The sequence below is a fragment of the Candidatus Oscillochloris fontis genome (assembly GCF_004138135.1).
Taxonomy (GTDB): Bacteria; Chloroflexota; Chloroflexia; order Chloroflexales; family Chloroflexaceae; genus Oscillochloris; species Oscillochloris fontis.
In genome coordinates this window covers 57,672-115,342 of sequence record NZ_RYFD01000005.1, presented here as the reverse complement: position 1 = coordinate 115,342, position 57,671 = coordinate 57,672, and the positions used below count along the sequence as shown (strand labels likewise).

The window sequence follows — 57,671 nt, the reverse complement described above, 5'->3', positions numbered from 1 at the left end:
GGAGCGGAGCTAATCCACTCACACGTCTTTTAGACTCCAAAAATTGACGCAAAGACGCAAAGACTTCAATAACCTTTGCGTCTTCGCGCCTTTGCGTCAACAAAGAAGCTCCGCTTACCCATAGCGTGAACAGTTGCTAATCCGCCTCCTCGCCGCCCTTGACCTCCACCTGGGCCGTCTTGATACGCTCATACTGATTCCGCACGCTGGCCAATAGATTGGCCAGCGTATCCATTTCACGCTTCTCAATCTCGACAATACGGGTGATATGCAGTTGTTGTGCCGCTTCCAGGCGTGTCGTAGCGCGTGAGAGGCGCTGCTCAAGTTCGCGCAGCCAGCCATCAATACGCTCCAGCCACGAGGTGAGCTGGCGCATATGTTGTTCGTCCGACTCTTCGAGGGCACTAAACTTCTCATCGGACTGTTGGCGCAGATCCTCAAGGCGCTCCTGGTTCATGAGGAAGCGCTCGGTCGAGATCCGTTCGACGCGCTTAATATCAGCAATAATGTCAGGGAATTTTGCAGCGAGTTCGGTATACTGTTGCGGCAAAGTCTCGGCAAAGAGATCAATATGCTGACGGATCTCATCAAGGCGTTTGATCCGCGAGTCATGTTCCTCAAGAATACCGTGGACATCAGCCACCAACTGCTGCGCCTCAACCGAATTGCGGCGCAGACTCTGCTTTTCGATCTGGAACTCCTCAGAGACTCGGCGCGCCTCTTGAATCGCCACCGTATCGGCTTCACGCAGGCGATCTAATTGGAGCACAAACTGGCGTTGGCGCTCATCCACCTCTTTGATCTGGGCCTGAACAGTGAGGATCTGATGTTCAAGCGCCTCGATACGCCCAAACCAGGCCGTAACAAAGTCACGATCCTGCTTACGCGCCTCAGCCACCTGCTGGATCTGAGCCTGCATTTCGCGGATCGGCTTGACACTCTCATCAATCTTGAGCAGCGCCCCAGCCACCTCACGGCGTAACGCAATCACATCGCGGCGCACCGTATCAGTAGATTGGGTTACCTGTTCCGTATGCTGGTCGAAGAGGCTCTGCACCTGGCCGACCACCGCCTCGGTCTTGCGCACCTGTTCCAAGGCCCAATTGTACTTATTGGTTTGGTCCTTGATCATGCGCCGCAGTTCATCAATCTGGCCTTGCAAGTAGACGATCTGCGACTGACCATGGGCGCGCAGGCGCTCTTCCTCATATTTCGCGGTTAAATCAGGATTTGTCATAGAAGCCTCACGTTAACGCTTGCGCCAGATCAATGGCTCCGGTATAGAGCGCCTTGCCCACAATCGCCCCTTCGACGCCCAGTTCAGCGAGGCGCTTGAGGTGATCGAGGGTGGCGATGCCGCCGCTGGCGATGATTGCTGGGCCAGTGGGACGCAGCAGTTCGCTGATCGCAGCGAAGTTGGGTTCGGTCATCGTCCCATCGCGGCTAATATCGGTATAGATGATACGCTGCACACCCAATTGGGCCATCTGATCTATCAGATCGGTGGCACGCACATTGGCGGTGGTAAGCCAGCCATCAGTCGCAACCAGACCATCACGGGCATCCACCCCAACAATGATCCGTTCGCCAAACTCGGCCACCATCTGGGCCACCAGATCGGCTTGGGCGACGGCGGCGGTACCGAGCACCACCCGCGCAACCCCTAGATCCAGGGTCGCACGAATATCCTCGGCGGTGCGTAGGCCGCCACCGAGTTGAACGGGGATCTTGAGGGCGGCGACAATCGCGTGGATGGCGGGCGTATTGACGGGATGGCCCTGCTTGGCACCATCGAGATCAACCAGATGCAGGCGCGGGGCACCCAGGCTGGCCCAGCGCTGCGCCATTGCCACCGGATCTTCACCATAGACCGTCGCCTGGGCAAAATCGCCCTGGTAGAGCCGCACACAGCGGCCATCTTTCAGATCAATAGCGGGAATAATTTGCATGGAGTCTCACCTACTGTGTGCCAGCGGCAGCGCAGATCTGCACAAAATTGTAGAGCAGTTGAAGGCCCAAACGACCGCTCTTTTCGGGATGGAACTGCACCGCCGCGAGATTATCGCGCATAATCACACTCGGAAAATCGAGGCCATAATCGGTGCGCGCCGCGACCAAGGAGGGATCAACCACATCGCAGTAGAAGGAGTGGACGAAGTAGAAATCGCTGCCACTCGGAATATGCGCAAAGAGCGGATGCTCGGCATAGGCTGGGGTGGGGCGGATCTGATTCCAGCCGATCTGAGGAATCTTACCCGCCGAGTCGGGCAGACGGCGCACCGCCCCCTCGACCAGGCCGAGGCAGGAATGATGGCCGAACTCCTCACTGACGCTGAGCAGCACCTGCATACCGACACAGATCCCCAAGAAGGGCCGCCCAGAGGCGATCACCTTGGGGAGCAGTGGCGCAATGCCAAGATCCTCAAGGCTGCGCATCGTATCGGCGGTTGCGCCGACACCGGGCAGCACCACCGCATCAGCCGCCTCAATGGTAGCGGCATCCTCAGCCACCACCAGATCGGCCCCGACATGGCGCAACGCCCGCACGACACTGGGCAGATTACCGGCACCATAGTTAATCACCGCGATCATAGGTATCTCTATCCTTCAGAATCAATCAGCAAAGAGTGGGTGGCGTTGGCGGATCATCGCGATCTGCGGGCTAGGGTTGGTTCCCGGAGTATGCGGTACGCCGAGTAGATCGGGGCCAGACTCACGCCCAAGGAGCAGGCGTATCGTGGCGATGCTACATGCCCCCAACGCTTCCAGACTATACCCACCCTCCAGAATAAAGGCAATCCGACCCTGGCACAACTCCTTTGCCAGATCGATCAGACAGGAAGTAAGGTGTGTATAGCCAGTTGTCGAGAGTGTCATCGGGCCGAGCGGGTCCTTCCAGTGTGAATCGTAACCTGCCGAAACGAGCAGCAGTTCGGGCCGAAAGCGGCGCAGTGCCGGCGCAACCAACTCTGCAAAAACCTGCGCATAACCCGCATCACCGACCCCAAAGGGCAGAGGAATGTTGAGCGTCGTCCCCGCTGCTGGTCCCGGCGTACCCACTTCAGACATCATACCAGTGCCGGGATAGAAGGGCGATGCGTGGGTGGAAATAAAGAGCACCCGTGGCTCATCGTAGAAAATATCCTGGGTGCCATTGCCATGATGCACGTCATAGTCCACAATTGCAACCCGGCGCAGACCATAGCGATTGAGGGCGTGGCGCGCAGCTACGGCAATATTGTTAATCAGGCAGAAGCCCATCGCCCGATTGGGTGTCGCATGGTGTCCAGGTGGGCGCACCAGTGCAAACGCATTCTTCGGCTGGCGGGCGAGTGCAGCATCAACCGCCCCCACCGCCGCACCGGCGGCATAGACCGCCGCATCCCAACTATCGTAGGTAAGATAGGTATCACCATCTATTTGGCCACCACCAAAACTACTCAGGTGACGAATACGCCAGAGCAGATCGGGGGTATGCACTGCCAACAGCGCCTTCTCTGGAGCCTCGGTTGGGGCCACACTGTGCAAATCATCGGTCAAGCCCGATGTTGCAATCGCCTCCATAATCGCATCAAGGCGATCAGCACACTCCGGATGCCCATACCAGGTATGAGCGGAGAAACGCGCATCACTTAGGATAACGGTACTCATCACAAGCTCCCTGCTTGCATGCGGGTCTCTCTATTGTACTCTATCTTGGCTCAAGACTGGATTTTGAAACTCACGTCCACCTACGGTGGGGGCTTGGGGCTGCGCCCCAAGGACTTTGCACATATCCTGACTCTAAACCCACACACCGTAAACGAAAGTGTTAAAATACAATACAATTGCATTTCTTGTCGCCCGACGCAATGGAGGGCGGGCGAACAAGGAGTGATCCTTGTTGAGGAGGAAGTATGCTCCATCCACTCCGTCGTGTAGCCGCCCCGTTCGCTCTGTCGTTGCTCCTGACTCTGGGTGCTTGTGGAGGCGGCCAAGCCAGTACCCCCAGCGCCACAACCGCGCCAACCGAAGCCCCCACTCGCACCCCACGCCCAACCCGTGAGCCTGCGCCCACAGCGGCACCAGCCCCCACCGCAGCCCCCACCGCAGCCCCCACCGAAGAGCCAACTGAGGTGGTACTCAGCGATCCTGGTGATGGTGAATTGCAGATGGTTGACATTGGACGACTTGAGACCTACGCGCATACCTCAGGGGTCTTCCAAATTGACATCCCGGAGAACTGGGAACTCCAGGACACCAGCAACCCCGACGAACTGATCCTGATCTGGACCGACCCGACCCGCAATGGGGCCGTGATTGTGGACATCTTCGAGGATGAGACAGTCTATAGCGATGAAGATCTGACCACAATCCTCCAAACCTACTTGAAGAACAGCTTCGGCAGCCAGCCGGACTTCTACTACGAAGATCCGACCCCGCAGGCGGATGGCAGCATCCTGATCGTCTGGACCTACATCGCCACTGCCGATAATGGTGTCGAGGCCACCCTGTTGGGGAACACCTTCATTGAGCAGCGCGGCAATAAGGTCTCCCTGCTCAGCACCCTAGTGCCCCAGGCCCAATTTGATGATCTGATTGATAACACTAACGAGATCATCAATACCTACCGTATTGATACCGAGGCATCAATCTCCCAGTAGGGGCGCGTCGCGACGCGCCCCTACGAGACGTATGGGACGCGACCGCATTCCCACCCCAGGGGTATCAAAGGCCACGTGCTATAGCGCGTGGCCTTTGATACCCCTATGGTATAATCCTCGCCGATACGACAAATCCAGCGAGGAGTCACTCTGACAATGCCTAGGCGAACTGACCTCCATACAATCCTTATTCTCGGTTCTGGCCCGATTGTGATTGGCCAGGCGTGCGAGTTCGACTATTCGGGCGCCCAGGCGTGCAAAGCACTGCGCGAAGAAGGCTACCGCGTGGTACTCGTCAACTCGAACCCGGCCACGATTATGACCGATCCGGGTCTCGCTGATGCGACCTATATCGAGCCGCTCACCGTTCCCAGTCTGGAACGCATCATTGCCAAGGAGCGCCCTGATGCGATCCTGCCCACCGTGGGCGGGCAGACGGCGCTTAATCTGGCGGTTGATCTGCACGAGGCCGGGGTGCTGGAACGTTATGCGGTGGAACTGATCGGCGCTTCGGTTCATGCGGTGCGTGTGGCTGAGGATCGCCAACTCTTCAAAGATAAGATGTTGGAGATTGGCCTCAGTGTGGCCCGCAGCGGTACAGCTCATTCGATTGATGAAGCCCTCACGATTGTCGGCGAGACGGGTTTCCCGGCGATTATTCGACCCTCCTTCACCCTCGGTGGCGCGGGCGGCGGGATTGCCTACAATATCGAGGAGTTCCGCGAGATTGTTGAACGTGGCCTCGATGCCTCGCCCGTCACCCAGGTGCTGATCGAAGAGAGTGTTCTGGGTTGGAAAGAGTTTGAGATGGAGGTGATGCGCGACCGGATGGATAACGGCGTGATCATCTGTTCCATCGAGAATATTGACCCCATGGGCGTCCATACCGGCGACTCGATCACGGTTGCGCCCGCCATGACCCTCACCGACCGCGAGTACCAGCAGATGCGCGATCAGTCTATCGCGGTACTGCGTGCGGTTGGTGTCGAGACGGGTGGCTCGAATGTGCAGTTTGCCGTCAATCCCCACGATGGCCGCATCTATGTGATCGAGATGAATCCGCGTGTCTCGCGCTCGTCGGCGTTGGCCTCCAAGGCCACCGGCTTCCCCATCGCCAAGATCGCGGCCAAACTGGCCGTCGGCTATACCCTGGATGAACTGCCCAACGATATTACCCGCGAGACGCCCGCCTCCTTCGAGCCAACCCTCGATTATGTGGTGGTGAAGATCCCGCGCTGGACCTTCGAGAAGTTTGCCCAGGCTGATCAGACGCTCACCACCTCGATGAAGTCGGTGGGTGAGGTGATGGCCATCGGGCGTACCTTCCCCGAAGCCTTCCAGAAGGCGTGGCGCTCGATGGAGCAGGGTCGCATGGGGTGGGGTGCCGATGGCAAAGAGAAGATTGATCCTGACCGGCTGCGCGAGCGGCTGATCACGCCCCACCCGGATCGCTATTTCTACATCCGTTATGCGCTTCAGAGCGGCATGACTGCGGCGCAGGTCTCGGCGCTGACCCATATTGACACCTGGTTTATCGAGCAGTTCGAGCAGATCCTCAACCTCGAAGGCCGCGTGCGCGCCTTTACGCTCGACACGATCCCCGCCGATCTGCTGCGCCAGGCCAAGCGCATGGGTTTCTCCGATGCCCAGTTGGCGCACCTGCTGAACGTGCCTAGCTCCGGCCTCTCGTGGAGCGCCGAGATGACCGTGCGCCAGCGCCGCTTGGATCAAAAGATCACCCCCACCTTCCACCGCGTAGACACTTGCGCCGCCGAGTTCCCGGCCTTCACGCCCTACCTCTATTCAAGCTACGAGACAGAGTGTGAGGCCGAGCCGACCCAGCGCAAGAAGATCATGATCCTCGGTAGTGGCCCCAACCGCATCGGCCAGGGGATCGAGTTTGACTACTGCTGCTGCCATGCCGTCTTTGGCCTGCGTGATATGGGCTACGAGACGATTATGGTCAACTGTAACCCAGAGACGGTCTCGACCGACTACGACACTGCCGACCGGCTCTACTTTGAGCCGCTGACCCTGGAGGATGTCCTCAACATTGTGGATGTTGAGCGCCCCGATGGGGTACTGGTGCAGTTTGGTGGCCAGACGCCGCTCAAGTTAGCGCGGGCGCTCGAAGCGGCTGGCGTACCGATCTGGGGCACGCCACCCGATGCGATTGACCTAGCCGAAGACCGCGACCGTTTCGGGGCGTTGCTGGATCGCCTGGGTATCCCCGCACCAGCCCACGGCAGCGCGAGTTCCTGGGAGGAGGCGCGTGCCGCCGCCGAGCAGATCGGCTACCCGGTGGTGGTGCGCCCCTCCTACGTGCTGGGCGGGCGCGCCATGGCGATTGTCTATGATGAGACCAGCCTAGAGCGCTATATGCGCGAGGCGGTCGCGGCGTCGCCCGAACACCCCATCCTGATTGACCGCTTCCTCGAAGATGCGTTCGAGATGGACGTGGATGCGGTGAGTGACGGCACAACCGTCATCGTCGCCGGGATCATGGAGCAGATCGAGTTGGCCGGGGTGCATAGCGGCGACAGCGCCTGTGTCATCCCGACCTACATGGTAGCCCCGGAGCATGTCGAGACGCTGCGCCGCTACACCGAACAACTGGCGCACGAACTGGGCGTGGTTGGCCTGATGAACATCCAGTACGCCATGAAAGACGGCATCGTCTATGTGCTGGAGGTCAACCCGCGTGCCTCACGCACCACCCCCTTTGTCGCCAAGGCGACCGGGGCACCCTGGGCACAGATCGCGGCCAAGGCGGTGGCGGGCGAGAAGTTAGCCGAGATGGCCATCACCACTAACAGCGCGGGCGAAAGCAAGTACCATGTCAAGGAGGTCGTGCTACCCTGGGCACGCTTCCCCGGTGTAGACACGCTGCTAGGGCCGGAGATGAAGTCTACCGGCGAGGGCATGGGCAGCGGGGCCACCTTTGGCGAAGCCTTCGCCAAGGCCCAGCAGAGCTGTGGCCAGCACCTGCCCATGGGCGGTAGCGCCTTCATCAGCGTGAATGACCGCGACAAGGAGAACCTAGCACCAATCGCCCGCGACCTGACCGCGATGGGCTTTACGCTGCTCGCCACCGGCGGCACCGCCACCTACCTGCGTGGTGCGGGGCTGGAAGTCACCACCATCTACAAGGTGAACGAGGGGCGACCCAACGCGGTAGACTACGTGAAGAACGGGCAGATCGCGCTGATCATCAACACGCCGCTGGGCAAGTCGAGCTTCTTCGACGAAGTCGCCATCCGGCGTGCCGCGATCACCTATGGCATCCCCAGCCTCACCACCCTCTCCGGGGCGGCGGCGGCGGTGCAGGCCATCCGTGCCCTGCGCGATAATGTCTGGACGGTGGAGAGTTTGCAGGATCGGGTGTAGGGTTTCCGCGTGTAGAGACGCAAAATATTGCGTCTCTACACGCAAAATATTGCGGCTCTACACGCAAAATATTGCGTCTCTACACGCAAAATATTGCGTCTCTACACGCAAAATATTGCGGCTCTACGCCACCATCCGATTCCTCAACACCCCAATCCGACTAATCTCCACCTCGATCTGATCGCCCGCCTTCAACCAGACCGGTGGCGTGCGCCCCATACCCACCCCCTCCGGCGTTCCGGTGGCGATGATGTCGCCGGGGCCAAGCGGCATGCCGCGTGAGAGGGTCGTGATCACGGTTGGAATATCGAAGATCATGTCGTGGGTACTCGAATCCTGCATCGTCTCACCATTCAGGCGCATCTGAATGCGTAACGCATGCGGATCAGGGATCTCATCAGCCGTCACGATCCACGGCCCCATCGGTGCGGTACCCTCCAGACTCTTACTAAAGAAGAACTGCTGGTGCTGCATCTGCAAGTCGCGTGCCGACACATCATTAAAAATCGTATAACCAAAGACTGAACGCATAGCATCTTCACGCGCAACATTGCGCGTGGGTCGCCCAATAATAAAGGCCAACTCGGCCTCCCAATCGCGCTTCGCCGACAACTCCGAGAGCATAGGGATGTCGGCCCCTGGGTGGTTCACCGCCGTCACCGACTTGGTGAAGAAGACCGGGTGTTCGGGCAACTTTTCGGGCAAGCCCTTGGCCCGCAGCGACTCGATGGCGTGCGCAGCATAGTTCATGCCCAGGCAGATAATGTTCTGGCGCGGACGCGGAATAGGGGCCAACAAGCGCACCTGAGCCAGTGACGCCCCGCGTTGGGCTGCCGCGACCCGCTGCTGCGCCGCCGAGAGGAGCGCCGGGCCAGATGCAATCAGCGTCAGCATATCGGGCACCAGATCACTCAGATCAACCACCATATCATCGCGCACCGCACCGACCCGCTCAATCGCTCCATCCATATAGGTGACAAGCCGCATAGAAGACGATCCTTCCGCTAAGGCGTACCAATCGTAATCGGCACCGGAATAAAGACCAACACAAAGACCACAAAACCCAACACAGCCAACATCCGCCACGATCCCTCCAGCGGGGAGACCTCGTTCCGCAGGGGGGTGCGTGTGCGCCCCAAGATCGCTACCAGAATAGCCCACAAAAACCAGCCACTCCAGAGGAAACCCATCGCCAGCAGCAACACCGCGATCACCATATTGGCGATCTGCGCGATGCGCGGGCCAAAGAGCGCAAAGAAGATATGTCCGCCATCCAATTGACCGGCGGGAATAAGATTGAGGCCAGTCACGAGCAACCCGGCCCAACCGGCCATAGCGACCGGGTGCAAAAAGACATCCTCGCCACCACCGGGGAGCATGCGCCCAAAGACGAGCAGCTTGAGTGCCGCGTAGAGCAGCGAGTTGCCCTCAGTAAAGTAGGCTTGGTCGGGCATCGCCGCCCGCATCGCGGCGAGGTTATGAACCTCGGAGAGACTCAGGCCGATCAGCAACACCGGGATGGTCACGACCAACCCGGCGAGTGGTCCAGCAATCGCGATGGCGAGCAGCACCCGCCGGTTAGGTACGGGTTCCTTGATCGAGATAAACGCCCCCATCGTGCCCAGAATCCCGGCGGGGAAGGGGATGAAGAAGGGGTAACTAACCGCCACACCAGCGCGACGAGCCACAATATAGTGCCCCAGTTCGTGGGCGAGGAGAATGCCCAACAGCGCCGCACTATAGGCCATTGCGTGGGTCCAGTTGAAGATCACCTGGCCATCCAGTAACTCAAACCCACCCACCTGCATGGTGGTAGCAATCGTCAGGGCAAAGAGCAGCAGCGCCAGCCAAAGCCGCGAGGGCTGCGGGGCGAAGAGGCCGGGAAGGGCTTCGAGCGCCACCCCCTGGCCCTGCTGCTGTAAAAGAGCCGTGTGGCCCAAGGCCGCAAAGCGTGGAGCTACCTGATCATAGGCGTGCTGCGCATCGCCATGCAGGTGTCCGATAAAGCGGGGAACGACCAGATCCCCGCGCTGATCGAGTTGGACATCTTCGATAGACATCACCTCGACTGCGATCATGCGTAGGGCGGCAATCGGTGGATTATGTGATGGGTTCATACGATCATTATAGCCTACTGTTCTTCAAGCCAACAGTATCACAACGCCCTAACCAGTGTATGTGAAGCGCAGAATGATCCGGCTGTAACACACACTGTATGTCAAGCACGTCAAGAATCGCTTGACGATCCTCATCTGGCATAGCATGAAGAGCCTCAAAGTCAATCGTGAGTGCTTGCATATACTATAGGTATATTGCTCAAAAATCCATCGTATAACGTTTGGTTCAGTTTCTAAGCCGGGTACATCAGAGATGATAGCCGTATTGATCATTGAGTCAGGGCGTTTTGCCCCATTACTACAATAACCATACAGTCTATTGGCATTTATCCATACGCGGTTTTCCTCTTCAATAGCCCTACGTTTGCAGCGCATATTACTTTCCCTAATCGCTTCTCTCTCAACCCCTTTAGCCCAAAAGCCGATGATATGCTCTACCCCAACACTGCACAGACAGATTGATACTTCTGTTATCATACACTGTGTAGAGCATTCCTACACTGTGCTTAATCAACGGTAGGATACCGTAGAACGCTTCAACACCACGCGCAAAGCAATCAATTCTGTCAAAAATTGTTAGCGCGAAAAAGCCTTGGGAAAGCTGGAATGCGGCGCGGGGCTTCGACAGGCTCAGCCACCGCGCCGCTGGCTGAGCCTGTCGAAGCCATGCGGCGCGTCCCAGAGCTTTTTCGCGCTAACGATCTTTTTTGGTGTTGTTTGGCGGCTTCGTCGCCCCCGCACCCCCACCGGAGGTAACTTTGCACATGCCCTATTCTTTTGGTGTATTATTATCAGCCAAGGCAGAACAAATAGGCACAACGCATCGGGGTCAACAATGCGAATCGACACCATCAAAATAGAAAACTTTCGAGGCTTCAGCGCCCCGACGTTATTCGCAGTAACTGAGCCAACTTTTACACCCCAGTGTGAGTTTCGCTTTGATAAACAATTCAATGTAATCGTTGGCGATAATGGCACCGGAAAGACCGCACTACTCGACGCACTAGCGGTGGGACTGGGCTCACTGTTCCTTGGGTTCGACGAGATCGAGTCACGCGGTATCCGCAAGGATGAGGTACGTTTAGCCCGCTTCGAGTATGGTGAAACCATCAACGTAGAACCACAGTATCCAGTCGAAATCACCTGCACCGGACTTGTTCACGGGCATCAGATCAACTGGACTCGCACCCTTGAGAACCCTAGCGGACGCACCACACGCCAAGGCGCAACCGAGATCTTCGAGATTAGCCGTAATCTTCAGCACGCTGTTCGAAGTGGCGAGCCTGTCAATCTTCCACTCCTAGCCTACTATGGCACTGGACGGCTCTGGCTTCAAAAGAAAGATCGCAACCTAGAGCCAACCAAACCTGCCTCGCGTACCGTTGGCTACCTCGACTGCCTCGATCCAGCCTCAAACGAGAAGCGCCTGTTACGCTGGCTCAAAACGATGGAGATCATCCAACTCCAACAGGGTCGGCCAGTCGGCTTGTTAGAAGCAGTGAAGCAGGCAGTAGTCAGCAGTGTCGAGATGTGGCATAGCATGTTCTACGATATTAGTCAGGACGAACTGATCATAACCGCTACCGATGGGCGCCAGTTACCCTTCCGCATGCTCAGCGATGGCGTGCGCAATATGCTGGCAATGGTCGCCGACATCGCCTACCGAGCGGCGGTGCTCAACCCACAGCATAACATAGAGGCTGCCCGTTCCACCTCTGGTGTTGTCCTGATTGATGAGATTGACCTCCACCTACATCCCAAATGGCAGCGCCAAGTAGTTGAAGATCTACGGCGTACCTTCCCACGCATCCAATTTATCGCCACCACCCACTCCCCCTTCATCGTCCAGTCGCTCCGCCCCGGTGAACTGATCAACCTGGATCAAGTGCGATCAGCCGAATATGCGGATCGTAGCATCGAAGATATTGCCGAGCAGGTCATGGAAGTCGTTCTGCCGCAGCGTAGCGAACGCTACCAGGAGATGATGACAGCAGCCAAAGAGTACTACCACATACTCCAACAAGGCAAGCAGGCTCATCCTCACCAACTTGAAGCCCTGAAGCGCCGCCTGGACGAGTTAACCCCATTCAGTGACAACATAGCCTACCACGCCTTCTTAGAGATGGAGCGCGAGGCCGCCGGTCTGGGTAAGGAGCGCCCATGAGACCCGTCGAGCGCGGCTCTGTCCCCAGCAACCCCGATGGCACACCACGAGTATTTCGAGCGTACCAAGACGTTCGATCCGACCTCATCTGCCGTCTCGGCGAGTACTGTTCCTACTGCGAGATGCAGCTTGACTCTTCCCTTGCGGTTGAGCATGTACAGCCCAAAAAGGGTAGTGGGGCTAGACCAGATCTGGAACTCGTGTGGGAAAACTTCCTGCTCGGCTGCATAAACTGTAACTCCATCAAGAGTCACCAGGCGATTCATCTTGAGGATTACTACTGGCCGGATCGTGATAACACCCTGCGTATGCTCGTCTATATGGAGGGTGGTATCATACAACCACATCCCGATCTTACACCTGAAGAGCAGCAGTGCGCCCAGCGCATGATTTATCTGGTTGGATTGGACAAAATCCCACCGAATGACCCCAGAGCAACAGATCGGCGCTGGAATAACCGCTTGTACTGGTTCGTTTCATTACCCCAACCAGTGCAAATCAACAATCATTACCCATGACAGAATTGGGTCACATTCTAATCGTTGAGGACGACCCGCTGATTCGCCGGGTCTATCACGATGTGCTGGCCAATAGTGGCTACCGCGTCTCGCTCTCGGCAAGTGGCGAGGAGGCGTTGGCCTATCTGCATCTCATCACCCCGGATATTATTCTGCTCGATCTGGGCTTGCCGGGGATTGATGGCAATGAGGTGACCCGCCAGGTTAAGGCGGATCGCACGAAGCCCTTCATCCCGGTGATGATCCTCTCGGCACAGGCCGACCTCGCCACCAGTGTGTCCAGTTTGGATGCCGGGGCTGATGACTTTCTGGTCAAGCCGGTGGAGATTGACGCTCTCTTGGCGCGAGTGCGCGCTATGCTGCGCCTGCAACGCGCCCAGCGCAGCCTGAGTAAGGCCCAGCGCAAGACCGAACTGCTGCTCCACCTTACCCGCGACCTCGGCGCGACGATTGATCTGGATCTCTTGTTAACCCGTTTCCTCGATCATCTCGCCGATGCGGTCGGGGCGATTCGCGCCAGTATCATTCTGACCGGTTTTGATGAGGAGCAGGCGCTCTACTATTCGAGCAGTCGCAACCCGACAAGTACAGTCTTTCCCGATATTCTGCGCCGGGGTGTGGCCGGTTGGGTGCTGCGCGAACAGAGTCCGGCGATCATCCACGATACCCGCGAGGATGATCGCTGGTTTGTCGGGAGTGACATCCACTCCAGCGTGCGCGCCGTGGCAGCTATGCCGGTGCAGCGTGAACATAATCTGCTGGGGGTGATCACACTGGTACACCATACCCCCGGTTTCTTTAGCGATGAGCATATCGAGTTGCTCGAATCGGTAGCTGCACAGAGTGCGGTGGCCATCGAGAGCGCCCAACTCTTCCGCGTATCGCAGCGTCAAAAAGAGTTGCTGGCCCGGCGGGCTGAGGAATTGCGCAAGATCAACCAGATCAACGCCTTCCTCTCCGAGCTTATGCAACCCGATCAGGTCACCCGGCTGCTGGTCTATATGATCCAGCAACAGTTCGGCTACCCGCTGGTCAACCTCTTTCTGCGTGAAGGTGCCGCCCTAGTGCTGCAAGCCTCAGCGGGGAGTAGTGCCAATACCCAACAACCAAACCTGCGGTTACCCGCCGATGAGGGGCTGAATGGCTGGGCCATGCGCCACGCCCAACTCGTGCGGGTTGATGATGTGCGCAACGACCCGCGCTACGTCGCGCAACTGCCCGATGATCTTATGGTGCGCTCGGAGTTGGTGATCCCGATCATTCTACGACGGCAAGTGTTGGGAACGCTCGATGTACGCAGCCCCATCCCCGCCGCCTTTGGAGCGAGTGATGAGGCCATCCTGAGTGCGATCATGAGCCAGTTTAGTGTCGCGCTGGGCAATGCACGCCTCCTCGAAGATGAACAACAGCGCGTCCAACAACTCAGCCAAGTCAACCGATTCTCACTGGCGATCACCGCCCAACTCGATGCCCCACAGAATCTTCAGATCGCAGCCGAAGCCGTAGCCAAGATCTTTGGGGTTGCCAATGTGGGCATGATCCTGTCTACCAATACGGATCATCAGTCCAGTCATGCGCTGATCGCATTGTATGGCAAGCCCAGCCCGTTCGATCAGGATCTCCATCGCCTGATCTTTGCGCTGCCCCATGCCCATGAACTCGTCGCCAAACTCCAGGCACCAGAGAGATTCACCAACATCGCCGATCATCCCGATCTGAGTTTGATCCACAATTTCCTCCATGCCCGTCACATCCGCGATCTCTTGGCGGTACCACTGCGTGCAGCGCAACAGACGGTTGGCGTGCTCTTTATTGACACCACCGAACGTACTGAGGGCTTCGGACGCGCCGATCTGGAACTGGCTACCACGGTTGCGAGCCTGATCGTCCAGGTGATCGAGAATGCCCGCCTCTACCGCGAAGTGGCCGATGAGCGCTCGACCCTCAATGCCGTACTGCGCGGGGCCGCCGATCCTATCCTGCTGATCGGCCCGCAACATGAACTCTTGCTCGCCAATCGTGCCGCTGAGGAGCGCTTGGGGTTGAGCATTGAGACCGATTATGGCAAGAGCCTGATCCACTTGGTTCCGCATGGCCAGGATACCCCCCTGGTGCGCCTTATGCCGCTGCTGAATGGCGAGCACTCCGCAGGTGATGTGGCCGAAATCATTCTGTCCGACGAGACGGTCTATAACCTGAGTCTCTCCGCCGTCCAAGGTGGTGATGATCAACCCTTGGGCCAGGTGGCGGTACTACGCGACATCAGCGCGATCAAGCGCCTTGAACGCCAAGAACGCGAGCGGGTGCGTAGTGTCTTCCGCCGCTACGTCTCACCCCAGGTGGCCGAACAGTTGCTCAGCGTCGGGAGCAACTTTGGCAACCCCACCGAGCGTGAAGTGGTGGTACTCTTCGCCGATCTACGCGGCTTCACCAGTATCACCGAACGGATTGACCCGCAGGTGCTCGTCCAACAGATCCTCAACCGCTACTTCACCGCCATGACCGAGGTACTCTACGCCCACGATGGCACGATTGATAAGTTCCTGGGTGATGGGGTCATCGGGGTCTTTGGCTCACCCATTGCCCACCGCGACGACCCACTACGTGCGTTGCAGGCATCGGTGGCGATGCAGCGCACCTTTGCCACATTGGCCACCACATGGCGCAACCAATTGGGCCTAGAGATCGGCTTAGGGATCGGCCTCAGCTATGGCCGCGCAGTCGTAGGGAACATCGGCTCGATCCAGCGCCAGGATTACACCCTGATCGGCGATGTGGTCAATACCGCCAGTCGCCTCTCCGGGATCGCCCAGGCGGGGCAGGTCGTACTCTCCTACCACCTCCACGATGCCCTCCCACCCGGAGACTTGGCATGGCCCCTGCACTCGTTGGGCGCGATTGAACTCAAAGGCAAACAGGAACCGCACCAAGTCTATGAGGTAGGTTATCAGTAGGGGCGCATCGCGATGCGCCCCCAACCAGGGCATGGGCAAAGTTCTTGGGGCTACGCCCCAAACCTCAATTTTTGGTGTTTTTTGGCGGCGCAGCCGCCAATACATACCAAAAACCAGGGCATGGGCAAAGTTCTTGGGGCTACGCCCCAAACCTCAATTTTTGGTGTTTTTTGGCGGCTGCGCCGCCAAAAAACACCAAAAAAGATCTTCGGGGGCGGCTACGCCGCCCCCGCCCCCCACCGGAGGTAACTTTACACATGCCCTATTGCTTGACAAGGGGATGTAAAAAATTTATCATGCCGCGTATTATTCTCGACATCCCCAGGAAAGCATCTATGCTGCGTCCCAACTGCGTTGATCATCAATTGCGCCCCACTCGGCGATCATGGTTCGCCGTCATCATACTCCCTCTTATGGCTCTACTCAGTGCGTGTAGCAACACTGGCCCACTGTTGATCGGAACAGTACGTGATGCCTACACGGGTGAGGTGATCAGCCAAGCCAATGTGCGCATCGCCACCCAAAGCCTTAGCACCGACACAAACGGCAGTTTCCAGACCCAGCGTTGGCGCAGTAGCGACACCCTCACGATCAGTGCACCCGACTATGAGCCGCTCAGCTTGCCACTCGCCAGCCAGCCCCAGGTGGCCCAGAGTAGCAGTATGACGATGACGCTCGAAACGAGCCTGCGCCCCAATACACTGCGCGGAATGGTGCGGGATACCTATACCGGGACACCGATTGCCGGTGCCGAGCTATCAATCACACTGAATGTCAGCAATACACTCGTCGTGAGTAGCACCGTTGAGGGCGGCTACCGCTTCAGTGGCGTGCCTGAAGAATTTAGCATTACCATCCACGCGCCCGACTATGCGCCACACACCGAGACGCTCAGCCGCACCACTAATCTGGATGTCAGCCTGCGTCCGAATGTGCTGAGTGGCCAAGTGACGGATCGCTTCAGTGGCCAGCCGGTCGCCGGAGCAACCGTGCGGGTCGGGGATGCCCAGGCGACTACCGATGCCGAGGGGCGCTACCGCGTGACCGATATTGTCGCCGATGAGCAGACGCTAGAAATTAGCGCCGATGGTTATGCACCACTCTCCGAGGAGATTGGCCAGACGACCGTCCTTGACTCGGTGCTGCGCCCCGATACCCTACGTGGGCGACTGGTTGATCAAGAGACGGGCGAACCGATTGCCAATGCGACTATCATCGCCACTCCCAACCTGCCCGGTACCGCCGTGGCCTACACCCAGATCCAGAGCAGCAGCGATGGCAGTTTCACCCTCAAGGGGGTACCTGAACAGGGCTACATCCAAGTCCTCTCACCCGGCTATGCCAAAGAGGTACTAGAGATTAGCCCCGGCAATCTGCCTGAAGAGATCGGCCTAGAGCGCTTTGTCGTCAAAGCGCTCTATGTCACCGCTGCGGTGGCGCGCAAGCCCACTCTCATTCAAGAATATATTGACCTGATTGATGCCACCGAACTCAATACGATTGTGATTGACATCAAGAGCGATCTGCGCGACGACCTCGGCTTGGTCTATTATGACTCGCAGGTGCCGCTGGTGAAGGAGTTGGGGCTTTCTTACGACTACATTGACATCGAACCGTTACTGGCTCAGTTGAAGGAGAAGGGCATCTACACCATCGCCCGCATCCAACTCTTCTCCCACGATAATGTCCTCTCTGACGCGCATCCCGAATGGTCAATCCGGCTCAAAGAGACCGGCGAGGTCTATGCCGACTATCCCGGCCCTGGGATTCGCTACGCCTACCTCGATCCGACCAACCGGAATGTCTGGGACTACAACATCCAGCTTGGTATTGAAGCCGCACTGCTCGGCTTTGATGAGGTCAACTACGACTACATACGCTTCCCCGATTGGTACGGCGATGCAGCCAGTTTCCGCGATACCCTGCTCTTCTCCGAACCGATTGACCCGGTTGAGAACCCGGATCGTATGTACGAGGTACTGACCGACTTTATGCAACTAGCCCACCGTGCGGTGAACGAGGCCGGGGCGTATATGTCTATTGATGTCTTTGGTCGCGTGACACTTGGCCCCTCAATGACAATTGCCCAGGACATTGGACGCATGGGAGCCTACTGCGACTACATCGCCCCGATGGCCTACCCCTCGCTCTGGGGGCCAGGAGCGTTTGGCCTCGACTCACCGGTGGATCAGCCCTATGAGGTGCTAGCCGCCGCAAATGCGTCCGGCATCGAACAGATCAAGGATCGCTACGCCCGGCTACGCCCATGGCTCCAGGATCATACCGATCCATGGGCCTATAAGGTTGTCAAATATGGCCCCGAAGAGGTACGCGCTCAGATCGAAGCGAGCGAACAGTTCCCAGAGATTGATGGCTGGATGCTCTACGATTCGGCGAATGTCTACCGGGGTGCTTTTAATGGTGCCGTTCGCCCTGAGAAGTGAGGCTGCTATGCGCCAATGTCGCGCTTGTCTCTCCATGCTCACCCTCCTCCTCGCAGCGTTCCTGGTTATAGGAACGCTGCCCGCCTACGCCCAATCAGAACCCATGCTCACGATTGAGAGCTGGGAAATGAGTACGGTCGCAGACTGGGAGGCAGGGAGTGTCACTGGGTTGCTCGTGACCAATAACGCCGGGGGTGAACTGCGCCTCGCCGAAGATCAGGTGCAAGGCGAGTTTGTGTCGGCACCCTTCAATACCGAGTTCGCCTTTCATGCGGTGGGAGCGGTGTGGCATGCCGAACTTCTGACTGGCACCCAGGTGCAGTTGGCGGTACGGGCGCGCACGATCCCAGAGGATAGCGCGGATACCGAGACAGGTTGGAGCGATTGGCAGCCCTTGGAGAGCGGTGATGCCCGATCACAGTCGGACGATGGCGCGTTTGCCAGTGCCAATGTGCGCGCCTTTGCTGCCACCAGCAACCAACTCCAACTGCGCATCAGTATGCAAAGTGAGGTTGCCCGCGCCTCAGCCGTGCTGAGTCAGGTGCATCTGAGCTATATCCAATCGGCCCAGGACCCGCCGATCCTCGCGGCGGGGCTACCCCGCCAACCCATCCTCGCAGGCAAGCAGACCCTCACCCAGCGCCCGGTGGTGATCGCCCGCAGCGACTGGAGTGGCGAGATTGTTGCGGCACGCCCCGCCCGCCGTGATCCACGCGGGATCATCATCCACCAGATCACCGCCGATCCAACCACGACGAACAGCCGTGATTTCATGCGCGCCCTGCTCAGCTACCAGACCACCGTCTTGGGTTGGGATGATCTGGCCTATCATTATGTCATTGATGCCGACGGCAACGTCTTTGAGGGGCGGGTCGGCGGGCCAACCTCTGAGGTTGGCCGACTGGCCGGGGGGGATGTGGCCATCCATGTTGCGGTGATCGCCGCGCAGGATGCCGCTCCCAGCGAGATCACCCAAGCCAGCCTGATCAGCCTCCTCGCATGGCTCGGCCAAGCCTACGAGATCGCTCCCACCGGTGAGCATAGCGTCAGCATTGGCGGGCAACGCAGCACCCGCCCCAACATCGCCGCCCACCGCGAGGCCGATCCGAATGCCACCGACCCCGCCGAGGCGACGCTGGCCCTCATGCCCCAACTGCGCAGCCGCACCGATCAGTCTACCGTGCGGGCACGCTGGTACTTTGCCGAAGGCAATGTGAGTGACTATAGCGAACGCTTGGCGCTCTTCAACCCTACAGCCAGCGCTGCTGATGCCAAAGTGACGCTGCTGCGCCCCGGTGATGCGCCGCTGGTGCGCTTGATCAGTGTACCCGCTGGGGCACGCAGCGACCTGATCGTGAACGATCTGATCAGCGATGCCAACGCCATCCCGGCGATTATCGAGTCGAGCGCCCCGATCCTCGCCGAGCGTAGTATGAACCTGACCACCGACATTGATGGAGGGCCAGGCATCAACCGCCTCTCGCGCATCTGGTACTTTGCCGAGGGTTCAACCCAAGGCGAGAGCCGCACCTATCTGATCCTCTTCAATCCCCAGTCCAACCCGGTCTCGGCAACCATCACCTATATGAGCAATGACGGCACCCAGCTTGAACAGAAGGTGCAGATCGCGGCTCAAGATCGGCTGGTGGTCTCGATCCATGAGGTGCTACCCAATGCCAACTTCGGCGTGCGTGTGATCGCCAGCCAACCGATTGCGGTCGAGCGCACCATGCGCTTTGGCGAGCAGCAACGCGGCCTGCACACTGGGCGCGGCATTGATATGCTCGCCCGGCGCTGGTATTTTGCCGAGGGCACCACCGAGGGCGATTTCCAGATGCGGTTGCTGGTGCTCAACCCCAATGATCAGCCCGCCAATGTCGAGGCCACCTTCCAGGGGCCAGAGGGCACCGCAGCAATGCGCCGCTACGCCATTCCGCCGCGAACCCAGTTGGCAATCAATGTGAATGAGGTGGTACCCAACCTAGGTATCTCAACCGAAGTACGCGCAGATCGCCCAGTGGCAGTCGAACGCGCCATGACCTTCAACAGCGGTGGTGCCGGTTCGGTTGGGGCAGGTGCGCTCGAACCAAGTTATAGCTGGGCGTTTGTGGAAGGCCGCACGCGGGATAGCAGTTACTATCTGTGTGTGAGCAACCCCAACCCCGCCCCGGCCACGGTCACGGTCAACTTCGTCTTTGCCGATGGCGCTACCGCCAGCGAGCAGTTGCGCATCCCCGCCGAAGCACGCTACACCATGGCGGTTCACCAACTCTACCCCGATGAGGCATCCGTGGCGGCGGTAGTACGTGGTACCCAACCAATTGTAGCCGAACGTTCGCTCTACCCCGGCACAAGTACGGATCGCGGTGGCGCAACAACGCTTGGTATACCCATACCGTAAAAGAATGAATTCACAAAGAATTATTCTTTTTGGTAATGGGTTGGTAGTAGACTCTAAGCAACCGAAACGGGATCGCTCGCCACCATATAATGAACGGAGCAACCTACCATGGCAGACGCAGATCGTCCAACACTCGGTGCGTTGATGAGCGTAACTTGCTTCCACTTTCTGCGCGCCGGCGCAGAAGAATCAGCAGGTCGAGCACTGATCGTCACTGCTGGCCGGGAGCGAGGGCAGGATATTGTCAAGAGCCTCGGTCTGGAGGGCAAAGTACAGAGTGCCGATGAGATTCAGAAGAACCTAGCCAAGGTGCTCGGTATAGATGGAACCCGGCTCTGTCTCGTCCAAAAGATCGTCGCCAAGGACAACGGAGGATTCGAGGTACACATCACCGAAGGTGCCTGCACCGCAGGCGTCACCAATGCGCCCGAACCACACTGCGCCTTTACCATGGGCGTCTTCATTGGATCGATTGCCCACTTTACCGGCAAGCGAATGACCGGCAAAGAGACGATGTGTTCTGGGATGGGTGCCGCAGAGTGTGTCTATCAGATCGATCCGCTGGATTAAGTGGGGACAATCTTGTAGGGGCGCGTCGCGACGCGCCCCTACGAAAACACGGGGGGCGCGTCGCGACGCGCCCCTACGGATTCTCATCGCTTCAGCTTGGCCGCCAACTGGGTATAGAACTGGCTACTATGGCGCAGCCGCAAGAAGGTACACACCTTCGTACTCCGGCGCACCATCACCTCATCCCCCTCCAGCAAGGGCAGATTGCCCCGGCCATCAATTGCAATACTCGCATTGTTACGGCTACGCATCGTGATCGTCACCACCGCCGCCTCATGCAATACCATCGAGGGCACGTTAGTCAGATGCGCCGCCACCGGCACCAGCGCCAACGCCCGTGAGCGCGGGTCAATGATTGGGCCACCCGCCGCCAGCGCGTAGGCTGTCGAACCAGTCGCCGTAGCCACAATCACCCCATCCGCGAGGTACGTGGTGAGCAGCGAGCCATCAATTGCCACCTCAACATTGATCACCCGGCTGATCTCGCTGCGCGAGATGACGACTTCATTGAGGGCGACAAAATCAGCAATATGTTCACCCTCACGCCAGAGCGTGGCATCAATCAGCGCCCGTTCATCGTGCCAGCCCCCCCCATTGAGCAACGTCTCGATCCCCTCATACAACTCGGCGGGGCCAATCTCGGCCATAAAACTCAGATGGCCCAACGCCACTGGCAGAACCGGCAACCCGCTAGGGAAGGCCAGCCGCGCCGCCCGTAACACCGTCCCATCACCACCCATGGCGATCATCAGATCGGCATCTTCAAGAATCTGAGGGCACTCGCGGCACTCCTGTGAAATACCGCGCCAAATATCAATGCCACGTTCACGTAACCAGGCAGTTAGCAATGCCGAATGGCTGATCGATGCTTCCGAAAAGGGGTTGTAGATAATTGCGATACGCTGCATGCAGATCTCTCGTAGGGCCAGAGCATGGGCAAAGTCACCTCTGGTGGGGGTTCGGGGGCGGCTACGCCGCCCCCGAAGGTCTGTTTGTTGGGGGTCAACCACCAACAAACAAGAGGGTTTGGGGCTTCAGCCCCAACGACTTTGCACACGCCCTGCTTGTAGGGCGGATGAAGATTGATGGACAAAGGCACAAAGTGACAATGTTATAATACAACAAGTCTCTTTCTCAGCGAGGAGCAACCATGATGGAAAAATCTCACCCACGGATTGGCTTTCTGAAGCGTCTGCTCAGCACTCCCGGCCCTTCAGGTGATGAAGTCGCCCCAGCACGTCTCTGGCGTGAGGAGGCGCGCAGTTTTGCCGATACAGTCTATGCTGATGTGAGTGGCAATAGTTATGCCCTGATTGATGGTACCGGACCACGGATTCTGCTCATGGGCCATATTGATGAGATCGGCCTGATGGTGAGCTATATTGACGACTCAGGCTATCTCTTCTTCGCCCCAATTGGTGGCTGGGATTCACAGGTATTGGTGGGGCAACGGGTACGTCTGCTCGGCCACGCCGGTGAGGTGGTCGGGGTGATCGGCAAGAAGCCCATCCACCTGCTCAAGCCCGACGAGCGTACTAAGGTGACGACGATTGAGCAGATGTGGATTGATATTGGGGCCACCAGCCGCGAGGAGGCCCAGGAGTGGGTACGGGTCGGTTGTGTGGGTGTCATTGATGCTCCGCTCTATGAGTTGCCCAACCAGCGCATCGTGAGCCGTAGCCTCGATAATCGCATCGGTGCCTTCACCGTCCTCGAAGCCCTGCGGTTGCTCAGCCAGGATCGCCCCGCCGCCAGCGTCGCGGCGGTTGCGAGTACCCAGGAGGAGATCACCTTCGCCGGAGCCAGCACCGCCGCCTTCAGCTTCGATCCACAAGTAGCGATTGTGGTGGATGTCACCTTTGCGACCGACCACCCCCAGTCGGATAAGCAGCAGCATAGTGATGTGAAGCTAGGCGGGGGGCCAGTGCTGGCGCGTGGCTCCGCAAATAGCCCGCTAGTCTACGAGCGGCTACTTCAGGTTGCCGCGCAAGAAGGTATCCCCTACGCGCTCCAGATCGCCCCGCGCTACACCGGCACCGATGCTGACGCCATCTATAAGATGCGTGGTGGGATTGCAACCGGAGTGGTCAGTATTCCCAACCGCTACATGCACTCACCCAACGAGATGATCGCGCTCGCCGATGTGGATGCAGCGGCGCGGCTGATCGCGGCGTTTGTGCGCAGTGTGCGTAGCGCCGAGGAGTTTATTCCGGCGTTGTAGGGGTGCGTCGCGACGCGCCCGCGTTATTTATCCGCAGATTACGCAGATTACGCAGATTATTTTTTTATAATCTGCGTAATCTGCGGACACTACATCCTCTGCGAACTCTATTGACTCCCGCCTATTCTCAGGTATCATAAAGAGAGAACATGTGTTAAATCCTCAACTTTATATAACCAAATATCAACTCTATGACAACACTCGCTCCCCCCCGCAGCAACCTATGGCCCACGAGCACCTATCCTGATCTCGAGGTGCAACTGGCGATCTTCCGTTCGCAGCACCATCCGCTCTCGGCGCATCTCGGAGGCACCACCTGGAGCTACATCGTCGCCGGGCATGGGCCGAAGACCCTGCTGTTGCTCCCCGGTGCGCCCGGTATTGCCGAGATGGCATTTGCCTACGTCACCGCCTTTGCCCCCCACTACCGCGTGGTCGCGCCAAGTTACCCCGCTGAGGTGGCATCGCTGGAGCAATTGTTGGCCGGCCTCGATGATCTGATCGCCCGCGAGATCTCCGGCCCGATCCATCTGATTGGCGCATCCTACAGTGGTATGGTTGCCCAGTATCTCGTCCAGCGCCACGCGGATCGAATTGCCAGCCTCCAGATTGGAGATACGGGGGTGCCACGTCCCGAACGCGCACGCGCTATGGAACTGGCGATCAATCTGATCACCCGTAGCTCGCAACCAGCCTTCAGTACTTTCCTCAGCACGGTGCTGCGGGTCGTCCTCAAGGGGCAGAGCCCAGCGCACCGCTTCTGGCAGCGCTATTTCAAGGGTATTGTAGCCAACCTGAGTGTCACCGAGTTTGCCAACCGGGTGCGCGTGATGATTGATATGGATCGTCAGGGCGAACAGTTGCGCACCCCTTCATGGCAGGGGCCGACCTTGTTACTCGAAACTGCCGCCGATCCGCTCTTCTCACCCGCCGAGCGGGCCGCACTGCGTCAGCGCTACCCGCATGCCGAGACCCACACGTTCCATAGTCGTGGCCACATTACCGCCCTTACCCGCGCCCCAGAGTATATCGCGGTGATGAGTGCTTTTTTGAAGTAGGGGCGAAGCATCGCCCGCCAATAGTGTCCGTGTTTCCCAGGCCACATGCTGGGCGATGCTTTGCTCCTTTTTGAAGTAGGGGCGAAGCATCGCCCGCCAATAGTGTCCGTGTTTCCCAGGCCACATGCTGGGCGATGCTTCGCCCCTACGAGGCCAACTCGCGCAGATCAAACACCGGCCCATCCTTACAGCGCGTGCGCAGCCCTTTGTGGGTCGTGATCAAGCATGACTGACAGATCCCGATCCCACATGGCATACGTCCGTCCACAACGACAAAGGCGAAGCCGCGTTCCCAGCGCATGCGCCCGTTACGTACCGCCGCTGCTGTGGAGGCAAGCAGATCTTCTGAGAGCGCAAAACAGATCTGGTCGGCCCAGGCAATCGGGGTGTTGAAGAGCGAGTGACCAATACTCGGTACCGCCAGCATATCCATCAGGCTGGCGGGGCCATCGGCGCTGCTCTGGTACTCAAACTCAGGCGGCAGCAGAAACGCGGGCGGCAGGTAGGCGGAATCGGCGGCGGCAGCGAAGAGGACCCCGGCGATGCCCTTAGCAGCGGCGCGCTGGGCCAGAAAGAGCAGTGCCGGTAACGCAGTTCCCGTCCCAGCCAATAACAGGTTGCGGGTACGCGGATCGAGTTTGAAGGGGCGACCCTGTGGGCCGAGCAGATCGAGGCGCACGCCCACCAGTTGCTCACAGAGCCACGCATTGCCGCGATCATCGGGCTGCACCAGCAGATCAATCGTCCCCGCATGCGGGTTGGCCCCGGCCACAAAGATCGCCCGCCGCAACATGGGGTCGTAGCTGGTAGGAGGTTTACACGCAGCCAACACATACTGCCCCGGCTGGGCCGCAATCGCTATCTCCGGCGCAAGCAGGCGTAGGGAGCGCAAGGCTCCGATCTCGTGGCGCTCAATGATGACCGGGTGTTGGTGGGGCATGGTGTGTTGGTGGGGTAGGAGATGACACCGAGAGTGAGCATTGTACCATTATTCCCCGATCATCCCGTAGGGGCGAAGCATCGCCTGCATAGTAGTCCCCTCTACTCTGGCATATTGGCGGGCGATGCTTCGCCCCTACAATTGCTGCTATACTTCTGCTATGCCGAACGACATGATCGCCGAGATTGCGCTGCGGGCAAGCCTGGGCGCGGGCCGTAGCCCGCTCTTCTCCTACCGTGTGCCGGAGCGTCTGCGCGGGTTGGCACGGGCGGGGCAGTTGGTCTGGGTGCCGTTGCGCCGCCAGCGGGTGCAGGGGGTGGTGGTCGTGGTGCGCCCCATTGAGCCACGCGATGCCCGCCACGATCTGCGCGAGGTGCTCGATCTGGCCGACCCGGAGGCAACCATCACCGCCACGGGCCTCCGCCTAGCTGCCTGGGTCGCCGAGACCTACCGCGCCCCGCTCTATGATGCGCTCGAACTGCTCTTGCCACCGGGGGTTGGCCAAGAGGCTGAGCCAGTCTACCAAGCCACTGCGGCGGGAATTCAGGCCACGCTGGGCAGTCTGCCACCCCGCGAACGTGCGATTCTCTACTACCTGCGCACCCATGGCCAGCAGTCCGAACGCGAGTTACGCACCGCTCTACGCGGCAGCGATAGCGACCTGCGCGATGCCTATGCCGCCTTGGTGGAGCGCGGATTGCTCAGCCGAGGTAGTACCGTGAGTGCGCCCGGCGCTCGCCCACGTACCGAGCGCACGGCCCGGTTGTCTCTGCCCATCGAGGAGGTGGATGCGGCCCTCGACACACTAGCCCGCGCCCCCAAACAAGCCCAGGTCGTCCGCTGGATGATCGAGCAAGATCGCACCCATACCGGTGAAGATGGCGGCTTTGATGGCCGCTGGAGCGTCTGGCCGGTGAGCGCGATCTATGCTGCCACGGGTGCGACGGCAACGCTCTTACGCCAAATGGAAGAGCGCGACCTGCTGAAGATCGAGCAGCGTGAGGTGCGCCGCGATCCGCTCGCTGGCGATGGCGTGGCTCCCGATGTTCCGCCGCCACTCACCCCGCCCCAGCAGCGCGCCTACACGGCGCTGGTCACGGCGTTGGAGGCGCACCAGGAGGCGCAGACCTTCCTCCTCCACGGGGTGACGGGCAGTGGCAAGACCGAGGTCTACCTGCGGGTGATCGCCCGCGCCTTGCGGCTGGGTCGCCAGGCGTTGGTGCTGGTGCCAGAGATCGCCCTGACAACCCAACTGGTACGTCGCTTTGCGGCGCGGTTCCCCGGCAAGATCGCGGTGTTGCACAGCGGCCTGGGTATGGGCGAACGCTACGATGAGTGGCGCAGGCTACGCCGAGGTGAGGCGCGCCTCGCTATCGGCTCGCGCTCGGCGGTCTTTGCTCCGCTGCCCGATCTGGGCCTGATCGTGATTGATGAGGAGCACGAGCCGACCTACAAGCACGATGCTGGCCCGCGCTACCATGCGCGTGATGTGGCGATTCAGTTGGCGCACTTCACCAACAGTGTGGTGATCCTCGGTAGTGCGACGCCAAGTGTCGAGAGCTATCAGGCAACCCGCAGCGGCGGCTACCACCTGCTCGAACTGGATGAGCGGGTGGGGGGCAACCTCGGCCCCGATGGTCTGCACCACTCGGTGACGCTCCCGCTGCCGCCGGTGCGGCTGGTGGATATGCGCCAGGAACTCCACAACGGCAACCGTTCAATCTTCTCCCAGGCGCTCCAACAGGCACTCACGACGACCCTAGAACGCAAGGAACAGAGCATCCTCTACCTCAACCGGCGCGGCGCGGCCTCGTTTGTGATGTGCCGCGATTGTGGCTCTGTGGTCGGATGTAGCGTCTGTTCCAACCCGCTCACGCTCCACTATGATGATCAATCGCCCTCCAATTCCAGCCTGATCTGCCACTCGTGTGGACGGCGCGAACTAGTGCCGGTGATCTGCCCACACTGCCTCAGCCCGCGCATCAAGGATTTTGGAGTCGGGACGCAGCGGGTGGTGGAGGAGGTGCAGCACCTCTTCCCGCAAGCGCGGGTGCTGCGCTGGGATCGCGACAGTGTGCGCGGTAAGCACGGCCATAGCAAGATGCTCGATACCTTCTTGCAGGGCAAAGCCGATGTCCTCGTCGGCACCCAGATGATCGCCAAGGGGCTAGATCTGCCCCTCGTGGCGCTGGTGGGGGTAATCGCCGCCGATACCGGGTTGCACCTACCCGATTTCCGCAGCGGCGAGCGCACCTTCCAACTGCTCACCCAGGTGGCGGGGCGCGCCGGGCGGCGCAGCGCGGGGGCGCAGGTGATCTTTCAGACCTATAGCCCCGATCACTACGCACTCCAGGCGGCGCAAGAGCATGACTACCGCGCCTTCTTTCGCCAGGAGATCGCCTACCGCCGCGAGGTGGGCTACCCGCCCTTTGGGCGGCTGGTGCGCCTGATCTACACCGCCAGCAACCCCAGTACCTGCAAGCGCGAGGCAACTGGGTTAGCCAGTATGATCGAGGAGCGCATTGAAGAGCGCGATCTGGGTGGCTGGAGCCTGATCGGCCCGGCGCCGGCCTTCTTCCAGCGTAGCCGAGGCCATTGGCGCTGGCACCTCATCCTGCGCATCCCGGCGGATCAGGCCGATAGCCCCAATATTGCGCGCTTCCTTGAGCGGCTTGGCCCACTCCACGGGTGGGTTGTGGATGTTGATCCGGTGCAGGTGCTGTAACTACTGCCCCGCCACCGCAATCTTCAGAATCCGCGACTCACTCGTACTCACATACAAATAGTTCTCGCGGTCGAAGACCAGATCACGCGCCACCCCTGGCACATCAATCATGCCCACCAACTGGCCATCGGGCGCAAAGACGCTGATGCCCTTGGGGAAGTTGATCACATAGATCCGCCCCTGGCCATCCATCGCCATCTGCGAGAAGGTCCAGGCCGAAGGCGTGGTGAACTTGTCGCGGAAGGTGCCGCTAGGGCTAAAGAGATAGACCTGCTGGGCATCAGCATCGAGCACATAGATCTGGCCCATGCCATCAACCGCCAGCGCACTCGGCCTACCATCAGCGTCGGCCTGCTCAATAATCTCGCTGATCCGGTTGATCTCATCACCCTGTGCATTGAGTTGCACCACATCCGCATCATTGCCCCACGGCACCCCCAGCAAAGTGCCATCACCCAGCACAATCATCTCCTCAAAGCCATCGCCATTGGCATCGGTGATGGTACGCACCAACTCGCCTGTAGCCCCATCAAAGACACTGATCGCAAAGTTCTGCGCCACATAGACCAAACCCTCGCGGTCGGCAGTCATGGCCAGGATCGGGCGATCATCCGCAATGATCCAACTGCGCTCAAACTGGCCCTGGGCGTTAAAGCGCTGCACGCGACCCGGCACATAATCGGCGACATAGATCGCACCATCGGGGCCAACCGCAATCGCACGCGGATCATTGAGGAAGCCGTCGCTGGTACCCTCTTGCCCAAACGCCAACACCGCCGTACCAAAGGCCGCACCGCTCGCGGCACTCGGCTGGGTGAAGGGGCCGGTGACAATCGCAACCTCGGTCTGGACAGCATCAACCGTGGCATTAACATCAGGAATAGCGATGGATGGCACCACAATAGACGGTATTGCAAACGCGGTCGGATCAAACTCACCAATTGCCGTGGCCATAGTCGAGGTACCCGTGGTGATCGCGCCCCGCAGCAGCAGCGCACTCGCACCGCCAATGATGGCACACAACAGCACCGCCACCCCGATCACCATGGCAGGAACCAGCATACTAGGGCGGCGCGTCACTGGCGGTGGCGTTCCCCCCGGCGTAAAGGCGGGCGGCGTGGCCATGCGTGGGATCGCGGTGACGGCGGGCGCGGGCTGCACGAGGGTCTCCATCCCCGCCGTAGATGCACCCGCAGAACCAGTACGTACCGCTGCGACCAATTCAGCCCGCGCCGCCGCCGCACTAGGCGGGCGCTCATCGGGGTTGAGCGCCATACAGTGGGTGATCAGGCGCGACACCGGGGTTGGCACTTGCGGGTTGATAACATGGAGCGGCTGCAAGGGATCGGGCTGGTTCTGCAAAACCGCCGCTGCCCGTTCGAGCGCATTCACCGGGGACTGGGTGGTAAGCAGCGCATAGAGCGTCGCCCCCAGGCTGTAGAGATCGCTACGCGGATCAGTGCCGGTGCCCTTGATCTGTTCCAGCGGCGCATACTGGGGGGTATAACCATACAGACTCGCGCTCCCCGCCGTGGCCAGATCGCCGCCCTTGGCCAAGCCAAAGTCGAGCAGCACAATCTCACCACGCGGAGTCAGTTTGAGGTTTTGCGGCTTCAGATCGCGGTGGACGATAGGCGGATTCTGGGTATGCAGATAGTCGAGCGCATCAAGCAGCGTATCGGCCCAGCCGCGCACCTCGGCAAAGCCAAAGGGCGCGGTGCGTTCAGTCAGCAGCGCACCGAAGTCGTTACCGGGAATAAACTGCATCACCAGAAAGTGGCTCTCACCCTCGGCGAAATAGTCGCTCACCACCGGCAGGGCGGCGTGGCGCAGCGAGGAGAGCAGGCGCGCCTCGCGCGCAAAGGCATCATCGAGTTGGGCACCGCGCACCAATGTCTGCTTGAGCGCCACCGTATTGCTCAGGCGGGTATCCACCGCCTCATAGACCGCACCCATCCCGCCGCGCCCAATCTGGCGCACCACCCGATAGCGATTGTGAACCAGGGCATTCGGCTCCAGCGAGCCAGTCGGGGTCGTCATACGGTAACTCTCATATCACGTAACTCAGCCTCAATCCGCGCCACCAACATATCAATCGCAATTGGATTGCGGCCACCTTCAGGAATGATCAGATCGGCATAGCGCTTACTCGGCTCAACAAACTCCAGATGCATGGGGCGCACGGTGGTCAGATACTGATGCACCACCGAATCGAGGCTACGTCCGCGCTCCTGCACATCACGGCTGAGGCGGCGGATGAAGCGCAGGTCGGGATCAGCATCTACAAAGAGTTTAACCTGCATGCGGCGACGCAGCAAGGGATCAACAAAGATCAGGATGCCCTCGATCAGAATCACCGGGTGGGGCAGAATCGTCTGGGTCTGCGGCAGACGCGCATAAGTGGCAAAATCATATGTCGGCAGCGCCACCGGATGACCCGCGCTGAGTGCATCGAGGTGATCAATCAGCAGGGTGTTATCGAGCGCATCAGGGTGATCGAAGTTGAATTGGGCACGCTGATCGAGGGGAAGATGGCTCAGATCGTGGTAGTAGAGATCGTGGGGAATATAGACGATACGATCCAGCCCAACCCGATCCAAAATCGCCTGCGAGACCGTGGTCTTCCCGCTGGCACTACCACCCGCCACACCAATGATGATCGGAGATCGTTGCATGATCATTCCCATCTGCTCGGTTTGTGGATATAAACGGCAGATGAGGGAGTCTTTTGGTGGGGGCGCATTCATAGGGAACAATCTGGCGTCTGACGAAAAACCATGTAGAGACGCAATATTTTGCGTCTCTACCCCAACGGACGCAAAATATTGCGTCTCTACCCCAACGGACGCAATATTTTGCGTCTCTACCCCAACGGACACAAAATATTGCGTCCTCACCCTACCCCAACAGTTGCGGCTCGTCGGGCGCACCCAAGATCTTATTGGTAATATAGGTCGCCAACCAGGTAGCGGCCAACCCCAGCACCAGATTGAGCACACCTTGGATCAGACGACGGCGGATATCCTCTTGTTCCATACTGATCAGTTCCTTCGTCCAGACAACAGGCTAATAAAGTAGAGCAACTGCGCGACCGCCTGGGCCGCAGCGGCGACATAGGTCAATGCAGCCGCGTTGAGCATCGCATTGACCCCTTGGGCCTCTTCAACCGTGACCAGGCCATTGCGCATAAGCATCTCACGCGCACGGGCACTGGCATTAAACTCCACCGGCAGCGTCACCAGGGTAAAGGCAACCGCCGCGCTAAAGAGCGCCACCCCGATGATGGCTACAGTATACCCCAGACCACCACGGGCGAAGGCAGTCAGCATGAGGCCCGCGAAGAAGAGCAGCGTGCCGAGTTGCGAGCCGATATTGGCCACGCCAACGATACCGGCGCGCGCCCGCAACCAAACATAGCCCTCTTTATCTTGGGCTGCGTGGCCCAATTCGTGGGCTACAATCGCCATAGCCGCCACCGAGGGTTGGGTGGAGCTCTCCGAGAGGCGCATCACTTTGCCCTGCGGATCGTAGTGGTCGGTGAGCATGCCACCGATACGTTCAACCTGCACATAGTCCAAGCCCTCATTGCGCATGAGGACACGCGCCACATCCACGCCACTCAGGCGTTGGGCGCTCGGCACCCGCGACCACTTCTCGAAGGTAGACTTGACCATCCACTGCGCCCAGAGGGCGAAGATCATGGCGGGGAGGGCGAAGATGAAATAGGTAAAGGACATAGCAACCTCTTCATATGGAACCTTGTAGGGGCGAAGCATCGCCCACCGTGGGGTCTGGGAAACATGGATTGGGTTGGCGGGCGATGCTTCGCCCTACCGCTGGCGACGCAGCAGTTCGCTGGCCAGATCCTTCAGTTCCAAGGCGCGCTCACGCAGCAGTTCGCGCTCACGCGGAGCGAGGAGCGCGACCCCGGCAGCGCCGACGATGGCCCCGATGAGAACCCCGCGTATCAATGAGCCGCCGCGCTGCTGCGGAAAGAGATCGTTGATCAGTTGGTCGAGATCGCTATCCATAGGGTGGCTCCCATATACAAAGTACATCAAGCACCTTAGTATAGCATACCCCCCAACCTGATACCCACCTCATCTCCTTCTCACCTCGCCACAAGCCATGCGCGATTGCTCCACCATTTATCTTTCTGCCCCACTGCGCTATAGTGTATGCACAAGCAATGCTGCAATGGATCGGAACCTATCGCTCCATCGCAGCGTCTAAAAGTAGAACGAAGCCTATCAACACAGGATAGACTTCGTATGCTCAAACAAGGAGGCGTATGATGTTGCTCAGAACTCTACGAAGACGTGGCGGGACGATCATCGTCGCTATCATGCTCGGTGCGCTCGCCCTCGCGGCCCTTCCGGTGGGTGCGGCACCCTTTGATGGGACGCGCAGCCAGTTTGCCGATGCACGTTTCAACACCGTGTGGACACGCACCGACAGTCAGAATGTGCGTGGTGGACGCAGTTGGTACTGGGGGCCGGGGCCGTGGTTCGATTATGCCGAGTTCTATCGCCAAGGTGAGAATGGCCTGCGCACGGTGCAGTACTTCGACAAGGCGCGCATGGAGATCAACAACCCAGCGGATCGCTCTGGCCCCAACCAGGGTGTTACCAATGGGTTACTGGTGAAGGAGTTGGTGAGCGGGCGTATGCAGCTTGGTAACGATCCCTACGATACCGATCAGCGCCCAGCCGCCGATGTCCCCGTCGCGGGCAATCCACGTAATTCCAATACGATGGCCCCTGGCTATAGTGTCTTTGCTGGTTTAGCCACGATTGACAATGGCTACCGCGATCCGCAACGCCTGAATGAGACCGTGGCCTCGACAATTGATCGCAACGGTAATCTGGGGCTACGTTCCGATCTCGCCCTCCCCGAAACCAAGATCGTCCAGTACAACAGTGTGACTGGGCATAACATCCCACAAGTCTTCTGGGACTTCATGCAGCTCCAGGGCCGGATCGAGGTTGATAATAAGATCCAGAACGGCCCGGTGGTGGATTGGCTCTTCGCCATGGGTCTGCCGATCACCGACCCCTACTGGACACAGGCTCAGATCGGCAGCGAGACCAAGGATGTGTTGGTGCAACTCTTTGAGCGGCGTGTCCTGACCTATGTACCGAGTAACCCAGAGGGCTACAAGGTCGAGATGGGGAATGTTGGGCAGCACTACTTCCAGTGGCGCTACTCGCACCTGGGGATGCCGTGGGCCGCTCCTGATCCGAGTTTGCCGCTCGTCTATGCCTCGAACATTGATACCGGCAGCCATTGGGAAGTCTATATGAGCAACAATGCCGGTGGTGGCACGCGCATCACCCGCAACCCACAAGAGACGGTCGCCTTCTCGTGGCGGCGCAGTTGGGACCCGGCTATGCTCACGCTCCTGGTCGACTCGCGGCGTACCAATGCGCAGTTCCGCCAGATCTATGAGTATGATGTGAATGCGATCTATAAAGGTGATTTCAGTGCGAATACCTTTGTGCGCCGCCTGACCTACACCGATGGAACCGAACCACCTAACAACGCGCCCTATCCCGGCTACCTGCCCAACAATACGGCCAACAACTACAACGCCAGCTATTCGCCCGATGGCACCAAGATCGTCTTTGTCACCGACCGCTGGGGTGGTCAGGAGCTATTCATTATGAACCCGGCTGGGAATAGCCCCACCCAACTCACCAATCAGGGCTGTATCAACGAAAGTCCGACTTGGTCGCCGAATGGTCGCTACATCTACTGGACGAGCAACTGTGATGGTGACTTCGAGATCTATCGCGGTGAGATCGCCTACAACTACGAGGGAAGCTGGAGTGTTGATGCGCGGCTGGTGAATGTGGTCAATCTGACCAACAACACGGTGGATGACCGCTTCCCCCGTGTGTCGCCGGACGGCAAGACCATCGCCTTTGGCAGCAACCGCGATGGCAACTGGGAGATCTACACGATGAGTAGCGCCAGTGGGGATACGCTGCGGCGGCTAACGACCAACAACGCCAGCGACGACAGCCCCACGTGGTCGGCTGATGGCAGCAAACTGGCCTTTGCCAGTGACCGCGACGGGGACTTCGAGATCTACACGATGACGCTGGATGGCAACAACACCACCCAGATCACCAACAACAGCGCCCAGGATCGTTGGCCGCTGTGGGCACAGTAAGAAAGAAGGGGGTTGGTTGTGGCGGCTTCGCCGCCACAACCAACCCCTTCAGAACATAGCTTGGGGCGATGCCCCAAACTTCTTGTTGTGGTTGTTTGGCGGCTTCGCCGCCAAACAACCACAACAAAGATCTTCGGATTAGAACTTCACCTGGAATGCCTGCTTACCGGCATATTTGGCGGCCTCGCCCAACTCCTCCTCGATCCGCAGGAGCTGGTTGTACTTCGCCACCCGGTCGGTACGCGCCGGGGCACCGGTCTTGATCTGGCCCGCGTTGGTGGCCACGACAAGATCGGCGATGGTCACATCCTCGCTCTCGCCAGAGCGATGCGAGACGACCGCCGTCCAGGCATTGCGCTGGGCCAACTGGATGGCGCTGAGGGTCTCGGTCAGGCTGCCGATCTGGTTGAGCTTGATCAGAATGGAGTTGGCAGCATTCTCGTCAATGGCGCGCTGGAGGCGGGTGACATTCGTCACCAGGAAGTCGTCGCCGACCAACTGCACCTTGTTGCCGAGCTTCGCGTACAACAACTTCCAACCCTCCCAGTCATCCTCGGCAATGCCATCTTCGAGCGAGATGATCGGATAGCGGGCGGCAATATCCACCCAGTAATCCACCATCTCAGCGCTAGTCAGGACACGCCCATCGCGCTCTAGGTGGTACTTGCCATCCTTATAGATCTCGGTACAGGCCGGGTCCATGGCCAACATCACCTGCTCGCCCGGCTTATAGCCAGCACGCTCGATGGCCTCCATGATCACCTGAAGCGGAGCCTCATTGCTGGGCAAGCTCGGAGCAAAACCGCCCTCATCACCCACCGTCGTGGTCAGGTTGCGGTCGTGCAGCACCTTCTTGAGCGTCTGATAGATCTCGGAACCCCAGCGCAGACCCTCGCGGAAGCTCGTGGCGCCCACGGGCATGATCATAAACTCCTGGAAGTCGGTGCTGTTGGTGGCGTGCTGGCCGCCATTCATGATGTTCATCATGGGCACCGGCAGGGTGTGGGCATAAACGCCGCCCAGGTAGCGGTAGAGGGGCAGGCCGAAGGCCGCCGCCGCCGCCTTGGCGGTAGCCAGCGAGACACCCAGGATGGCATTCGCACCCAGCTTGCTCTTGTTGGGGGTACCGTCAAGGGCAAGCAACTCCTGGTCAATCCCGATCTGATCGGCAGAATCAAGACCAACCAGCGCCTCGGCAATATCGGTATTGACAAAGCCCACCGCCTTGAGCGTGCCCTTGCCACCATAACGCGCCTTATCGCCGTCGCGCAACTCCAGCGCCTCGTGGGCACCCGTCGAAGCACCACTGGGCACAATCGCCCGTCCGACATCGCCACTCTCCAGCCGGACATCTACCTCTACCGTCGGGTTACCACGCGAATCGAGCACTTCACGCGCAATAATCTCTTCGATCAATGTCGACATAATTCCTCCGCAGGGTTAGCCATACTTGTTAGCAACTACGCCCAGGTACGAGTACCATTGTTGGGGCAAGCCCCAAACCCCATCGCCGGGAACGGTTTGCCCATACCCTACCATCATTGGTTGCTACCGCAGGCAAGTATAGCACACAACAGCGGCGTTTCTGGGAGATCTGATCCCCCGGATCATCCTGTAGGGGCGAAGCATCGCCTGCACTAGAGTTGGAGTATCCCATCTAGATTGGTGGGCGATGCTTCGCCCCTACACTCCCCATCGGGGTTGGGTTGGGGTATAATTTTCTGAATACCTCAATTCTGTCGGGAATAGAAAGGAATCGCCCACTATGAGTGTTGCGCTCCCCCGCCGCGATGAAGTCGCGCCTGAACATACGTGGGATCTCAGCTTGATTTTTGCCGATAGCGCCGCTTGGGAGACTGAACTCAGCGCGATTGATGCCCTGGCCCAGCAATTCCTCACCATGCAAGGAACCCTGGGCGCGGGTTCGGCCCAGTTGCTCGCCGCCCTGCGCATGCGTGACGAGATTGCCCGCCGGTTGTGGGCACTCTACACCTACGCGCACCAACTGAAGGACTCGGACGCCACCAACCCGACCGGGCAGGCACTGAATGATCGCGCTGGTTCGTTTGTGGCGCGGATCTCGGCGGCGCTGGCCTTCATTGACCCAGAGATTCTGGGGATTCCCGAAGCGACCTTGAGCGCCTGGATTGCAGCCGAGCCGGGGCTAGAGATCTATGCCTACGAGTTGAGTAAGTTGAACCAGCAGCGCGCCCATATCCGTTCGGCTGAGGTTGAGAGCATCTTGGCCCAATTCGGTGACATCACCCGCGCTCCGTATGAGATCTTCGGGATGCTCAACGATACCGATATCGTTCTCCCCAGCATTAACGATGAGCAGGGCGTTCCAGTACAACTTTCGCATGGACGCTATGGGCGGTTCTTGGAGAGTGAAGAGCGCCGCGTGCGCCACGATGCTTTTAAGGGGTTGTACAGCGCCTATAAGCCCTTTCGCAACACCCTGGCGACCACCCTCAGCACGGCAGTGCGCTCGCACGTTCTAGAAGCGCGGCTGCGCAACTACACCTCGGCCCTTGAGGCGGCGCTCAAGCCCAACGAGATTCCGCTGGAGGTCTACCACAACCTGATCGGCACCATCGAGGCCAATCTGCCCAAACTGCACCGCTACATGGCCATCCGCAAAAAGCTGATGGGCCTTGAGGATCTGCGCGTCTATGATCTCTACACCTCGCCGGTGCCTGAGGTGCCCATCGAGATCCCCTACGCCGAAGCCCAGGATCTCATGCTCGCCGCCTTCGCCCCGCTTGGCTCCGACTATGCCGCAGCGCTACGGGCGAGTTTCGGTAGCCGCTGGATTGATGTGTATGAGAATGCCGGCAAGCGCAGCGGAGCCTATAGTGGCGGAGCCTATGGTACCCCACCTTACATCCTGCTCAACTACCAGGATCGCCTCAACGATGTCTTTACCCTCGCCCACGAACTGGGCCACTCGATGCACTCCTTCTTCACCCGCAAGACCCAGCCCTTCGCCTATGGCAACTACACCATCTTTGTAGCCGAAGTAGCCTCAACCCTCAACGAGACCCTGCTGACCCACTACCTGCTCAACCACCGCGACGATGAGCAACTACGCAAGCGGCTACTCGTCACCCAGCTTGAAGATGTGCGCACCACCATCTTCCGCCAGACCATGTTTGCCAGCTTCGAGCTAGACATGCACACCCGTACCGAGGCGGGCGAATCGCTCACCACCGAGGGGTTGTGCCAGCGCTACTACGATCTCGTGGCCGCCTACCACGGCCCCGCCGTCACCTTGGATGAGGAGATCGGCTGGGAGTGGGCGCGTATTCCCCACTTCTACTACAACTATTATGTCTACCAATACGCCACCGGCCTCTCGGCGGCACTCGCGCTTAGCCGCCAGATCATCAACGAAGGCCAACCAGCGATTGAGCGCTACCTGCGCTTCCTCAGCAGCGGCTCCTCCAAGTCCTCGATTGACCTGCTGCGCGAGGCGGGCGTGGATATGACCACCACCGCGCCGGTGCAGGCGGCGATGGATGCGTTTGATGGGTTGTTGGATCAGTTGGAGGCGTTGGTATAAGCAGAATAAACAAGCAGGTTGGGGCAAGCCCCAACCTGCTTTGTTTAGCGTATTCTTTATTAAAATCTTTTACGTATTCGTATATTCCCTGGACTAATGACGGTAAATGCACCGATCATCTCTATTCCATGTTCCATGATCGCGGCTGATACAATGGCTGCTTTGGTATCGGGATGCAATCCGTCCAACCGAACGAGAATCACACCTTGTGTAATTCGATTCATTCGGTAGACTAATTCTCCAAAGTCTTTATCTCGCGTTGCCAGGATGGCATCTTGCTGGTTCGCCATCTCAAGAATCACGTCGTCTGTTATTCCTGGTAGTTCTTCGGCAATATACACCACCTTATGACCATCTTGGCGAAGACGGTCAACGATGTGCTTATCAATTCCTTCATCAGCAAGAAGATTCATGCGGCTTTATCCGAGATAGGGTATATAATATCCGAGCGAAGCATGTCTGCGGCAAAGGCAAAAACCGCAAAAATCGCCTCTTTAGTAAGGCGTGGATGGGAATCAAGTATTTGGCTCATCGTCTCGCCTGCTGCAAAACGGTCGAGAAGCGATTCAACCGTAATACGAGTTCCTGTGATGACAGGCTTTCCCATCATAATCGTTGGATCTATGGTAATAAAGGTATTTTTCACTGATGTTGTCCTTTCACGTCACTCGTATTATATGTAGAAGTTCACAGGAATGCAACCCTACTCCCCACATCGTACCCCCTGAGACTCATAGTACTCCCGCACGGGCTGGTTGAAGATGGAGGACTCCAGATCGGGGCTATGCGCGAGCAGACCCAGCGCCTGCAACTGACGCGCTTCGGCTGCCCACAGGGTCGGGTCGCTATAACCGGGGCATGTCGCACCGGGGCCATAGGTGATCAGGGTGATCGTCTCGCGAGCCTCGAAGCTGAGTTGGGCCGGATCGAGATCAGGGTTGTAGCGCGCAATCAGCGCCACTGTCTCCTCCGGGTGGGCGATGGCCTCGTGCCAGCCGCGTAGCGTGGCCTGCACAAAGGCGCGCACGGTGTTGGGGTTCTTTTGCACAAACTCGGCGGTGGTGAAGAGTACGTCGCCCATCAACTGCACCCCGTACTCACGGGCGAGGATGAGGCGCACCTCGGTGCCCTCGCGACGGGCGATATTGGGCTGGTCGGTGGCATAGACCGGCCAGACATCGGCGCGACGCTCTAGGAAGGGGGCCAGACTGTAGTCGCCGGGGATCTCGGTGATGCCCGCCCGATCCACGTTGGTGGCCGCCAACAGCGCCCGGTACTCGGTCTCGACATTATCACCATAGAACATGCCGACCGTGTGGCCGGGGAAGTCCTGCGGGCTATGGATGTCCGAGTCGCTATGCACCATAAACGCCACCGGGCTGGCCTGGAACCAAGTCGCCAGTGCCACCACATCAATATTCTGCTCACGCGCCGTGAGGATCGTATCCGCCCCGGTACTGCCGAACGTATCGCGCCCGGTGGCCACCAAGGGCAGGGGCACCAGATCTGGCCCGCCGGGGTTGAGCGTCACATCCAGCCCAACCGCGGTATAGTAGCCCTTCTCCTTCGCCACGATATAGCCCGCAAACTGGTACTGCGCGAACCATTGTAGCCGCATCGAGACCTGACGGGTCTCTGGGGCCGTGGAACTCGCGGTTGGGGTGGGCGAACCGGGTTGAGCGCAGCCGACAAGCACGAGGGCCAGAATGAGTAGAAGAGAACGTAACAGTCGCATAGCGAATCATCCCTCAGTATGCCAGAAGACGATCTGGCGTTCAGCAATATGGAGCAGCACCGAGAGCAGCAGGCTCAAGCCGGAGGCCAGCACCACCGCCGCAAAGACCCGATCCGTCTGGAGGTGGTAGGTGGCGATACTGATCACATAGCCCAGCCCTTCGCTTGAACCGGCCAACTCACCGACAATTGCCCCCACCACGGCCAGGGTTGCCGCGATGCGCAATCCGGCAAAGAGCGCCGGGAGAGCGGCAGGTATACGCAGTAGGCGGAAAGTCTGCACAGAAGAAGCGCCCCATGCCCGCAACAGATCGCGCTGTTCGGGCGTGATCTGGCGCAAGCCCTGGGTGGTATTAACCAGTACCGGGAAGAAGGCGAAGAGCGCCGCCATCGCCAAACGCGGGGCGAGTCCATTCCCCAGCCAGATCACCAGCAAGGGGGCCAACGCGGCGCTCGGCAAGGTCTGCGAGACCAGCACCCAGGGGTAGAAGGCGCGTTCCAGTGGGCGAATCGCAACAAAGAGGATTGCCAGCGCCACCCCCCCGACGCTCCCCAGCAGCAAGCCACCTACCCCGGCCTGCGCCGTGGCCCACAGATGAGCCGCGAGGCCACTGCCCGGCTCGGTCAGCCGTGCCCACACCCGTGATGGCGTGGGAAGTAAGTAGTGCGGCACCCCCAAGGCGGGCAAGCCAACCTGAAGCAGCACCAACAATACCAAAAAGAGGAACAGAGCGGGTAGGTAACGCGCCCCATGCAGACGAGGAGGAGACATAAGTACAGGCACCCAACGCCGTAGTGTTTTTTCAACAATAGGATGAAACATGCGACGTATTATAGAGGCTTTTGGTGTGGAGGGACGAAGCATCGCCCATCGATCTCGTCCGTGTCCTCCAGATTCTATGGGAGCGATGCTTCGCCCCTACTCTCATCTGGCTCTCATCTCACACTAAGAATGCGTTTATTCCATCCAAGCATACTATATAGTGCTACCTCGCATATGACGAGAGTTCACCGCACATCACGCCGAAGCACCCGGTGCTTCCCGCCTCCTGCCACCTTGTTTGCCGGTACTCGCCACAGAGTGCCCCGCAAGAAGGAGAGATATAATGACAACCTCCGCCTTCGCCAGTACCCTGCCGACTGAGTCAATCATCCTCTATCTGAATGAGATTGGTGATGAGCCGCTGCTCACGTTTGATCAGGAGCAGTACCTCGCTGCACAGATCGAGACTGGCCGGGAAGCCGCACGGCGCTTGGCCGATGAATACCCATTCACCCCCGGTGAGCGCTGGCGACTGGAGCAACAGGTTCATGCCGGGGCCAATGCGCGCGCCCAGTTGATCAACTCCAACCTGCGCTTGGTGGTCAGTATTGCGCGCCGTTACCAGGGCCACGGCCTCAGCCTCCTCGATCTGATCCAGGAGGGTAGCCTGGGCCTCATGCGCGCCGTAGATAAATTCGATCCCAGTCGGGGCTTCAAGTTCTCGACCTATGCTACCTACTGGATTCGCCAGAGTGTCGGGCGCGCCATTGCCGACCACGGGCGCACCGTGCGCCTACCCGTCCACTTGGGTGAGCGGCTCTCGCGCTTGGCCCGCGCCCGTCAGCGCCTTACGCAACACCTCGACCGTGACCCAACCCCGGAGGAGGTTGCCAACGAACTGGGGATCACCCCAGATCAAGTAACCCGTGCTGAACAGGCCGCGCTCACGCCAGCCTCGCTCGACGAGACCCACAGTGACGATGGCACCGGCGCACTAGCCGAGGTCATCTCTGATCCGCTCGAACCCACCCCCCTCGATCATGTTGCCCACGGGTTGCTGCGCGATGATCTGAGCGAGGCCATGTCGCATCTGACCCCCCGCGAGCGGAGTATCCTCAACCTACGCTACGGCCTCGAAGGCGAAACCGCCCTGACCCTCGAACAGATTGGGCAGCGCCTCAGCCTAACCCGTGAACGGGTACGCCAACTTGAGAGCGAGGCGCTCAAGAAGCTACGCGACCCGCATCTAGGGCGGCGGTTACACGGATATTTTGAATAACACCACCACCCGGTGCGGTAGAGACGCAATATAGTGCGTCTCTACCGCACCAACGCCCGCTCGGCGCGTTCGCGCCAGATCGATGCCGGTTCGCTATCGGCGGCTTGGATGAGCGCCCAACGCCCCACCGCTTCCTGCCCCACTGCCCGCAAGGCCATCCCCAAATAATAGCCCGCCTCGGCACCTGCACCACGATCCAGCGCCTGTTGGGCTGTCAGCAGCGCCTTATCCATCTCACCACAATAGTATTGATGCGCCGCCAACAGCGTCAACGCGGCAGAATTTTCGGGCAACGCCGCCGCCGCCGTCTCCGCCAAAGGTAAGCCTGTGCTACATAACTCGTAGGTGGTACGCAAATGAAACTGCGCCCCCATCATGGCATAACGCCCGCGCTGGTTGGTATGCGCCTGGGCCACGGCCAACTGATACATACTACTCGCCTCCGGGTAGGCATGTTGCGCAATATGCCAATTGGCCCAGGCTACCAGTAAATCCGGCCCACCAGCAGTCATTTGGGCCACCGTATCGAGTTGGGCGCGGGCGGCCTGATCCTCCTGGTTGGCGAGATAGGCCATGGCTAGCAGCATCCGCGCCTGGGCATCATCGGGCGCGGCGGCGATAAGTGCTTCGAGTTGGGCTTGGCCGACGGCACGATCTCCACCCAGCCAGCGGCTATAGGCGGCATAGATGCGCGCTCCCCGCTCCAGCGGCCCTGGCGGTACCTGGGTAAACTGGCCTTCTGCGAGGGCATAGAAGCCCATGCTCAGGTAGATCTGCCCCAGCCGTTGGGTACGAACTGCTGGTGCTGAGGCCAAGGCAATCTCTAGTTGCTCCAGCCAGACCACGCTACTCGGCAGCAGTGGAGCCGCCCAAGGCAGATCGAACGACGGCGGCGGAACGGGACGGTGCAGCAGATCCGCCGCCCCGCTCGGATCATAGGCGGCGGTGAGCAGCGCAAGCCGCACCTGGGCCAATGCGGCCCAGCCAGGTGGCAGGGGTAGATCGAGCGCACGGCGATACTCGGCTTCAGCGGTGTGCATGTCGGTGTGGCGCAGCGCTTCTTCAGCACGTAGAATGTGGGACGGGCCACGGTAGCGACACGCCAAGGGAGTGCGGCAATCCTCGATCAGTGCCCAGGTATCCTGGGCCAGTTCGCTACGCCCGGTGGCGGCGAGGGCTTGGCCCAGGTAGAGCAAGGCGAGGTGGTAATCACTGGGATCGAGACCCACCTGCATCGCGGTGCGCAGCGCCCGTTCAGCCGGGTAATACTCGCCGCGTTGGAGCCGCAGGATGCCGAGGTGCAACGCGGCTTGGGGAGCCGCCCGTACATCTATCGGCTGGTAGGACTGCAAGGCCGCGTAGTAGTGGCCTTGCATCCAGAGCGCATCGGCATAGTGGAGGGCACCCCGTGGGCCAAGTGGCACATGCGCAACATCAGCCACCAAACCGAGCAGCAGCACGAGCAGCAGCGGGCGCAGCTTGGTGATGATCGCCCACACTCACCGCTCACTCCGGGGCCAGAAGGTCCAGATCGCGGCTGCAATTGCGCCCCACCACGCCCGACTGGCCTCCTTCTCTAAGCCTCGCGTCCGCAACTCGACCCCACCCAGAAAGAGGCTGGCCGCCATCATGCCACCCGCTAGGCGATCATTCGAACGCTCAACCCGGCGCATACTGCGCTCAAGACGCGTCGTGTCCGAGCGGGTTTGCAGATCGCCGCGATTGGCCGAGGTGTAGTAGGCATCCATCTGGCGCGGCAGTTTGAGCAAGATCTGGCCAATATCGAGCAACTCCTTCTGGATGCGCTCGGTCCAATTACCCTGCTTCTGTTCACGCTCCAGCATCATCTGGGCAAAAGGCAGCAACTCCTCAAAAAGATTAATATCGGGGCAGATCTCGGTGGCCAGCCCACCCACCATACTCATTGCCCGCCCTAAATAGAGCAGATCCTGGGGAATCTGGAAGGGCAGATCATACACGATCTCGCGGGTCTCGCTAAACAACACCTCCATGTCCAGTTCATTCATCTGGCGCATGGTACGGTTAAACGAGTGACGCAACAAGACCTGGATACCGCGCACAATCACCCGCCGGTCGGTACCCGGCAAGAGCATATTCATCTTCTCAAAGGCATCCACGATCCGATCTGCATCGTTGGTAGCCAGGCCAATCACCCCACTCCGCAGCGATTCCATCGTCTGCGGCGGCAGGTGGCCGACCATCCCAAAATCCACGAAGATCAGCGTAAAGGGGACACCTACCGCATCATCGCTATGCAGATGCGACTCAGGCAGTGCGTGCGAGACCCACGCCCCACTGATGAGATCTTCATCAGAGACACGCCCATTATGATAAACCGCAATCGGCTGCTCCTCCTCCACCCGCACGAAGAGGTTGCCGGGATGCGGATCGGCATGGAAGACACCATCAATAAAGAACTGTTTGAGATAGACATTGCTCAGACGAGCAGCCACCTCCAAGCCACTCACCCCCAACTCCTCCAGCGTCTTCAGATCACTGATCTTGACCCCATTGATGCGCTCCATCACCAGCACCCGGCGGGTCGTCAGTTCCATGATCGGTTCGGGGAAGTAGACCCCCGCAACCTGGGCGAAGTTGCTACGAAACGTCTCGGCATTCTTCGCTTCGCTGATATAGTCGAGCTCATTGACCAGTACGCGCCCAAACTCGGCCAACAGCGCCTCCATATCGGCGCGGCGACGAATGGGGGGATAGTTCTTGATCAGGCGCACCACCCAAGTGACAGCGCTCAGATCAACCTCAACAATGCGGCGAATATAGGGGCGCTGCACCTTCACCGCTACCTCACGACCATCTTTGAGGGTGGCGAAGTGAACCTGACCGAGAGAAGCGGCGGCGACCGCCTCCGGCTCAAAGGTGGCGAAGATCTCGGCGGGTGCAGCCCCCAGATCCTCCAGGATCACCTCCAACACATGGCCGGACGGAGCAGGGGGTACCTCGTCTTGCAGACCAGCCAACTCACGCCGCACCGACTCATGCAGAATATCGGCGCGGGAGGAGAGGAACTGCCCCAACTTAATCTGCATACCGCCCAATTCAAGCGCCATCGTGCGGAAGTTGCGCGCAATCGCCTTCCAGCGCCGAATCTGGGTACGCCGCACATACCAACGCGCCAGCGCAAAACGCTGGAGGAAGATATCCCACACATAGATATGGATCACAACCCCAAGAAAAAAGAGCGAGACGCGCAAGAACCGCTTACGCGGATCAAACGGCGGCGGCATCACCGGCTGGGGAGGTGGAGTAGGAGCCGGCTGAGCCGGTGGTATCGTCAAAGAATCGGACATAGATCCGCCATCGTCACCTTTCCGAGAAACACATCTCGGTGTTCATCGCCACACAACTGCGCAGTGCATGAGGTTCATAGAGAATCCCAACCACGCATATATATATAAGGATTATACCAAAAATCCCCTAGGGTGGCAGGCACTTCCACCCCACGCAGGAGGCAAAACTAGACCTCTAGACCGATACTGGGTTCGGCCAACCTCTGCTACCATGCTTGTGCGCAATGGCGCGAGGTATTATTATCGCTCTGCTAAACATGATCCACAACTATGGCTATTGACAGTGTTCGTCTCCTCACTGATAGTGCTGCCCAAATCTGGCGCGGTTTGAGCCGTTATAGCAGCATTGAAGCCCTAACTGCCAGTGAGTGCTTCGATGACTGGATCAGAGCCAACCGCCCCCAGACACCGCTTGATCATGCCGACGAGCAGGCACTCCGTCGCGACTATCGCCGTCTTATGACGCTGATTGATGAGATCGAGACGCTGGTGCGCTCGCGCAGCCAAGCCATTCGGTTGGTGATTACATTGTAGGAGCGAAGCATCGCCCGAAGAACTTTTTTCTCGTATGTTGGCGGCTTCGCCGCCAACATACGAGAAAAAAGCGGGTCTAAGCTTGCACCACCCCCGAACCTCCACTGGAGGTGACTTTGCACATGCCCTAGCGGGAACCCGAATAGATTTGACTCCCCCCATCTTGCTCGGTACAATGACAGGGATGTAGCGGCGATCCTCCAGCGAAACGAGCGCGATCATGTTTGAGAGTCTCTCCGACCGACTGCAAACGGTCTTTCAAAAATTAGGCAGCAAGGGTAAACTCACCGAAGATGATGTCCGTGAGGCGATGAAGCAGGTACGCCTAGCCCTGCTGGAAGCCGACGTCAATTTTAAGGTGGTGAAGGAATTTGTTGCCAAGGTGACGGAACAAGCGATTGGTGAGGATGTCACCAAGAGCCTGACCCCGCACCAGCAAGTCGTAAAGATCGTTCACCAAGAGCTAATCAACCTGCTCGGCACCGACAACGTTCCTCTGCAAGAGTCCCGCCCTGGGCCGACAGTGATCATGTTAGTGGGGTTGCAGGGCACCGGCAAGACGACCCTCTCGGCCAAACTGGCGCTGCACCTACGCAAGAAGGGCCGACGGGTCTTGTTGGCCGCCTGTGATATCTACCGCCCCGCCGCGATTACCCAGCTTGAGTCGCTCGGCAAGCAACTTGGCATCACCGTCTACAGCGAACCCGGTTCCAAACACCCACCCGATATCGCCACCCATGCGGTCGAGTTGGCCAAGAAGGAACTCTACAATGTGGTGATCGTTGATACGGCAGGTCGGCTCCAGATTGACGATCTGCTGATGCAGGAACTCGAACAGATTGATGCCTGTGTCCAGCCCATCGAACGACTACTCGTGGTTGATGCGATGACTGGCCAAGAAGCGGTGCGCGTCGCCGAGACCTTCAACCAGCGCGTTAATATCACCGGCTTGGTGATGACCAAGATGGACGGTGATGCGCGTGGTGGCGCAGCGCTTTCGGTACGTTCCGTCACCGGCGTGCCGATCAAGTTCATCTCCAGTGGCGAGAAGATTGACCTCAACACCCTCGAAGCCTTCCACCCAGATCGGCTGGCCTCGCGCATCCTGGGGATGGGCGATGTGCTCTCACTGATCGAGAAGGCCGAGGAGATGTACGATGCCGAGCAGGCCAAGCGCATGGAGAAACGCCTGCGCAAAGGCAAGTTCGACTTCGAGGACTTCCTCTCGGCGATGCAACAGATGCGCAAACTCGGCCCCCTACAACAGATCATCGGTATGATCCCCGGCATGAGCCAACTCGCCCGCGATGAAGAACTGGTCAGCGAGAAGCAACTCAAGCTGATCGAGGCAATCATCTTCTCGATGACGATTGACGAGCGCCGTAACCCCGAACTGATCAAGGGTAGCCGCCGCGAACGCATCGCCAAGGGCAGTGGCACCTCGGTGCAAGAGGTCTCGCAACTGGTCAAACAGTTCCAACAGATGCAGCGCATGATGAAGCAGATGGGCAAGAACATGGGCGGCAAAGGGCGAGGCGGTCGCGGTGGTCGCGGCGGTGGGTCGCCGCTCAATCCTGAAGATCTGATGCGAATGCTGAAGTAGGGCATTGGGTGGGGGTGCGGAGGCGGCTACGCCGCCCCCGCACATCTTTTGTGTGGTTTTTTGGCGGCGAAGCCGCCAAAAAACCACACAAAATGGGGCTTGGGGTGCAGCCCCAAGGACGTTGCCCATGCCCTGCGCATACTTACATGGCGATTCGCAAAATCGCCAAGATATGGTAAGATAGACAGGTTAAGCGCCGGTACAGCATGGCGCGAGCAGCACATGGCCTTTCGCTATTGATCTGGAGGCAGTTTACATCCATGGTTAAGATTCGTCTTCGCCGCACCGGCAAGACCAAGCAGCCCAGCTATCGCCTGGTCGTTGCCGACTCGCGCTCACCCCGCGACGGCAAGTTCATCGAGATCATCGGCCACTATAACCCGATCCGCACCCCCAAGGTGTTGGAGATCAACGCCGACCGCGCCCGCTACTGGTTGGGTGTTGGTGCTCAGCCCAGCGACACGGTTGTGAACCTGCTGAAGCGGCAGAATATCCTCGATGGGGAAGGCAAGGTTGTTGCTGTTCCCGTTGAAGGCTAAGACAAGCCGGGAGCCACAAATACTCCCGCTGGTTGCAGAATAAGGCTGGCTTATGAAAGATCTGCTCGACTATATCGCCCGTAGCCTAGTCGATACACCCGAAGCGGTGCAGATCAAGGAGCGCGTTGGGCGCTTCACCGTAACCTACGAGCTCTCGGTCGCCCCCGATGAGACGGGCAAGGTGATCGGGCGCAGTGGGCGCGTCGCGAAGGCCATCCGTGACCTGATGGGCGTCGCTGCGGCACGCCAAAACAAGCGCGTCCATATCGACATTGAGTGATAGTGACGCCCTAGTTGGAGAGACGCCTCGCTTCGAGGCGTCTCTTGGTATGACATGAATACTCCTGTATCTCCTGATGATCTCCTCTTAATTGGGGCAATCGCTGGCCCGTTTGGAATTAAGGGCCAGATCAAGCTCAAGTCGTTTACCGACAACCCCGATTATCTGCGCCGTCATCTGCGCACGATCTTTGTCGGTAAAAAACTCGTCCCTTATAACCTCACCAAGCTCCACGAACATAAACCGGGGGTCTTGATCCTCACCCTGAGCGAGGTTGAAACTCGCGAGGCGGTTGATGAACTGCGCGGATCTGAGGTCTTTATTCGCCAAAGCGATGCCGCCCCGCTGGCCAAGGACGAATACTACCTCCACGACCTGATTGGTTTGCAGGTCTCCACCGATGACGGCCATGCGATTGGTACGGTGCGCGAGATTATTCAGACTGGTGTCCACGAGGTGCTTATCGTGACCCGATCTGGCCAGCCGGATGCGCTTATTCCCTTGGTGCGTGAGTTTGTGGTTAATCTTGATCTGGCTGACCGCCAGGTGGTGATTCGCCCGATTGAGGGTTTGCTTTAAGCCTTGGGGCTACACCCATAGGCATATTATGTTTAGGGCTGCCGCCCTAAAACCCACGCTTGAGGTTGCGCCCCAAACCCTAGTTTTTGTTGTTTTTTGGCGGCTACGCCGCCAAAAAACAACAAAAAATCTGCGGGGGCGGCGTAGCCGCCCCCGCACCCCCACTGGAGTTAGTAACATTGCGACCGTCCTACGTTAACGATATTTCCCTTGACGTGCCCCTAGCCACGACGTATAATGCCCATACTTCTTTAATCACCCCTTAACCCTTTGATAACGGAGTCTGGCATGGGGGCAAAAATCTACAACTACATCTCTAGCCCCTAAAGGGCGGCGCAGGTTCTAGCCTGTTGCCGCCCTCGTTGTTTTCATCCCTATAACACATCTCGATCCTGAACGAATCCGTTCAGACGTTACTTTACTGTAGGAGGTATCCCATGCACTCAGATCTGATCGGGAAGGTTGAGAAGGCTCGCCGTTATGCCGAAGAGCCAGAACGAGTCAAGTTTAGCCAGTTCAAGGCTCACTTTAACGGCGGGAATAGCCAGCACGAGATCGAACTAAAGGATAATCACTGGACGTGTACCTGTTCCTTCTCACGCACGTGGGGTACCTGCGCCCATATTATGGCGATGCAGCGTATTCTGACCCCCATGCTCACCCCTGAGGCAATCCACGATACGGATCTCAAGTTGGATGCCGCTGCGGTATTGTAAAGGCGAAGCATCGCCCACCAATCCAGATCGTGTTCTCGTGCCGCATGGTGGGCGATGCTTCGCCCCTACTGTTTGATACCTGCTGCTCCTCAGCAGCAGGTATCACGTTTTCTGCTTATGCCCCTCGTGATTGCCCACCGTGGTGCTTCGGCCTACGCCCCTGAGAATACGCTAGCCGCCTTCGATCTGGCGCATCGCCAAGGTGCGGATATGATTGAGTTGGATGTGCAGATCAGTGCCGATGGGGTGCTGGTCGTCTTTCATGATGCGACGAGTGAGCGCTGGGATGGCCGCAACCGCCCGGTGGCGCAGTGCAGCCTCACCGATCTGCAAGCCCTCGATATTGGTGGTGAGCGCCTACCCACCCTTGCCGAGACGCTCGATTTTGCGCGTCACTGCGGGATCGGCCTGAATGTTGAGATCAAGGTGCCTGGGATTGGCCAGCGCTGCGCGGCCATGCTGCGCGAGTTTGGCATGCGCGAACAGACGATCATCTCCTCGTTCCTCCCCAGCGCCCTGCGCGAAGTCCGCACCGCCGATCCAGCCCTGCGCTGTGGCTACCTGATGGGCACGCGCACTTACCACCCAGCCACGCGCCTGCGCGAGTTCTGGCCCTTCTTTGCGCTCAAGTACCTCGATGTCCAGGCGTGGCACCCCTCATGCGAACTCCCCGGCCTGCTGCCGATCATCCCACTGGTGCGCCGGGCAGGCTATGCGGTGCATGTCTGGACGGTAGATGACCCGCTGCTCATGCAGCGCCTCAGCGCCGCCGGGGTCTCTGGGATCATCACCAACCAGCCCGATGTGGCGCGTACAGCAATGCAGCATTGCTGATTGACGCAAAGGCGCAAGGACGCAAAGGTTATGCTTTGCGTCTTGGACATGGTTCGTAGGCACATGACAGTTTGCCGCCGGATGCCCTCACCCCAGGCCCCGCTCCCGCACGCGGGAGCGGGGTGATTCCGCAGCGCGATGCGTTTGATTCCCCCTCTCCCACTGCGTGGGAGAGGGGGCTAGGGGGTGAGGGCCGATGCACCTAGGAGAATCGTGAACAGCTACGGCAGCAGCGGCGGGGGTAAGAAACCTAGCACCTCCATCCAGATGCGGTAGCGCGCCAACGCAATCAGGAAGGTGAGCGCCAGTACCAAGCCGATGAAGGCCGGGTGAGCGAGTTGGGTGTTGCGCGTCACGCGGCCACCTAGGCCCAGGAAGAGGCTGGGGATGAGCATCATGACCGCAGCGAGGTTGAACACGACTGCCACTGCCGTCAGCAGCGCCAACGGAACCGCCAAGATCAGCAGATCGGCATAGATCGCCGCAATGATCAACACATTGATGAGGATGATCATGCCTAGCTCACGCCACGTCCCAATTGAGTAGAGTTGATCCTGCACATCGCGGCGCAAAGCCGTGTTGATCACCAGCAGCACCACCAGCGCCAGCCCGATCCCCGCACCCATGCCCGTCAACAGGCGCAGATCATCACGCGGGGTATAGGCGTGGGGGAAATCGAACTCGGCGAGCGTCGAGTTGAGCCCATCCACCGCCATGATCACAAAGAGCAGCAGGATGATCAGGCTGATCGGGAGCGGCGGCAAGCGCCCGGCCAAGCCGCGCCCACGCGCAAAGACCACCCCCAGCGTGACCAGATAGCTCAGGTACATGCCACTATCACGGGCACACAGCGGAAACTGGAAGCCACCCGCTACGAGGTTGTGGGTCTGGGCGCAGATCCCATGCATCGCGAGGTAGAGGATCTGCTCCAGCGTCACCCCTGGCATGAGGAGCACCCCTAGCAGCAAGCCCCCCACCAGACCGAACAGCACCGCCGTCCAGCGCAGTTCAGTGCGGGTTGGCGTATTGTCATCAAGATGACTGATGTGGGGGCCGGGTGCTAGAGATTCCATCACTTCACATCCACCAACTCAACTTCAAAGACCAGCGTGGCATTGGCGGGGATCACCGGCGGATAGCCACGCGCACCATAGCCAAGGCTGGCGGGTACCCGCAGTTGGCGCTGGCCACCCACACGCATCCCGGCGACACCCTCGTCCCAACCCTTGATCACCCGGCCCGCACCGATCTGGAACATGAAGGTCTCACCTCGGCTGAGGGAGCTATCGAACATCGTGCCATCGGTGAGCCAGCCGGTGTAGTGAACCTCCACCGTCTTGCCGAGGGTAGCCTCAACACCAGTACCGACCTGCATGTCATAGTACTGAAGCCCGGTGGGGGTCGTGGTGTACTGCGATTCCTCCACCGTGGTGGGCGCTTCGGGTGGGCCGGGGAGGATCGAGACCAACTCAACCTCGAAGGTGAGCGTGGCATTACCGGGGATAACCGGCGGGTAGCCACGTGCACCATAGCCGAGGTCGGGAGGAATGATCAACGTGGCCTTACCGCCCGCGTGCATCATCGCAATCCCCTCGTCCCAACCGGCAATCACCATCTGCTGGCCGAGGGTGAAACTGATCGGCTCACCACGTTCAAAAGAGCTATCAAAAACCGTACCATCCTCCAGGGTACCACGGTAATGCACCGCCACCACCTCACCGGGCTTGGGCATTGCCCCCGTACCGAGCGTCACCTCAATATACGTCAGGCCACTCGCAGTCGTCACACGATTCTCCTCACTATCGGCAGAGCCGACATCAGTAGGCACCACGACGGCGGTCGCCGTGGTGATAGAAGGGCGCGTAGGGGTTGGGGTTGGCGGCGGGGTCGTGCAACCAACCAGCACGAGCAGAACGAGGATACAGAACGTAGCGATACGCATCAGTAGCGAAGCCTTTTTAGTTCACGCAAAGGCGCGAAGATACAAAGAATACGATGACGCATACTATCCAAAGCTTTGCACCTTGGCGTCTTTGCGTGAATACCTTAACTCACCACCAACGGCAAATATTGGTCATACTGAAAAGCCAGCGGCGGAATCAGGCGGATCTCAAACAGGGCCGGCCAGAGCTTGCCGGTAACAAAGAGCCGGTCGCGCTCGGCATCATAGGCAATCCCGTTGAGGACATTGGCCGTGGAGCGTTCTGCTGGGGTGAGCAGACCAGCAAGATTGACCTCACCGATCACCAGACCCGTAGCGGGATCAATCTGCACGATCTCGTCCGTCTGCCAGATATTCGCCCAGACCGTGCCATGGATATACTCCAACTCATTGAGTTGATTAACCGGAGTACCCCGACGAGTGACCTGGATCTGGCGCACAATCGCCAGTTGGCCAGTATCCATCGTCGCCTGGGGATCAACAAACGAGAGGCGACTGGTACCGTCACTCATAATCAAATACTGGCCGTCATAGGTCAAACCCCAGCCCTCCATGGCACATGCGCCATTGGCCTGGGGGTAGGAAAATTCCCCCAAGAAGGTGAAGTTTTGGCGCTCAAACATGAGGCCCCGACAATCCTCCCAGGTGAGCATAAAGATCGTATCGCCGACGACCGCAATGCCCTCGCCATAGAGATCGGGGGTAGAACTAGGCAAACTGGTGTGGCGCAGTACCTCACCCGTGGAGATACGCACTTCGCGCAGAGAGGAGTTGGCATAATCGCCGGTACTCTCATAGAAGGTATCCGCATCAACCACCACAAGACCCTGGGTCCAGGCGTGGGAATCGTGGGGGATCTGTTGCACCAGTGCGTAAGAATAGGTGATCGGGACAGCAGGCAGCGCCAGCGGCGTCGTGGTGGGCGTGGTTGCCGCCACCGAAGGCGCGGTCGCACAGGCAGAGAGGAGCAGGAGCAGCAGGAGCAACACCCAGCGCCCTAGTAGATTAGCATATCCTTGGATCATCGGATCGCCCCCTTGATTGCCACAATATAGGCATTGTACCCCAAGCGGTAGGGGCAAGCAACCAGAGTAGATGAACGTGATGGCGTTGCCGAATAACTACCATGCGTAAGCGAAATCCTCTATTGCAAAGCGACAGAACGCGGTATGATACTGATAGACATTGCGACGAGATAGCGGCATCACGACAGCAAGGAGGCTGATCATGACAACGACGCTACACGCAGAGAACACCCCCTCCAACGTCCCCGTCGAGCAAGAAGTACGCTACTGGATGCGCACCCCGGCGGTCACGATCAACCTTGCCGCGCCGCTTAGTGACGCCCTCGCCTTGATGCGCGAGTATGATGTGCGCCGGATACCAGTCATCATTGACACCGGCGAACTGCGCGGGATGATCACGCAGGGCGACATTCGGGGAGCCGATGTTATGCGCGTCGCCGGACTCGACCCGCTCGATATTGCTGAGGCATTACGTCGAGTGAAGGTCTATGAGGTCATGAGCGAAGCCCCCCTCGCCATCACGCCAGAGACAGGGCTGCGCGAGGCGGCCATGCTCATGATCGAGAACAAGATCGGAGGGCTACCGGTGATTGATGACCAGAATCGGGTCATCGGTATCATCACAGAGAGCGATCTCTTTGAGACCCTGGTACTCCAACTTGATCAAGTGCATGGCAGCGCTCTATAGGCGGTTGTCGAAGCTTGATCGATTCGTGTATAATTCGCCGTGAACAGGGTGTGAACGATTTCAAACCAACCCTGTTGGTAGCAGGAGAAGGAGCAATCTCTATGGCCAAGGTGCAGATCAGCAAAGGCAAGTTTGAGGGCATCCAGGCGTGCGCCGATGCCAACGGCATCATTGCCGCAGCGGCAATGGATCAGCGTGGCTCCCTGAAGAAGGCCATCGCCAAGGCGCGTGGCACTGAGGTAGATAATGCGGCCCTGACCGAATTCAAGACGGCCGTAACCCGGATTCTGACCAAGCACTCCAGTGCCATCCTGATGGACCCGGAGTATGGTCTGCCCGCAATCGAGCAGCGCGCCCCCGGCACTGGTGTATTGCTGGCCTATGAGAAGACGGGCTATGATGCGACGGTGAAGGGTCGTCTGCCCGATCTGCTCAGCACATGGAGCGTGCGCCGCCTCGCCGAGGCCGGAGCCGATGCGATCAAGATCCTGCTCTACTACAACCCCTTTGACGATGCGGCGATCAATGATGTCAAGCACGCCTTCATCGAGCGTATCGGTGCCGAGTGTGCCGCGATTGATAAGCCGTTCTTCCTTGAACCACTGGCCTATGACGATGCGGTTGGCGATGATAAGTCGTTTGAGTTCGCTCAGGTCAAGCCGAAGTATGTCACCGCCTACATGGCTGAGTTCTCGAAGCCGCGCTATGGCGTAGACGTACTCAAGGTTGAGGTACCGATCAATGTGAAGTTCGTGGAGGGAATGAAGGTCTACAGTGGGCAGTGCGCCTACACCATCGAAGAGGCCAAGGCCCATTTCCAGGCAGCGGCGGCGGCAGCCACCAAGCCCTTCATCTACCTGAGCGCCGGTGTGACCGACGATGTCTTCCGTGACACACTGGAACTGGCGGCACAGGCAGGCGCACCCTTCTCCGGCGTGCTGTGCGGGCGTGCCACCTGGCAGGACGGCATTCCGATCTATGGCGAGAAGGGGCTGGCAGCCCTGGAGGAGTGGCTGGAGGATCGCGGCGTTGCCAACATCACCGCGCTCAACGAGGTCATCGCCAAGGGTGCCAAGCCGTGGTGGACGATCTATGGTGGGCTGGAGCATATTGAGGTTGTGGGCTAGACGAGCCACACCTGATACCACAACGGAGGCGGCAGTGCCGCCTCCGTTGTGGTATCAGGGCATGGGCAAAGTTCTTGGGGCTACGCCCCAAACCCCATTTTTGGTATGTTTTGGCGGCTTCGCCGCCAAAACATACCAAAAAATATCTTCGGGGGCGGCGAAGCCGCCCCCAACCCCCCACCGGAGGTGACTTTGCACATGCCCTGGTTGTTGTATGGCGGGGCGTTGACATGATCCCCTACAGGATGTATGATTGCGCCGCTGCGCAACCCGCGCCTTCAATAGGTTCATCAGTGTTAGCCCTGCGCTGCTAACCTAAGCACCTTGGCGTACCCCTGACATGCCGGGATGGCGGTATGGTTGCCGCAAATGACCGTGCAAGGATACGGAGGTGTGTACGTGCAAGGATTGTTGCGGCTCTCGAAGATGATTGACGCCTTCACCGAGGTGACCGGGCGAATCACCTACTGGCTCGTCCCATTGGTGGTTGGGGTTGGGGTTTGGAACGTCTTTAACCGCTACATCGGGCGAGCAATCGGAAAATCACTCGGTTCTAACTTCTTTATCGAGGCCCAGTGGTACCTCTTCGCGATCATCTTCTTCCTTGGGGCCGCCTATGCCCTCAAACACAATGAGCATGTGCGGGTTGATGTCTTGTATGGCAGTTGGACAGCCAAACGCAAAGCTTTAGCCAACCTGATCGGAACCCTCTTCTTCTTACTCCCCTTCTGTGTACTCTTCATCTATTTCTCCTACTCAACCGTGTGGCAGGCATGGGGCTTTCTGCCGAATGGCAAACAGATCCCTTGGGAGATGTCACCCGATCCGGGTGGTTTACCGCGTGCCCCCCTGAAGACCTTTCTGCTAATCAGTCCAGCATTGTTACTCATTCAGGGCATCTCTGAGGCGATCAAGAGCTTGGCGATTTTGCGCGAAAAAGCCGATCCGAGCGCCCTCGTCGAAGAACACGAAGCTGCACTATAACGGAGGCCCGTATGTACGAGTGGCTCGGCCCGGCAATGTTTCTGGGAGCGCTGCTTCTTCTGAGCCTGGGGTATCCGGTCGCCTTCTCACTGGCGGCGGTCGGGATGGCCTTTGGGTTGCTCGGCGTAGCACTCGATATTTTCGATCCCATCCTGATCCGTGCGTTCCCTTCTCGTGTCTTCGGGATCGCCTCCAACTTTACCATGCTCGCCATCCCCTATTTTATCTTTCTCGGCTCGATGTTAGAGAAATCGGGGCTGGCCGAAGACCTCCTCGAAACGATGGGGGTGCTCTTCGGGCCATTGCGGGGTGGTTTGGCGATTGCGGTGGTGATCGTGGGGGCCTTGCTGGCGGCAACGACCGGGGTGGTAGCGGCAACCGTGGTGGCGATGGGGATGATCTCCTTGCCGATCATGATGCGCTACAACTACAACAAGGATCTGGCGTGTGGGGTGATCTGCGCCTCAGGAACGTTGGGTCAGATCATTCCGCCCTCGGTAGTGCTGATTGTGCTGGGTGATCAGTTGGGCGTATCGGTCGGGAAGCTCTTTATCGGAGCGCTCATCCCCGGATTGCTGCTGGCTGCTGCGCTGGCCTTCTACTGCTATATCATTGCGTTGATCAAGCCCGATGTTGCGCCCGCGCTGCCACTCTCGGCACGCACCCTGAGCGGTTGGCCACTAGCCCAGAAGGTGCTGAAGGTGATGGTACCGCCGCTCTTCCTCATCCTGGCGGTGCTGGGTAGTATCTTCTTTGGCCTCGCCACCGCCACCGAGGCGGGCGCGGTGGGGGCGCTGGGGGCGACCATCTTGGCCTTCGCTAATCGGCGCTTGTCGCTCAAGACCTTCCGCGAGGTCGCCGATACGACCATGCGCGTTACGGCGATGGTGGTCTTCATCCTGATCGGCTCAACCACCTTCTCGTTGGTCTTCCGTGCGCTCAGTGGCGATAAGTTCGTGTTTGACATTATGGCCAATCTGCCCGGCGGTTACTGGGGCTTTATGATCATCAGCATGCTGATCGTCTTTTTCCTCGGTTTCTTCATTGACTTCTTCGAGATCTGCTTTATTGTCATCCCGCTCTTTGTGCCGGTAGCGCAGGCGTTGGGGATTGATCTGCTCTGGTACGGGGTGATCCTGGGGGCGAACTTGCAGACCTCGTTCCTGACACCGCCGTTTGGATTTGCGCTCTTCTACTTGCGCGGGGTGGCCCCACCAGAGATTACGACGGGCAATATCTATCGGGGGGTGATACCGTTCATTCTAATTCAGATCACCGTCTTGCTGCTAGTGGTGCTCTTCCCGGCACTAGTGACCTACCTGCCCTCGATCTCTTACGGGAGGTAGGGCAACACTCGGTGGGGCTTCGGGGTGGGGATGGGAGCCTGCGGCCCCCATAAAAAATGTCATTTGGTGGTGTGGTTGGCCGCTTTGCGGCCAACCACACCACCAAAATCATCGGTTTGGGGCGTAGCCCCAAGTGGAAATCGCCTAGACTGGATTGTTCTTAACAAAATTGTTGAAGGGCAACTCATTCACATGATGCCACTTCTGCACCTTCTGGCGGAACACCATCCACGAATCGAAGATCTCCTTGAAGATCGGCGTCGAGGCTGAATTTTCCGCATAGATCTCGAAGGCTGCCTTCTGGGCAGCAATCATGATCTCATCGCTATAGACCTTCCACTCTACCTTCCCACTGCTCAGAATACGCTCCAGAGCATCATTATTAAGCGCATCATACTTCGCCATCATGCTCAAATTAAGCTCCAACGAAGCCAAACGCATGTAGGTTTGGTACTCCTTGGGGAGCGCATTGAAGGCAGCGCTATTGGCG

The 57,671-nt window shown here is 58.9% G+C and carries 50 protein-coding genes (2 of these 50 cut by a window edge); 26 read left to right on the top strand and 24 right to left on the bottom strand.

What is annotated here, in order from left to right; all coding sequences use genetic code 11:
- On the top strand, positions 1–13 hold the final stretch of the coding sequence (locus tag EKD03_RS04020; protein WP_129627832.1) for a methyltransferase domain-containing protein. Its footprint begins 1,046 nt before the window's first position; 13 of the gene's 1,059 nt are visible here — the last part of the coding sequence; its start codon lies beyond the left edge, outside the window; its stop codon occupies positions 11–13.
- A 123-nt stretch (positions 14–136) separates the two neighbouring features.
- Here the strand turns inward: EKD03_RS04020 and EKD03_RS04015 are convergent, their stop codons facing one another.
- Genes EKD03_RS04015 through EKD03_RS04000 form a run of 4 tightly spaced genes read right to left on the bottom strand, consistent with a single transcriptional unit; the run spans position 137 to position 3,651 of the window.
- Positions 137–1,237 (bottom strand): coiled-coil domain-containing protein, encoded by a 1,101-nt coding sequence (locus EKD03_RS04015; RefSeq protein ID WP_129627830.1) that lies wholly within the window; start codon positions 1,235–1,237, stop codon positions 137–139.
- A 7-nt stretch (positions 1,238–1,244) separates the two neighbouring features.
- The gene (gene hisA / locus EKD03_RS04010) at positions 1,245–1,949 is read right to left on the bottom strand and encodes a 1-(5-phosphoribosyl)-5-[(5-phosphoribosylamino)methylideneamino]imidazole-4-carboxamide isomerase (protein ID WP_129627828.1); all 705 of its coding nucleotides are present in this window, start codon (positions 1,947–1,949) and stop codon (positions 1,245–1,247) included.
- Positions 1,950–1,959: 10 nt separating this feature from the next.
- Positions 1,960–2,592 (bottom strand): imidazole glycerol phosphate synthase subunit HisH, encoded by a 633-nt coding sequence (gene hisH / locus EKD03_RS04005; RefSeq protein WP_129627826.1) that lies wholly within the window; start codon positions 2,590–2,592, stop codon positions 1,960–1,962.
- Between the two features lie 21 nt (positions 2,593–2,613).
- Positions 2,614–3,651, bottom strand: a complete 1,038-nt coding sequence (locus EKD03_RS04000; RefSeq protein ID WP_129627824.1) for a histone deacetylase family protein — start codon at positions 3,649–3,651, stop codon at positions 2,614–2,616.
- A gap of 245 nt (positions 3,652–3,896) precedes the next feature.
- Between EKD03_RS04000 and EKD03_RS03995 the strand changes: the two genes are divergently transcribed.
- Both EKD03_RS03995 and carB read left to right on the top strand, forming a co-directional pair.
- A complete protein-coding gene (locus EKD03_RS03995) occupies positions 3,897–4,643 on the top strand; it encodes a hypothetical protein (protein WP_129627822.1) in 747 nt (248 codons plus the stop codon).
- Between the two features lie 156 nt (positions 4,644–4,799).
- Positions 4,800–8,030, top strand: a complete 3,231-nt coding sequence (carB, locus tag EKD03_RS03990; protein WP_129627820.1) for a carbamoyl-phosphate synthase large subunit — start codon at positions 4,800–4,802, stop codon at positions 8,028–8,030.
- A 123-nt stretch (positions 8,031–8,153) separates the two neighbouring features.
- Here the strand turns inward: carB and EKD03_RS03985 are convergent, their stop codons facing one another.
- Entirely contained in the window at positions 8,154–9,017 is an 864-nt protein-coding gene (locus EKD03_RS03985) for a fumarylacetoacetate hydrolase family protein (RefSeq protein WP_129627818.1), read from the bottom strand.
- A gap of 17 nt (positions 9,018–9,034) precedes the next feature.
- Positions 9,035–10,147: a site-2 protease family protein gene (locus tag EKD03_RS03980; RefSeq protein ID WP_129627816.1), complete on the bottom strand. Its 1,113-nt coding sequence runs from the start codon at positions 10,145–10,147 to the stop codon at positions 9,035–9,037.
- Between the two features lie 835 nt (positions 10,148–10,982).
- Here EKD03_RS03980 and EKD03_RS03975 point away from each other — a divergent pair.
- The 6 genes from EKD03_RS03975 to EKD03_RS03950 all read left to right on the top strand — a co-directional run bounded on the left by EKD03_RS03975 (position 10,983) and on the right by EKD03_RS03950 (position 21,198).
- Complete coding sequence (locus EKD03_RS03975) at positions 10,983–12,311, top strand: AAA family ATPase (RefSeq protein ID WP_129627814.1); 1,329 nt, start codon at positions 10,983–10,985, stop codon at positions 12,309–12,311.
- Positions 12,308–12,829, top strand: coding sequence for an HNH endonuclease (locus EKD03_RS03970; protein WP_129627811.1), 522 nt, complete (start codon positions 12,308–12,310; stop codon positions 12,827–12,829). The genes EKD03_RS03975 and EKD03_RS03970 overlap by 4 nt, the downstream gene beginning before the upstream one ends.
- Positions 12,826–15,783, top strand: a complete 2,958-nt coding sequence (locus EKD03_RS03965) for a GAF domain-containing protein (RefSeq protein ID WP_129627808.1) — start codon at positions 12,826–12,828, stop codon at positions 15,781–15,783. The genes EKD03_RS03970 and EKD03_RS03965 overlap by 4 nt, the downstream gene beginning before the upstream one ends.
- A 413-nt stretch (positions 15,784–16,196) precedes the next feature.
- Positions 16,197–18,227, top strand: coding sequence for a putative glycoside hydrolase (locus EKD03_RS03960; RefSeq protein ID WP_238613378.1), 2,031 nt, complete (start codon positions 16,197–16,199; stop codon positions 18,225–18,227).
- Positions 18,228–18,234: 7 nt separating this feature from the next.
- Entirely contained in the window at positions 18,235–20,628 is a 2,394-nt protein-coding gene (locus EKD03_RS03955; RefSeq protein ID WP_129627802.1) for a peptidoglycan recognition protein family protein, read from the top strand.
- A gap of 108 nt (positions 20,629–20,736) precedes the next feature.
- Positions 20,737–21,198: a 4-vinyl reductase gene (locus EKD03_RS03950; protein WP_129627799.1), complete on the top strand. Its 462-nt coding sequence runs from the start codon at positions 20,737–20,739 to the stop codon at positions 21,196–21,198.
- Between the two features lie 83 nt (positions 21,199–21,281).
- Here EKD03_RS03950 and EKD03_RS03945 read toward each other — a convergent pair whose 3' ends face one another.
- Positions 21,282–22,106 carry an NAD(+)/NADH kinase gene (locus EKD03_RS03945; RefSeq protein ID WP_129627796.1) on the bottom strand — a complete coding sequence of 275 codons (825 nt, stop codon included), beginning with the start codon at positions 22,104–22,106 and terminating at the stop codon, positions 21,282–21,284.
- Between the two features lie 242 nt (positions 22,107–22,348).
- Between EKD03_RS03945 and EKD03_RS03940 the strand changes: the two genes are divergently transcribed.
- Positions 22,349–23,419, top strand: a complete 1,071-nt coding sequence (locus tag EKD03_RS03940; protein ID WP_238613377.1) for a M42 family metallopeptidase — start codon at positions 22,349–22,351, stop codon at positions 23,417–23,419.
- Positions 23,420–23,610: 191 nt separating this feature from the next.
- On the top strand, positions 23,611–24,477 hold the full coding sequence (locus EKD03_RS03935; protein WP_129627793.1) for an alpha/beta fold hydrolase: 867 nt from the start codon (positions 23,611–23,613) through the stop codon (positions 24,475–24,477).
- Positions 24,478–24,622: 145 nt separating this feature from the next.
- Here EKD03_RS03935 and EKD03_RS03930 read toward each other — a convergent pair whose 3' ends face one another.
- On the bottom strand, positions 24,623–25,417 hold the full coding sequence (locus EKD03_RS03930) for an iron-sulfur cluster-binding protein (RefSeq protein WP_129627791.1): 795 nt from the start codon (positions 25,415–25,417) through the stop codon (positions 24,623–24,625).
- A gap of 172 nt (positions 25,418–25,589) precedes the next feature.
- Here EKD03_RS03930 and priA point away from each other — a divergent pair, with 172 nt between their 5' ends.
- Positions 25,590–28,142, top strand: a complete 2,553-nt coding sequence (gene priA, locus EKD03_RS03925) for a replication restart helicase PriA (protein WP_238613376.1) — start codon at positions 25,590–25,592, stop codon at positions 28,140–28,142.
- Here the strand turns inward: priA and EKD03_RS03920 are convergent, their stop codons facing one another.
- The 5 genes from EKD03_RS03920 to EKD03_RS03905 all read right to left on the bottom strand — a co-directional run bounded on the left by EKD03_RS03920 (position 28,143) and on the right by EKD03_RS03905 (position 32,173).
- Positions 28,143–30,182, bottom strand: coding sequence for a protein kinase domain-containing protein (locus EKD03_RS03920; RefSeq protein ID WP_129627788.1), 2,040 nt, complete (start codon positions 30,180–30,182; stop codon positions 28,143–28,145).
- The gene (udk, locus tag EKD03_RS03915; RefSeq protein WP_129627786.1) at positions 30,179–30,817 is read right to left on the bottom strand and encodes a uridine kinase; all 639 of its coding nucleotides are present in this window, start codon (positions 30,815–30,817) and stop codon (positions 30,179–30,181) included. Before udk ends, EKD03_RS03920 begins: the two co-directional genes overlap by 4 nt.
- Positions 30,818–31,040: 223 nt before the next feature.
- Positions 31,041–31,178, bottom strand: coding sequence for a hypothetical protein (locus EKD03_RS18610; RefSeq protein ID WP_174842801.1), 138 nt, complete (start codon positions 31,176–31,178; stop codon positions 31,041–31,043).
- 5 nt (positions 31,179–31,183) lie between these two features.
- Complete coding sequence (locus tag EKD03_RS03910) at positions 31,184–31,879, bottom strand: zinc metallopeptidase (protein WP_129627783.1); 696 nt, start codon at positions 31,877–31,879, stop codon at positions 31,184–31,186.
- A gap of 93 nt (positions 31,880–31,972) precedes the next feature.
- A complete protein-coding gene (locus EKD03_RS03905; RefSeq protein ID WP_129627780.1) occupies positions 31,973–32,173 on the bottom strand; it encodes a hypothetical protein in 201 nt (66 codons plus the stop codon).
- Between the two features lie 263 nt (positions 32,174–32,436).
- On the opposite strand from EKD03_RS03905, the gene EKD03_RS03900 reads away from it, so the two are divergent.
- Positions 32,437–34,317: a hypothetical protein gene (locus EKD03_RS03900; RefSeq protein ID WP_238613375.1), complete on the top strand. Its 1,881-nt coding sequence runs from the start codon at positions 32,437–32,439 to the stop codon at positions 34,315–34,317.
- 138 nt (positions 34,318–34,455) lie between these two features.
- On the opposite strand, the gene eno is transcribed toward EKD03_RS03900, so the two are convergent.
- Entirely contained in the window at positions 34,456–35,742 is a 1,287-nt protein-coding gene (gene eno, locus EKD03_RS03895) for a phosphopyruvate hydratase (RefSeq protein ID WP_129627774.1), read from the bottom strand.
- Between the two features lie 340 nt (positions 35,743–36,082).
- On the opposite strand from eno, the gene pepF reads away from it, so the two are divergent.
- A complete protein-coding gene (gene pepF, locus EKD03_RS03890) occupies positions 36,083–37,879 on the top strand; it encodes an oligoendopeptidase F (protein ID WP_129627771.1) in 1,797 nt (598 codons plus the stop codon).
- 59 nt (positions 37,880–37,938) lie between these two features.
- Here the strand turns inward: pepF and EKD03_RS03885 are convergent, their stop codons facing one another.
- From EKD03_RS03885 to EKD03_RS03870, 4 genes are read right to left on the bottom strand one after another with little or no spacing between them, the layout of a single operon-like run.
- The gene (locus EKD03_RS03885) at positions 37,939–38,292 is read right to left on the bottom strand and encodes a DUF5615 family PIN-like protein (RefSeq protein WP_129627767.1); all 354 of its coding nucleotides are present in this window, start codon (positions 38,290–38,292) and stop codon (positions 37,939–37,941) included.
- A complete protein-coding gene (locus EKD03_RS03880; protein ID WP_129627764.1) occupies positions 38,289–38,525 on the bottom strand; it encodes a DUF433 domain-containing protein in 237 nt (78 codons plus the stop codon). Before EKD03_RS03880 ends, EKD03_RS03885 begins: the two co-directional genes overlap by 4 nt.
- Positions 38,526–38,582: 57 nt before the next feature.
- Positions 38,583–39,614, bottom strand: coding sequence for an ABC transporter substrate-binding protein (locus EKD03_RS03875; RefSeq protein ID WP_129627761.1), 1,032 nt, complete (start codon positions 39,612–39,614; stop codon positions 38,583–38,585).
- Between the two features lie 6 nt (positions 39,615–39,620).
- Entirely contained in the window at positions 39,621–40,385 is a 765-nt protein-coding gene (locus EKD03_RS03870; protein ID WP_238613374.1) for an ABC transporter permease, read from the bottom strand.
- 334 nt (positions 40,386–40,719) lie between these two features.
- Between EKD03_RS03870 and EKD03_RS03865 the strand changes: the two genes are divergently transcribed.
- Positions 40,720–41,655: a sigma-70 family RNA polymerase sigma factor gene (locus EKD03_RS03865; RefSeq protein WP_129627753.1), complete on the top strand. Its 936-nt coding sequence runs from the start codon at positions 40,720–40,722 to the stop codon at positions 41,653–41,655.
- A gap of 41 nt (positions 41,656–41,696) precedes the next feature.
- Here EKD03_RS03865 and EKD03_RS03860 read toward each other — a convergent pair whose 3' ends face one another.
- Both EKD03_RS03860 and EKD03_RS03855 read right to left on the bottom strand, forming a co-directional pair.
- Complete coding sequence (locus EKD03_RS03860; RefSeq protein ID WP_129627750.1) at positions 41,697–43,154, bottom strand: tetratricopeptide repeat protein; 1,458 nt, start codon at positions 43,152–43,154, stop codon at positions 41,697–41,699.
- Entirely contained in the window at positions 43,155–44,984 is a 1,830-nt protein-coding gene (locus tag EKD03_RS03855) for an ABC1 kinase family protein (RefSeq protein WP_129627747.1), read from the bottom strand.
- A gap of 270 nt (positions 44,985–45,254) precedes the next feature.
- On the opposite strand from EKD03_RS03855, the gene EKD03_RS03850 reads away from it, so the two are divergent.
- From EKD03_RS03850 to EKD03_RS03820, 7 genes are all read left to right on the top strand, one after another.
- Positions 45,255–45,518, top strand: a complete 264-nt coding sequence (locus EKD03_RS03850) for a hypothetical protein (RefSeq protein WP_129627744.1) — start codon at positions 45,255–45,257, stop codon at positions 45,516–45,518.
- 220 nt (positions 45,519–45,738) lie between these two features.
- A complete protein-coding gene (gene ffh / locus EKD03_RS03845; protein ID WP_129627741.1) occupies positions 45,739–47,121 on the top strand; it encodes a signal recognition particle protein in 1,383 nt (460 codons plus the stop codon).
- A 260-nt stretch (positions 47,122–47,381) separates the two neighbouring features.
- Positions 47,382–47,660 (top strand): 30S ribosomal protein S16, encoded by a 279-nt coding sequence (gene rpsP / locus EKD03_RS03840; RefSeq protein WP_129627738.1) that lies wholly within the window; start codon positions 47,382–47,384, stop codon positions 47,658–47,660.
- A 52-nt stretch (positions 47,661–47,712) separates the two neighbouring features.
- The gene (locus tag EKD03_RS03835; protein WP_006563436.1) at positions 47,713–47,940 is read left to right on the top strand and encodes a KH domain-containing protein; all 228 of its coding nucleotides are present in this window, start codon (positions 47,713–47,715) and stop codon (positions 47,938–47,940) included.
- A gap of 54 nt (positions 47,941–47,994) precedes the next feature.
- Positions 47,995–48,519: a ribosome maturation factor RimM gene (gene rimM / locus EKD03_RS03830; RefSeq protein WP_129627735.1), complete on the top strand. Its 525-nt coding sequence runs from the start codon at positions 47,995–47,997 to the stop codon at positions 48,517–48,519.
- 437 nt (positions 48,520–48,956) lie between these two features.
- Positions 48,957–49,235, top strand: a complete 279-nt coding sequence (locus EKD03_RS03825; RefSeq protein ID WP_129627732.1) for a hypothetical protein — start codon at positions 48,957–48,959, stop codon at positions 49,233–49,235.
- A gap of 54 nt (positions 49,236–49,289) precedes the next feature.
- Positions 49,290–50,069 (top strand): glycerophosphodiester phosphodiesterase, encoded by a 780-nt coding sequence (locus EKD03_RS03820; RefSeq protein ID WP_238613373.1) that lies wholly within the window; start codon positions 49,290–49,292, stop codon positions 50,067–50,069.
- Between the two features lie 221 nt (positions 50,070–50,290).
- On the opposite strand, the gene EKD03_RS03815 is transcribed toward EKD03_RS03820, so the two are convergent.
- From EKD03_RS03815 to EKD03_RS03805, 3 genes are all read right to left on the bottom strand, one after another.
- A complete protein-coding gene (locus EKD03_RS03815; protein ID WP_129627729.1) occupies positions 50,291–51,142 on the bottom strand; it encodes a DUF2085 domain-containing protein in 852 nt (283 codons plus the stop codon).
- Complete coding sequence (locus EKD03_RS03810; protein ID WP_129627726.1) at positions 51,142–52,011, bottom strand: FKBP-type peptidyl-prolyl cis-trans isomerase; 870 nt, start codon at positions 52,009–52,011, stop codon at positions 51,142–51,144. Before EKD03_RS03810 ends, EKD03_RS03815 begins: the two co-directional genes overlap by 1 nt.
- A gap of 104 nt (positions 52,012–52,115) precedes the next feature.
- Positions 52,116–53,036 (bottom strand): glutaminyl-peptide cyclotransferase, encoded by a 921-nt coding sequence (locus tag EKD03_RS03805; protein ID WP_129627723.1) that lies wholly within the window; start codon positions 53,034–53,036, stop codon positions 52,116–52,118.
- 202 nt (positions 53,037–53,238) lie between these two features.
- Between EKD03_RS03805 and EKD03_RS03800 the strand changes: the two genes are divergently transcribed.
- The 4 genes from EKD03_RS03800 (at position 53,239) to EKD03_RS03780 (ending at position 57,181) form a co-directional block, all read left to right on the top strand.
- Entirely contained in the window at positions 53,239–53,724 is a 486-nt protein-coding gene (locus EKD03_RS03800; RefSeq protein WP_129627720.1) for a CBS domain-containing protein, read from the top strand.
- 101 nt (positions 53,725–53,825) lie between these two features.
- The gene (locus EKD03_RS03795) at positions 53,826–54,851 is read left to right on the top strand and encodes a tagatose 1,6-diphosphate aldolase (RefSeq protein ID WP_129627716.1); all 1,026 of its coding nucleotides are present in this window, start codon (positions 53,826–53,828) and stop codon (positions 54,849–54,851) included.
- A 393-nt stretch (positions 54,852–55,244) separates the two neighbouring features.
- The gene (locus EKD03_RS03785; protein WP_238613372.1) at positions 55,245–55,835 is read left to right on the top strand and encodes a TRAP transporter small permease subunit; all 591 of its coding nucleotides are present in this window, start codon (positions 55,245–55,247) and stop codon (positions 55,833–55,835) included.
- Between the two features lie 11 nt (positions 55,836–55,846).
- Positions 55,847–57,181 carry a TRAP transporter large permease gene (locus EKD03_RS03780; RefSeq protein ID WP_129627710.1) on the top strand — a complete coding sequence of 445 codons (1,335 nt, stop codon included), beginning with the start codon at positions 55,847–55,849 and terminating at the stop codon, positions 57,179–57,181.
- A 144-nt stretch (positions 57,182–57,325) separates the two neighbouring features.
- On the opposite strand, the gene dctP is transcribed toward EKD03_RS03780, so the two are convergent.
- Positions 57,326–57,671, bottom strand: partial view of a TRAP transporter substrate-binding protein DctP gene (gene dctP, locus EKD03_RS03770; RefSeq protein ID WP_129627707.1) — the final stretch only. Its footprint extends 833 nt past the window's final position; the window shows 346 of its 1,179 coding nt (coding positions 834–1,179); its start codon lies off the right edge, out of view; the stop codon is at positions 57,326–57,328.

Excerpts from the sequence above, each read along its gene's own strand:
- EKD03_RS04015 (WP_129627830.1), bottom strand. The coding sequence starts at position 1,237 with ATGACAAATCCTGATTTAACCGCGAAATATGAGGAAGAGCGCCTGCGC.
- hisA (WP_129627828.1), bottom strand. The coding sequence starts at position 1,949 with ATGCAAATTATTCCCGCTATTGATCTGAAAGATGGCCGCTGTGTGCGG.
- hisH (WP_129627826.1), bottom strand. The coding sequence starts at position 2,592 with ATGATCGCGGTGATTAACTATGGTGCCGGTAATCTGCCCAGTGTCGTG.
- EKD03_RS04000 (WP_129627824.1), bottom strand. The coding sequence starts at position 3,651 with ATGAGTACCGTTATCCTAAGTGATGCGCGTTTCTCCGCTCATACCTGG.
- EKD03_RS03995 (WP_129627822.1), top strand. The coding sequence starts at position 3,897 with ATGCTCCATCCACTCCGTCGTGTAGCCGCCCCGTTCGCTCTGTCGTTG.
- carB (WP_129627820.1), top strand. The coding sequence starts at position 4,800 with ATGCCTAGGCGAACTGACCTCCATACAATCCTTATTCTCGGTTCTGGC.
- EKD03_RS03985 (WP_129627818.1), bottom strand. The coding sequence starts at position 9,017 with ATGCGGCTTGTCACCTATATGGATGGAGCGATTGAGCGGGTCGGTGCG.
- EKD03_RS03980 (WP_129627816.1), bottom strand. The coding sequence starts at position 10,147 with ATGAACCCATCACATAATCCACCGATTGCCGCCCTACGCATGATCGCA.
- EKD03_RS03975 (WP_129627814.1), top strand. The coding sequence starts at position 10,983 with ATGCGAATCGACACCATCAAAATAGAAAACTTTCGAGGCTTCAGCGCC.
- EKD03_RS03970 (WP_129627811.1), top strand. The coding sequence starts at position 12,308 with ATGAGACCCGTCGAGCGCGGCTCTGTCCCCAGCAACCCCGATGGCACA.
- EKD03_RS03965 (WP_129627808.1), top strand. The coding sequence starts at position 12,826 with ATGACAGAATTGGGTCACATTCTAATCGTTGAGGACGACCCGCTGATT.
- EKD03_RS03960 (WP_238613378.1), top strand. The coding sequence starts at position 16,197 with ATGGCTCTACTCAGTGCGTGTAGCAACACTGGCCCACTGTTGATCGGA.
- EKD03_RS03955 (WP_129627802.1), top strand. The coding sequence starts at position 18,235 with ATGCGCCAATGTCGCGCTTGTCTCTCCATGCTCACCCTCCTCCTCGCA.
- EKD03_RS03950 (WP_129627799.1), top strand. The coding sequence starts at position 20,737 with ATGGCAGACGCAGATCGTCCAACACTCGGTGCGTTGATGAGCGTAACT.
- EKD03_RS03945 (WP_129627796.1), bottom strand. The coding sequence starts at position 22,106 with ATGCAGCGTATCGCAATTATCTACAACCCCTTTTCGGAAGCATCGATC.
- EKD03_RS03940 (WP_238613377.1), top strand. The coding sequence starts at position 22,349 with ATGATGGAAAAATCTCACCCACGGATTGGCTTTCTGAAGCGTCTGCTC.
- EKD03_RS03935 (WP_129627793.1), top strand. The coding sequence starts at position 23,611 with ATGACAACACTCGCTCCCCCCCGCAGCAACCTATGGCCCACGAGCACC.
- EKD03_RS03930 (WP_129627791.1), bottom strand. The coding sequence starts at position 25,417 with ATGCCCCACCAACACCCGGTCATCATTGAGCGCCACGAGATCGGAGCC.
- priA (WP_238613376.1), top strand. The coding sequence starts at position 25,590 with ATGATCGCCGAGATTGCGCTGCGGGCAAGCCTGGGCGCGGGCCGTAGC.
- EKD03_RS03920 (WP_129627788.1), bottom strand. The coding sequence starts at position 30,182 with ATGACGACCCCGACTGGCTCGCTGGAGCCGAATGCCCTGGTTCACAAT.
- udk (WP_129627786.1), bottom strand. The coding sequence starts at position 30,817 with ATGCAACGATCTCCGATCATCATTGGTGTGGCGGGTGGTAGTGCCAGC.
- EKD03_RS18610 (WP_174842801.1), bottom strand. The coding sequence starts at position 31,178 with ATGGAACAAGAGGATATCCGCCGTCGTCTGATCCAAGGTGTGCTCAAT.
- EKD03_RS03910 (WP_129627783.1), bottom strand. The coding sequence starts at position 31,879 with ATGTCCTTTACCTATTTCATCTTCGCCCTCCCCGCCATGATCTTCGCC.
- EKD03_RS03905 (WP_129627780.1), bottom strand. The coding sequence starts at position 32,173 with ATGGATAGCGATCTCGACCAACTGATCAACGATCTCTTTCCGCAGCAG.
- EKD03_RS03900 (WP_238613375.1), top strand. The coding sequence starts at position 32,437 with ATGTTGCTCAGAACTCTACGAAGACGTGGCGGGACGATCATCGTCGCT.
- eno (WP_129627774.1), bottom strand. The coding sequence starts at position 35,742 with ATGTCGACATTGATCGAAGAGATTATTGCGCGTGAAGTGCTCGATTCG.
- pepF (WP_129627771.1), top strand. The coding sequence starts at position 36,083 with ATGAGTGTTGCGCTCCCCCGCCGCGATGAAGTCGCGCCTGAACATACG.
- EKD03_RS03885 (WP_129627767.1), bottom strand. The coding sequence starts at position 38,292 with ATGAATCTTCTTGCTGATGAAGGAATTGATAAGCACATCGTTGACCGT.
- EKD03_RS03875 (WP_129627761.1), bottom strand. The coding sequence starts at position 39,614 with ATGCGACTGTTACGTTCTCTTCTACTCATTCTGGCCCTCGTGCTTGTC.
- EKD03_RS03870 (WP_238613374.1), bottom strand. The coding sequence starts at position 40,385 with ATGTCTCCTCCTCGTCTGCATGGGGCGCGTTACCTACCCGCTCTGTTC.
- EKD03_RS03865 (WP_129627753.1), top strand. The coding sequence starts at position 40,720 with ATGACAACCTCCGCCTTCGCCAGTACCCTGCCGACTGAGTCAATCATC.
- EKD03_RS03855 (WP_129627747.1), bottom strand. The coding sequence starts at position 44,984 with ATGTCCGATTCTTTGACGATACCACCGGCTCAGCCGGCTCCTACTCCA.
- EKD03_RS03850 (WP_129627744.1), top strand. The coding sequence starts at position 45,255 with ATGGCTATTGACAGTGTTCGTCTCCTCACTGATAGTGCTGCCCAAATC.
- ffh (WP_129627741.1), top strand. The coding sequence starts at position 45,739 with ATGTTTGAGAGTCTCTCCGACCGACTGCAAACGGTCTTTCAAAAATTA.
- rpsP (WP_129627738.1), top strand. The coding sequence starts at position 47,382 with ATGGTTAAGATTCGTCTTCGCCGCACCGGCAAGACCAAGCAGCCCAGC.
- EKD03_RS03835 (WP_006563436.1), top strand. The coding sequence starts at position 47,713 with ATGAAAGATCTGCTCGACTATATCGCCCGTAGCCTAGTCGATACACCC.
- rimM (WP_129627735.1), top strand. The coding sequence starts at position 47,995 with ATGAATACTCCTGTATCTCCTGATGATCTCCTCTTAATTGGGGCAATC.
- EKD03_RS03825 (WP_129627732.1), top strand. The coding sequence starts at position 48,957 with ATGCACTCAGATCTGATCGGGAAGGTTGAGAAGGCTCGCCGTTATGCC.
- EKD03_RS03820 (WP_238613373.1), top strand. The coding sequence starts at position 49,290 with ATGCTTCGCCCCTACTGTTTGATACCTGCTGCTCCTCAGCAGCAGGTA.
- EKD03_RS03815 (WP_129627729.1), bottom strand. The coding sequence starts at position 51,142 with ATGGAATCTCTAGCACCCGGCCCCCACATCAGTCATCTTGATGACAAT.
- EKD03_RS03810 (WP_129627726.1), bottom strand. The coding sequence starts at position 52,011 with ATGCGTATCGCTACGTTCTGTATCCTCGTTCTGCTCGTGCTGGTTGGT.
- EKD03_RS03805 (WP_129627723.1), bottom strand. The coding sequence starts at position 53,036 with ATGATCCAAGGATATGCTAATCTACTAGGGCGCTGGGTGTTGCTCCTG.
- EKD03_RS03800 (WP_129627720.1), top strand. The coding sequence starts at position 53,239 with ATGACAACGACGCTACACGCAGAGAACACCCCCTCCAACGTCCCCGTC.
- EKD03_RS03795 (WP_129627716.1), top strand. The coding sequence starts at position 53,826 with ATGGCCAAGGTGCAGATCAGCAAAGGCAAGTTTGAGGGCATCCAGGCG.
- EKD03_RS03780 (WP_129627710.1), top strand. The coding sequence starts at position 55,847 with ATGTACGAGTGGCTCGGCCCGGCAATGTTTCTGGGAGCGCTGCTTCTT.